Origin of the sequence: Bradyrhizobium elkanii WSM2783 (assembly GCF_000472865.1) — a bacterium.
Lineage (GTDB): Bacteria > Pseudomonadota > Alphaproteobacteria > Rhizobiales > Xanthobacteraceae > Bradyrhizobium > Bradyrhizobium elkanii_A.
Genome location: NZ_AXAP01000066.1, coordinates 1 through 45,802, shown reverse-complemented (window position 1 = coordinate 45,802; position 45,802 = coordinate 1). Strand labels below are relative to the sequence as shown.

42 protein-coding genes and 1 pseudogene are annotated in these 45,802 nt (G+C 63.8%); 17 read left to right on the top strand and 26 right to left on the bottom strand.

Annotation, left to right across the window (positions count from 1 at the left end; all coding sequences use genetic code 11):
• Nucleotides 1-251: pseudogene (locus tag YY7_RS0136655) on the top strand (IS5/IS1182 family transposase); the annotation flags it as partial.
• Between the two features lie 322 nt (nt 252-573).
• Here the strand turns inward: YY7_RS0136655 and YY7_RS0136650 are convergent.
• The 10 genes from YY7_RS0136650 to adh all read right to left on the bottom strand — a co-directional run bounded on the left by YY7_RS0136650 (nt 574) and on the right by adh (nt 10,849).
• The gene (locus YY7_RS0136650) at nt 574-1,542 is read right to left on the bottom strand and encodes a tripartite tricarboxylate transporter substrate binding protein BugD (protein WP_028167554.1); all 969 of its coding nucleotides are present in this window, start codon (nt 1,540-1,542) and stop codon (nt 574-576) included.
• Between the two features lie 27 nt (nt 1,543-1,569).
• A complete protein-coding gene (locus YY7_RS0136645) occupies nt 1,570-2,811 on the bottom strand; it encodes a threonine synthase (RefSeq protein WP_028167553.1) in 1,242 nt (413 codons plus the stop codon).
• 18 nt (nt 2,812-2,829) lie between these two features.
• Nucleotides 2,830-4,251, bottom strand: coding sequence for a dihydrolipoyl dehydrogenase (lpdA, locus tag YY7_RS0136640; protein WP_028167552.1), 1,422 nt, complete (start codon nt 4,249-4,251; stop codon nt 2,830-2,832).
• Nucleotides 4,251-4,436 carry a hypothetical protein gene (locus tag YY7_RS0136635; protein WP_028167551.1) on the bottom strand — a complete coding sequence of 62 codons (186 nt, stop codon included), beginning with the start codon at nt 4,434-4,436 and terminating at the stop codon, nt 4,251-4,253. Before YY7_RS0136635 ends, lpdA begins: the two co-directional genes overlap by 1 nt.
• Before the next feature lie 3 nt (nt 4,437-4,439).
• On the bottom strand, nt 4,440-5,810 hold the full coding sequence (locus tag YY7_RS0136630; RefSeq protein WP_028167550.1) for a pyruvate dehydrogenase complex dihydrolipoamide acetyltransferase: 1,371 nt from the start codon (nt 5,808-5,810) through the stop codon (nt 4,440-4,442).
• A 96-nt stretch (nt 5,811-5,906) separates the two neighbouring features.
• Nucleotides 5,907-6,359, bottom strand: a complete 453-nt coding sequence (locus tag YY7_RS0136625) for a nucleoside deaminase (RefSeq protein WP_028167549.1) — start codon at nt 6,357-6,359, stop codon at nt 5,907-5,909.
• A gap of 2 nt (nt 6,360-6,361) precedes the next feature.
• Nucleotides 6,362-6,667, bottom strand: a complete 306-nt coding sequence (locus YY7_RS0136620; protein ID WP_028167548.1) for a DUF5076 domain-containing protein — start codon at nt 6,665-6,667, stop codon at nt 6,362-6,364.
• Nucleotides 6,668-6,670: 3 nt separating this feature from the next.
• On the bottom strand, nt 6,671-8,071 hold the full coding sequence (locus tag YY7_RS0136615) for a pyruvate dehydrogenase complex E1 component subunit beta (protein WP_028167547.1): 1,401 nt from the start codon (nt 8,069-8,071) through the stop codon (nt 6,671-6,673).
• Between the two features lie 38 nt (nt 8,072-8,109).
• Nucleotides 8,110-9,132: a pyruvate dehydrogenase (acetyl-transferring) E1 component subunit alpha gene (pdhA, locus tag YY7_RS0136610; RefSeq protein ID WP_028167546.1), complete on the bottom strand. Its 1,023-nt coding sequence runs from the start codon at nt 9,130-9,132 to the stop codon at nt 8,110-8,112.
• 199 nt (nt 9,133-9,331) lie between these two features.
• A complete protein-coding gene (gene adh / locus YY7_RS0136605) occupies nt 9,332-10,849 on the bottom strand; it encodes an aldehyde dehydrogenase (RefSeq protein WP_028167545.1) in 1,518 nt (505 codons plus the stop codon).
• Nucleotides 10,850-11,168: 319 nt separating this feature from the next.
• Here adh and YY7_RS0136600 point away from each other — a divergent pair, with 319 nt between their 5' ends.
• From YY7_RS0136600 to YY7_RS0136575, 6 genes are all read left to right on the top strand, one after another.
• Nucleotides 11,169-11,759, top strand: a complete 591-nt coding sequence (locus tag YY7_RS0136600; protein WP_063623418.1) for a helix-turn-helix domain-containing protein — start codon at nt 11,169-11,171, stop codon at nt 11,757-11,759.
• A gap of 323 nt (nt 11,760-12,082) precedes the next feature.
• Entirely contained in the window at nt 12,083-13,387 is a 1,305-nt protein-coding gene (locus tag YY7_RS0136595; RefSeq protein WP_028167543.1) for an MFS transporter, read from the top strand.
• Nucleotides 13,388-13,401: 14 nt separating this feature from the next.
• The gene (locus tag YY7_RS0136590) at nt 13,402-14,022 is read left to right on the top strand and encodes a DJ-1/PfpI family protein (protein ID WP_028167542.1); all 621 of its coding nucleotides are present in this window, start codon (nt 13,402-13,404) and stop codon (nt 14,020-14,022) included.
• A gap of 39 nt (nt 14,023-14,061) precedes the next feature.
• Entirely contained in the window at nt 14,062-14,451 is a 390-nt protein-coding gene (locus YY7_RS0136585) for a RidA family protein (RefSeq protein ID WP_028167541.1), read from the top strand.
• Nucleotides 14,452-14,460: 9 nt separating this feature from the next.
• On the top strand, nt 14,461-15,039 hold the full coding sequence (locus YY7_RS0136580) for an MOSC domain-containing protein (protein WP_080664001.1): 579 nt from the start codon (nt 14,461-14,463) through the stop codon (nt 15,037-15,039).
• Nucleotides 15,036-15,977: a PDR/VanB family oxidoreductase gene (locus tag YY7_RS0136575; protein WP_028167539.1), complete on the top strand. Its 942-nt coding sequence runs from the start codon at nt 15,036-15,038 to the stop codon at nt 15,975-15,977. Before YY7_RS0136580 ends, YY7_RS0136575 begins: the two co-directional genes overlap by 4 nt.
• A 160-nt stretch (nt 15,978-16,137) precedes the next feature.
• Here the strand turns inward: YY7_RS0136575 and YY7_RS0136570 are convergent, their stop codons facing one another.
• The 8 genes from YY7_RS0136570 to eno all read right to left on the bottom strand — a co-directional run bounded on the left by YY7_RS0136570 (nt 16,138) and on the right by eno (nt 26,604).
• Nucleotides 16,138-16,536 (bottom strand): VOC family protein, encoded by a 399-nt coding sequence (locus YY7_RS0136570; RefSeq protein ID WP_028167538.1) that lies wholly within the window; start codon nt 16,534-16,536, stop codon nt 16,138-16,140.
• A gap of 424 nt (nt 16,537-16,960) precedes the next feature.
• Nucleotides 16,961-18,460 carry an ATP-binding protein gene (locus YY7_RS0136560; protein ID WP_028167537.1) on the bottom strand — a complete coding sequence of 500 codons (1,500 nt, stop codon included), beginning with the start codon at nt 18,458-18,460 and terminating at the stop codon, nt 16,961-16,963.
• Nucleotides 18,461-18,589: 129 nt separating this feature from the next.
• Nucleotides 18,590-19,555 carry a GAF domain-containing protein gene (locus YY7_RS0136555; protein WP_028167536.1) on the bottom strand — a complete coding sequence of 322 codons (966 nt, stop codon included), beginning with the start codon at nt 19,553-19,555 and terminating at the stop codon, nt 18,590-18,592.
• Between the two features lie 202 nt (nt 19,556-19,757).
• On the bottom strand, nt 19,758-20,075 hold the full coding sequence (locus tag YY7_RS0136550) for an FtsB family cell division protein (RefSeq protein WP_028167535.1): 318 nt from the start codon (nt 20,073-20,075) through the stop codon (nt 19,758-19,760).
• Nucleotides 20,076-20,119: 44 nt separating this feature from the next.
• Nucleotides 20,120-20,671, bottom strand: a complete 552-nt coding sequence (locus tag YY7_RS0136545) for an NADPH-dependent FMN reductase (protein ID WP_028167534.1) — start codon at nt 20,669-20,671, stop codon at nt 20,120-20,122.
• A gap of 373 nt (nt 20,672-21,044) precedes the next feature.
• The gene (locus tag YY7_RS0136540) at nt 21,045-22,181 is read right to left on the bottom strand and encodes a zinc-binding dehydrogenase (RefSeq protein ID WP_028167533.1); all 1,137 of its coding nucleotides are present in this window, start codon (nt 22,179-22,181) and stop codon (nt 21,045-21,047) included.
• An 83-nt stretch (nt 22,182-22,264) separates the two neighbouring features.
• Nucleotides 22,265-25,111 carry a glycoside hydrolase family 113 gene (locus YY7_RS57000; protein WP_051397104.1) on the bottom strand — a complete coding sequence of 949 codons (2,847 nt, stop codon included), beginning with the start codon at nt 25,109-25,111 and terminating at the stop codon, nt 22,265-22,267.
• Nucleotides 25,112-25,320: 209 nt separating this feature from the next.
• Nucleotides 25,321-26,604, bottom strand: coding sequence for a phosphopyruvate hydratase (gene eno, locus YY7_RS0136530; protein ID WP_028167532.1), 1,284 nt, complete (start codon nt 26,602-26,604; stop codon nt 25,321-25,323).
• Nucleotides 26,605-26,830: 226 nt separating this feature from the next.
• On the opposite strand from eno, the gene YY7_RS53895 reads away from it, so the two are divergent.
• The 5 genes from YY7_RS53895 to YY7_RS0136505 all read left to right on the top strand — a co-directional run bounded on the left by YY7_RS53895 (nt 26,831) and on the right by YY7_RS0136505 (nt 31,158).
• Nucleotides 26,831-27,772: a Vgb family protein gene (locus YY7_RS53895; protein ID WP_051397103.1), complete on the top strand. Its 942-nt coding sequence runs from the start codon at nt 26,831-26,833 to the stop codon at nt 27,770-27,772.
• A 113-nt stretch (nt 27,773-27,885) separates the two neighbouring features.
• Nucleotides 27,886-28,338, top strand: coding sequence for a preQ(1) synthase (gene queF, locus YY7_RS0136520; protein ID WP_027579121.1), 453 nt, complete (start codon nt 27,886-27,888; stop codon nt 28,336-28,338).
• A 129-nt stretch (nt 28,339-28,467) separates the two neighbouring features.
• The gene (locus tag YY7_RS0136515; protein ID WP_035691805.1) at nt 28,468-29,952 is read left to right on the top strand and encodes a PLP-dependent aminotransferase family protein; all 1,485 of its coding nucleotides are present in this window, start codon (nt 28,468-28,470) and stop codon (nt 29,950-29,952) included.
• Between the two features lie 82 nt (nt 29,953-30,034).
• Nucleotides 30,035-30,664, top strand: a complete 630-nt coding sequence (locus tag YY7_RS0136510) for an FMN-binding negative transcriptional regulator (protein ID WP_028167530.1) — start codon at nt 30,035-30,037, stop codon at nt 30,662-30,664.
• Nucleotides 30,665-30,711: 47 nt separating this feature from the next.
• Nucleotides 30,712-31,158 carry a DMT family transporter gene (locus YY7_RS0136505; protein WP_028167529.1) on the top strand — a complete coding sequence of 149 codons (447 nt, stop codon included), beginning with the start codon at nt 30,712-30,714 and terminating at the stop codon, nt 31,156-31,158.
• 148 nt (nt 31,159-31,306) lie between these two features.
• Here the strand turns inward: YY7_RS0136505 and YY7_RS0136500 are convergent, their stop codons facing one another.
• The 6 genes from YY7_RS0136500 to tpiA form a co-directional block, all read right to left on the bottom strand.
• Nucleotides 31,307-32,515, bottom strand: coding sequence for an MFS transporter (locus tag YY7_RS0136500; protein WP_028167528.1), 1,209 nt, complete (start codon nt 32,513-32,515; stop codon nt 31,307-31,309).
• A 19-nt stretch (nt 32,516-32,534) separates the two neighbouring features.
• Entirely contained in the window at nt 32,535-33,386 is an 852-nt protein-coding gene (gene kdsA, locus YY7_RS0136495; RefSeq protein ID WP_028167527.1) for a 3-deoxy-8-phosphooctulonate synthase, read from the bottom strand.
• A 95-nt stretch (nt 33,387-33,481) separates the two neighbouring features.
• Nucleotides 33,482-33,808 carry an NIPSNAP family protein gene (locus YY7_RS0136490; RefSeq protein ID WP_028167526.1) on the bottom strand — a complete coding sequence of 109 codons (327 nt, stop codon included), beginning with the start codon at nt 33,806-33,808 and terminating at the stop codon, nt 33,482-33,484.
• Between the two features lie 247 nt (nt 33,809-34,055).
• Nucleotides 34,056-35,687 carry a CTP synthase gene (locus tag YY7_RS0136485; protein ID WP_028167525.1) on the bottom strand — a complete coding sequence of 544 codons (1,632 nt, stop codon included), beginning with the start codon at nt 35,685-35,687 and terminating at the stop codon, nt 34,056-34,058.
• A 168-nt stretch (nt 35,688-35,855) separates the two neighbouring features.
• The gene (gene secG, locus YY7_RS0136480; RefSeq protein ID WP_028167524.1) at nt 35,856-36,251 is read right to left on the bottom strand and encodes a preprotein translocase subunit SecG; all 396 of its coding nucleotides are present in this window, start codon (nt 36,249-36,251) and stop codon (nt 35,856-35,858) included.
• Between the two features lie 132 nt (nt 36,252-36,383).
• On the bottom strand, nt 36,384-37,139 hold the full coding sequence (gene tpiA, locus YY7_RS0136475) for a triose-phosphate isomerase (protein ID WP_028167523.1): 756 nt from the start codon (nt 37,137-37,139) through the stop codon (nt 36,384-36,386).
• 311 nt (nt 37,140-37,450) lie between these two features.
• Between tpiA and YY7_RS0136470 the strand changes: the two genes are divergently transcribed.
• From YY7_RS0136470 to YY7_RS0136450, 5 genes are all read left to right on the top strand, one after another.
• Nucleotides 37,451-39,352, top strand: coding sequence for a peptidylprolyl isomerase (locus YY7_RS0136470; RefSeq protein ID WP_028167522.1), 1,902 nt, complete (start codon nt 37,451-37,453; stop codon nt 39,350-39,352).
• Nucleotides 39,353-39,485: 133 nt separating this feature from the next.
• Nucleotides 39,486-40,499 carry an anthranilate phosphoribosyltransferase gene (gene trpD / locus YY7_RS0136465; protein WP_028167521.1) on the top strand — a complete coding sequence of 338 codons (1,014 nt, stop codon included), beginning with the start codon at nt 39,486-39,488 and terminating at the stop codon, nt 40,497-40,499.
• A 68-nt stretch (nt 40,500-40,567) separates the two neighbouring features.
• Nucleotides 40,568-41,389, top strand: a complete 822-nt coding sequence (trpC, locus tag YY7_RS0136460; RefSeq protein ID WP_028167520.1) for an indole-3-glycerol phosphate synthase TrpC — start codon at nt 40,568-40,570, stop codon at nt 41,387-41,389.
• Between the two features lie 4 nt (nt 41,390-41,393).
• The gene (gene moaC, locus YY7_RS0136455) at nt 41,394-41,897 is read left to right on the top strand and encodes a cyclic pyranopterin monophosphate synthase MoaC (protein ID WP_028167519.1); all 504 of its coding nucleotides are present in this window, start codon (nt 41,394-41,396) and stop codon (nt 41,895-41,897) included.
• Nucleotides 41,898-42,015: 118 nt separating this feature from the next.
• A complete protein-coding gene (locus YY7_RS0136450; protein ID WP_028167518.1) occupies nt 42,016-42,291 on the top strand; it encodes a hypothetical protein in 276 nt (91 codons plus the stop codon).
• A gap of 237 nt (nt 42,292-42,528) precedes the next feature.
• On the opposite strand, the gene YY7_RS0136445 is transcribed toward YY7_RS0136450, so the two are convergent.
• Both YY7_RS0136445 and YY7_RS53890 read right to left on the bottom strand, forming a co-directional pair.
• Nucleotides 42,529-43,863, bottom strand: a complete 1,335-nt coding sequence (locus YY7_RS0136445; RefSeq protein WP_028167517.1) for a S41 family peptidase — start codon at nt 43,861-43,863, stop codon at nt 42,529-42,531.
• A 154-nt stretch (nt 43,864-44,017) separates the two neighbouring features.
• Nucleotides 44,018-45,181: an NADH:flavin oxidoreductase/NADH oxidase gene (locus tag YY7_RS53890; protein WP_035691800.1), complete on the bottom strand. Its 1,164-nt coding sequence runs from the start codon at nt 45,179-45,181 to the stop codon at nt 44,018-44,020.
• Between the last annotated feature and the right edge of the window lie 621 nt (nt 45,182-45,802).

Here is a 45,802-nt window from a genome sequence, read left to right as displayed (position 1 = left end):
ATGCGCCGAAGCAGGGTGACGGTGTCGGCGTCGCGGATTGGCGTGAACGCATGCAGAGCGAGGACGGTAAGGCATTCTACCGACTGCGCGCCGAGCACGAATGCATCAATGCCCATGCCCGCCGCATGGGACTGCGCCAGCTGACCCTGCGCGGCAAGATCAAGGCCCGCATCCATCTGCTGTGGTTCGCCGTCGCTCGCAANATGATGCGCTTCCTCGCCTTGCACGCCAAGGCGCGGGTCGCGGCATGAACAGGGAGCCCACGCCAGCAGGCGCCACAAAGCACCGCCAGCACCGGCCTGGCATTGGCGGAGGTTTGGTCAGATCGCCGTCATTCGGCGCCGGCTCAACCGAAAAGCTTTACGGTCGCCGCCTTCCAGCCAGCCCGTCAAATCTAGAATTCTCCGGGCGAGCGCGAAACATTCTCACCCTCTCAGGATGAGGATCTCACATGCGGCAGGGCGCGAGCTTCGTAGCCCGGGTGGAGCGTCAGCGTAACCCGGGGCCGCTCGTACACGTGGATAGAGCTGTCCCGGGTTGCGCTTCGCTTCACCCGGGCTACCGACTACAATCTCAATCCACCTTGACGTCGGCGTCCTTGATCATCGGCCACCACTTTGCGATCTCGGCCTTCTGCCAGGCGCCGAGGGCTTCGGGCGTGAGCTGATTCTTCGGCGGCATGCGCAGGCCGAGGTTTTCGAGCTGTTTTACGACCACGGGATCGTTCAGCGCCTCCACCGCGGCAGCATTCAGCTTGGCGACGATCTCCTTCGGCGTGCCCTTGGGCACCCAAAGGCCGGACCACAGCGTCATGTGGAAGCCGGGCAGACCGGCTTCATCGGTGGTTGGGACCTCGGCCGCAGAGTCGACGCGCCTGTCGTCGGTGACGGCATAGGCGCGGATGGTGCCGGCGCGAACCTGGTTGATCGAGTTGGAGGTCTGATCGATCATGATGTCGATCTGCCCCGCAACGAGGTCGTTCAACGCCGGCGCGGTGCCGCGATACGGCACATATTGCAATTTGATGCCGGAGACGGTCTCGAAATAGAGCCCGGCGATGTGGCTGCCGGAGCCGGCGCCCGCAGTGCCGGCGGTCGGCGGCGACGGTCGCGACTTCAGCCAGGCCAAGAGTTCGCTTAGCGATTTGGCGGGGATCGCGTTCTTGCTGACGATGATCATCGGATTGCTCGGCAACAGCACCACCGGTTCGAGATCGGCGACGAGGTCATAGCCGAGCTTGTAGACGGCGCCGTTGGCGACATGCGTGCCGAGATGGCCGAACGAGATCGTGTAGCCGTCCGCCGGCGAGCGTACTGCGCGGCCGACGCCGATCGAGCCGCCCGCTCCCGTGACGTTCTCGATCAGGAGCGTCTCTCCTAGCGAGGCCTTCATCCGCTCGGCGAGGATACGCGCCATCGCATCCGACGGCCCGCCGGCGGAGAACGGCACGATGATAGTGATCGGATGCGAAGGATAGTTCTGGGCGACGGCGGCGCCGCACCATGTCAACACCGCAAGGAACGCCAAGACTACCTTTCGCATCGCCTACTCCATTCGAAAATGTCCGGCTTAGAATTGCGCGAAGTCGATCGGCTTGAAACGATCGAGCGTGCGTGTGACCGGCGGCAGCGGATATTTAAGGCCCGTGGCGCAATTGAACAGCATCACGCGATCGCTTTTGGTGACGCGTCCGTCGGCGAGGCTTTGCTTGTAGGCGGCATAAGTGGCCGCGCCCTCGGGGCACAGCAACAGCCCCTCCTCCCGCGCGACTTCGCTCAGCGCAGCAGAAATCTTCTCGTCATCGACCGCGATGGCGAAACCTTTGCTCTCGCGGACCGCACGCAGGATTAAAAAATCTCCGATCGCCTGCGGCACGCGGATGCCGGAAGCGATGGTGTGCGCGTCTTCCCAGCGCGTCGCATGCTCGGTGCCTGCTTCAAAAGCACGCACCATCGGGGCGCAGCCGGAAGCCTGCACCGCGACCATGCGCGGGCGCTTGCTGCCGATGAAGCCGATCGCCTCCAGTTCGGCAAAGGCCTTCCACATGCCGATCAGGCCGGTGCCGCCGCCGGTCGGATAGAAGATCACGTCCGGCACGTCCCAGCCGAGTTGTTCGGCCAGCTCAAGCCCCATCGTCTTCTTGCCCTCGATCCGGTACGGTTCCTTCAAGGTCGACGTGTCGAACCAGCCGACCTTGGCCTTGCCCTCGCCGACGATCTTGCCGCAATCATCGATCAGGCCGTTGACGCGGTAGACGGTCGCGCCCTGCAACTCGATCTCGCTGACATTCACTTCCGGCGTGTCGGCCGGGCAGAAGATCGTGGTCTTGATGCCGCAGGCGGTGGCGTAAGCGGCGAGCGCGGCACCGGCATTGCCGTTGGTCGGCATCGCCATGTGCTTGATGCCGAGCGCCTTGCCCATCGACACCGCCATGACGAGGCCGCGCGCCTTGAACGAGCCGGTCGGCAGCCGCCCCTCGTCCTTGACGATGATCTCGCCGCCGCCGAGCCTGGCGCCGAGTTTCGGCAGCCGGATCAACGGCGTCGTCACCTCGCCGAGGCTGACGATGTCCTTGCATTGGCGCACCGGCAACAATTCGCGATAGCGCCACATGTCGGCGGGACGCTGCTTCAGCGCATCCTTGCTCAGCGCCTTCTTCACGCCCTCGAGGTCATAGCGCACCAAGAGCGGCTTGCCGGCCTTGGAGAGGTTGTGCACCTGGTCGGCGGGATAGTGATCCCCCTCCATCGCGCATTCGAGATGGGTGACGAAGGTCGGGCGTTCGATGGTGAGATTGTCGTTGTCTTTCACGGCTCGCCGTCCCTCTCGTTACATGTTGAGGACGCGCCCGTAGGCATCCAGCACCGCTTCCTTCATCATCTCCGACAGTGTCGGATGCGGGAAGATGGTGTGCATCAGCTCTTCTTCTGTCGTCTCGAGGTTCATCGCGATCACATAGCCCTGGATCAGTTCGGTGACCTCAGCGCCGACCATGTGCGCGCCGAGGAGTTGGCCGGTCTTCTTGTCGAAGATCACCTTGACCATGCCCTGCTCCTCGCCGAGCGCGATCGCCTTGCCGTTGCCGACGAACGGGAAGCGGCCGACGCGGATGTCGCGGCCGGCTTCCTTGGCCTTGGCCTCGGTCATGCCGACGGATGCGACCTGCGGATAGCAATAGGTGCAGCCCGGAATCATGTTCTTGTCCATCGGGTGCGGATGCAGGCCCTTGATCGCCTCGACGCAGATGATGCCTTCATGCTCGGCCTTGTGCGCGAGCATCGGGGGACCGGCGACGTCGCCGATCGCATAGATGCCGGGGACGTTGGTGCGGCAATAGCCGTCGATCGCGATGATGCCGCGCTCGGCCTTCACGCCGAGCTTCTCCAGCCCGATGCCTTCGACATTGCCGACCACGCCGACGGCGGAGATCACGCGGTCGAACTCGATGGTCTGCGGCTTGCCCTTGCCGTCGTCGATGGTCGCGACCACGCTGTCGCTCTTCTTGTCGAGCTTCGTCACTTTGGTGTTGGTGAAGATCTTGATGCCCTGCTTCTCGAACGCTTTGTGCGCGAATTTCGCGATTTCGGTATCCTCGACCGGCAGGATCTGCGGCAGCACTTCGACGACCGTCACCTCCGCGCCGAGGGTGCGGTAGAACGAGGCGAACTCGATGCCGATCGCGCCGGAGCCGATCACAAGCAGTGATTTCGGCATTTTGTCGGGGACCATCGCTTCGAAATAGGTCCAGACCAGCTTCTTGTCGGGCTCGAGTCCCGGCAGTACGCGCGGCCGCGCGCCGGTCGCGATGATGATGTGTTTTGCCTGGTAGGTGCCCTCGCCGAGCGCGCCCTTCGGCGCCTCGACGGAAGACTTCTTGACCGTCAGCTTGCCCGGCGCATCGATCGTCGCTTCGCCCCAGATCGTCGTGATCTTGTTCTTGCGGAACAGGAAGCCGACGCCATCGTTCAGCCGCTTCACCACGTTGCGCGAGCGCTGCACCACCGCCTTGGGATCGAACGAGATGTTCTCCGCCGAGAGGCCGTAATCCTTGGCGTGCTGCATCAGATGATAGACTTCCGCCGAGCGCAGCAGCGCCTTGGTCGGGATGCAGCCCCAATTGTTGCAGATGCCGCCGAGATAGGCCTTCTCCACCACAGCGGTCTTGAAGCCGAGCTGCGCGGCGCGAATCGCGGTGACGTAGCCGCCGGGGCCAGCGCCGATGATGATAACGTCGAAGGAAGTGTCAGCCATCACAAATCCGATCTAGCCAGAGCAACCAGGAATCCGGTCCATCCAAGCGCAAGCAGCCCGGCGCCGCCCAGCATGATCCGGAACTGGGTGGTCGATGCCAGATCACGGGCGCGGACGATCAGCGCAGCAATCGCCAGCGCTATTGCGAGAACATAGGGACCATAGAGCAATGCGTTGGAGGTCACGCATCACACCATCATCATGACGGGGTTTTCGATGAGCTGCTTGAAGGCACCGATCAGCTCGGCGCCGAGAGCGCCGTCGATCGCGCGATGGTCGCAGGAGAGCGTCACGCTCATGATGCTGGCGATCTCGATCTTGCCGTTCCGCACCACGGGGCGCTCCTCGCTGGCGCCGACGGCCAGGATCGTCGCATGCGGCGGGTTGATCACGGCGGTGAAGTGGTTGATGCCGTACATGCCGAGGTTGGAGACTGCCGTGGTGCCGCCCTGATATTCCTCCGGCTTCAATTTCCGCGAGCGGGCTCGGGCGGCGAAGTCCTTCATCTCGCCGGAGATGACCGACAGCGTCTTGGTCTCCGCTTTCCGGATGATCGGCGTGATCAGGCCGCCCGGCATCGCGACCGCAACGCCGACGTCGGAATGCTTGTGCTTGACCATGCCGCCTTCGGTCCAGCTCACATTGCAGTTCGGTATCTTCTGCAGCGCGACCGCCATCGCCTTGATGACGAAGTCATTGACCGAGAGCTTGTAGAGCGGCTTCTTGTCGGCGTCCTTCGGCGCAGCGGCATTGATCTCCTCGCGGGCGACGAGCAGCTTGCCGATGTCGCAGTCGATCGTCAGATAGAAATGCGGGATCTGCTGGATCGACGCGGTGAGGCGCTGCGCGATGGTGCGGCGCATGCCGTCATGCGGCACGATCTCATACGAACCCGGCTCGAACAGCGCGAGGATCTGCTGGTCCGACATCGACGGCGCGATGGACGGCGTCGTGCTGGGCGCGGCCGGCGGCGCCTTCAGGCCCTTGCCGGACCTCGCCTCCTCGACGTCCCGCGCGACGATGCGGCCGTGCGGGCCGCTGCCGTTGATGCGCCCGAGCTCGATGCCGGCTTCCTTGGCAAGGCGTCGTGCCAGCGGTGACGAGAAGATGCGGGCGTGACCGTTGCCCCGGGGCGCCGGCGCTGCGGCTTGCGGCGCTGGTGCCGGTGCCGCCGCAGGCGCAGCAGCTTTCGGTGCCGGCGCTGGTTGGGCGGGAGCCGGCGCTGGCGCCGGTGCCGGAGCGGGCTTTGCGGCAGGCGCCTCAGCGGCTTTCGGCGGCGCGGCTCCGGCGCCGCTCGCGGCCGCCTTCACGTCCTCGCCGTCGCCGGCGAGCACCGCGATCACGTCATTGACCGGAACGTCCTGCGTGCCTTCAGGCACCAGGATCTTGGCGATGGTCCCCTCGTCGACCGCCTCGACTTCCATCGTCGCCTTGTCGGTCTCGATCTCCGCGATCACGTCGCCGGACTTGACCTTGTCGCCCTCCTTCTTGAGCCATTTGGCCAGATTGCCCTTCTCCATGGTTGGCGACAGCGCGGGCATCAGGATGTTGATGGGCATGGTGACCTCACAAAGCTAACTTTCGCATGGCGGCTTCCGTCGCGTGAGGAAACCAGCCGGAATCGTTTGGGCGGTTCGGTATGGGCAGAGGACGCCTCAATTGCCGATATCGCCCTGCCAGGTGCGCTCGTTGGCGGGATCCGAGCGCCAGTTCTTCATCATGTCGATCGACCTCGTGTCGGCGAGATCGATGAAGGGGATACCGAATTGCGTCAGGATGTCTTTGCTGCCCGGGAACGTCACGGACTCCCCGATGACGAGCAGCTTCAGCTTGAACAATCCGATCGCACCGGCGCACATCGAGCATGGCGACAGCGTCGTGTACATGACCGTATCATGGAACGAGATCAGGCCGGCGTCGCGCAGGCACGACATCTCGCCGTGCAGGATGACGTTCTTCTCCTGCATCCGCCGGTTATGGCCGCGCGCGACGATCTTGTTGTCGCGCGTCAGCACCGCGCCGATCGGCAAACCGCCCTCGGAGATGCCGATCTCCGCCTCGCGGATCGCTTCCGCCATGAAGTCGTAGTGGTATTGCTCGACGGTCACGATCAATGCCCCTGTTTCGATCGCGGCGTGGTGCTGCCCGGATCGGTCGGCCGCGCGACCTCAGCCTGGAACATGTCGATGATGCGCGCGAGCGCCTCTTCCTCGGTGTACTCGCTCTCGCGCGCATAGGCGCGTGCGGCATGACGGGCGATGTCGACCAGCATCAGGCCCCACATATCCGGCTCCTCGAAGGCGCGCTGGAAGGCGATCGAAAGCCCGCCGTCGACGACAAAGGCGCGCAGCACCTCGATCGCGTCGTCGCGACCCATCACGTCAGGCGGTAGCGGCTGTTCCTGCGGGCCCGTCATGCGTCACCGGTAACAAACGGCCTTGGCGGCTTCCACCACCTCGGCGACCGAAGGCAAGGCCATCTTCTCCAGATTGGCTGCGTAGGGCATCGGCACGTCCTTGCCAGATACGCGCGTGACCGGCGCATCCAGATAATCGAAAGCATGCTCCATGATGCGGGCGGCAACCTCGGCGCCGACGCCGCTCTGCTGCCACCCCTCCTCGACCGTCACCGCGCGGCCGGTCTTCTGGATCGATGCGACGATGGTCTCGGTGTCCATCGGCCGCAGCGTGCGCAGGTCGACCACCTCGGCCTCGATGCCTTCCTTGGCGAGTTCGTCGGCCGCCTTCAGCGAATAGGTCATGCCGTTGGACCAGGAGATGATGGTGACGTGCTGGCCCTTCCGCGCGACCCGCGCCTTGCCGATCGGAACGATATAGTCGTCGAGCTTCGGCACCTCGCCGGAATGGCCGTACAGCACCTCGTTCTCGAGGAAGATCACCGGATTGGGATCGCGGATAGCGGCCTTGAGCAGGCCCTTGTAGTCGGCGGCGGAGAACGGCGCGACCACCTTCAGGCCCGGGATGTGCGAGTACCAGGACGAATAGTCCTGGCTGTGCTGCGCGGCGACGCGAGCGGCGGCGCCGTTTGGCCCGCGGAACACGATCGAGCAGCCCATCTGGCCGCCGGACATATAGAGCGTCTTGGCGGCGGAGTTGATGAGCTGGTCCATCGCCTGCATGGCAAAGTTGAAGGTCATGAACTCGACGATCGGCTTCAGGCCGGCCATCGCCGCGCCGACGCCGATGCCGGCAAAGCCATGCTCGGTGATCGGCGTATCGATCACGCGCCTGGCGCCGAACTCCTGCAGCAGTCCTTGGCTCACCTTGTAGGCGCCCTGATATTCGGCGACCTCTTCGCCCATCAGAAAGACATCAGGATCGCGCCGCATCTCCTCCGCCATGGCGTCGCGTAGCGCTTCGCGGATGGTCTGGGTGATCATCTCGGTGCCGGCGGGCACCTCCGCCTCGGGCTCGCTGACCGCCTTCGGTGCGGCCGGCACTTTCTCTTCTGCCTTGGGCGCAGGCGCTTCGGCCTTGGCCTGCGCCGGGGGCGCCGACTCGGCGGCCTTCTCCTGCTTGGCAGGGCTGGCGGCCTTGGCGAGATCGGCAGCGCTTTCGCCGTCGGCCAGGATAGTCGCGATCGGCGTGTTGACGGCGACGTCGGCGGTGCCCTCCGGGATCAGGATCTTGCCGAGCGTGCCCTCATCGGTGGCCTCGACCTCCATGGTGGCTTTGTCGGTCTCGATCTCGGCGATGACGTCACCCGACTTGATCGGCTCGCCTTCCTTTTTCAGCCATTTGGCGAGGTTGCCCTTCTCCATCGTGGGCGACAGCGCAGGCATGAGAACTTGAATGGGCATATCGGCTCCCGGATAACTCTTTCGTTTTCAGTCTGCGCTTAGCGGTAGACGTCGGTGTAGAGCTCGGACGGATCGGGCTCGGGATCGTGCTGGGCGAAGTCGGCAGCGGCATTGACGATATCGCGCACCTCGGCATCGATCGACTTCAAGTCCTGCTCGCTGACATCGGCGGCGAGCAGACGGTTGCGGACCTGCTCGATCGGGTCTTGGTCATGGCGGACCTTCTCCACCTCCTCGCGGGTCCGGTACTTGGCCGGATCGGACATCGAGTGGCCGCGATAGCGGTAGGTCTGCATTTCCAGGATATAGGGGCCCTTGCCGGCGCGGCACCAGGCGACCGCCTCCTCGCCTGCCGCCTTCACCGCGCGCACGTCCATGCCGTCGACCTGCCGGCCCGGGATGTTGAAGGAGATGCCGCGCTTGGAGAAATCGGTCTGCGCCGAGGAGCGCGTCACCGAGGTGCCCATGGCATAGCGATTGTTCTCGATGATGTAGACTACCGGCAGCTTCCACAGCTCGGCCATGTTGAAGCTTTCATAGACCTGGCCCTGGTTGGCGGCGCCGTCGCCGAAATAGGCCAGGCTCACGAAATCGTTTTCCCGGTAACGGTTGGCGAAGGCGAGCCCGGTGCCGAGCGAGACCTGCGCGCCGACGATGCCGTGGCCGCCGTAGAAATGCTCGGCCACGCTGAACATGTGCATGGAGCCGCCCTTGCCCTTGGAATAGCCGCCGCGGCGTCCGGTCAGCTCGGCCATCACGCCCTTGGCATCCATGCCGCAGGCCAGCATGTGCCCATGGTCCCGGTAGCCCGTTATGACCTGGTCACCCTTCTTCAGGGTCATCTGCATGCCGACGACGACGGCCTCCTGGCCGATATAGAGATGGCAGAAGCCGCCGATCGCGCCCATGCCGTAGAGCTGGCCGGCCTTCTCCTCGAAGCGCCGAATCAGCAGCATGTCGCGCAGTGCCTTGAGTTCCTGCTCCTTGGTGAATTCCGGCGGGGAGCCGTCCCCCTTCTCCTGCCCTGAGTCCTTCGTGACGCTTTTCTTGGGTGCGGCCATGGCATTTCCGGATGAGAGGGATGATTTGGCCCTCTCTATCCCAACTCAAACGGCCGTGGAAGGATTGCGTGATGTCGCACAGCAATTGCTATGCCGCAGTGCAGCGTGAATCAAAATATTGCTAGCGATTGCGTTTGTTCGGAATTTCATTGCGTGATGACGGCGCGGGCGGACCTCGCGCCGTCATCACGCCGCGGAATTAGAAGAAGCCGAGCTTCTTGGGGCTGTAGCTGACCAGGAGATTCTTCGTCTGCTGGTAGTGGTCGAGCATCATCTTGTGGGTCTCGCGGCCGATGCCCGACTGCTTGTAGCCGCCGAACGCCGCGTGCGCCGGATAGGCGTGGTAGCAGTTGGTCCAGACGCGGCCGGCCTGGATCGCCCGCCCGAAGCGGTAGCAGCGATTGGCATCGCGGCTCCAGACGCCGGCGCCGAGGCCGTAAAGCGTGTCGTTGGCGATGGCGAGCGCCTCCTCATCGGTCTTGAACGTGGTGACCGACACGACCGGTCCAAAAATCTCCTCCTGGAAGATCCGCATCCGGTTGTTGCCCTCGAACACGGTGGGCTGGACATAGAAGCCGCCTTCGAGATCGCCGCCAAGCATGGCCCGCGCACCGCCGGTCAGGAGCTTGGCCCCTTCCTTGTTGCCGATATCGATGTAGGAAAGAATCTTCTCGAGCTGCTCGTTCGAGGCCTGGGCGCCGATCATGGTGGCGGGATTGCGCGGGTCGCCCTGCTCGATCGCCGCAACGCGCTTCAGCGCCTTCTCCATGAAGCGCTCATAGATATCTTCCTGCACCAACGCGCGGCTCGGGCAGGTGCAGACCTCGCCCTGGTTCAGCGCGAACATCACAAAGCCCTCGATCGCCTTGTCGAGGAAATCGTCATCTTCCGCCGCCACGTCCTTGAAGAAGATGTTCGGTGACTTGCCGCCGAGCTCGAGCGTGACCGGGATCAGGTTCTGGCTGGCATACTGCATGATCAGCCGGCCTGTCGTGGTTTCGCCCGTGAAGGCGATCTTGGCGATCCGCTGGCTCGACGCCAGCGGCTTGCCAGCCTCTAACCCGAAGCCGTTGACGATGTTGAGCACGCCGGCAGGCAGCAGGTCGGCAATGAGCTCGATCCACACCATGATTGAGGCCGGGGTCTGCTCGGCGGGCTTCAACACCACGCAATTGCCGGCGGCCAGCGCAGGCGCCAGCTTCCAGCACGCCATCAGAAGCGGGAAGTTCCACGGGATGATCTGGCCGACCACACCAAGCGGCTCGTGAAAGTGATAGGCCACCGTGTCGTGGTCGATCTCGGCGAGGCTCCCCTCCTGCCCGCGCACGACGCCGGCGAAGTAGCGGAAATGATCGATCGCGAGCGGCACGTCGGCAGCGCGGGTCTCGCGGATCGGCTTGCCGTTGTCCCAGGTCTCGGCGATCGCGAGCCGCTCCAGGTTCTCCTCCATGCGGTCGGCGATCCGGTTGAGGATGTTGGCCCGCTCCGCGACGCTGGAGCGTCCCCAGGCGTCCTTGGCGGCATGTGCGGCATCGAGCGCGAGCTCGATGTCCTGCGCATCCGAGCGCGCGGTCTTGCAGACCACCTTGCCGGTCACCGGCGAGGCGTTGTCGAAATACTTGCCCGCGCGCGGCGCGACCCATTTGCCGCCGATGAAATTGTCATAGCGCTCGGCAAACGGGTTCGTCGATGTCGTGAGGAATTCAGGCTTGTTCATGCTTCACTCCCGCTGTTGTTTGATTGCTGACCATCGCCGGCTCATGCCGCGCGACGGCAGGAAAAACATGTCGGGCGGAAGCAAGCATGTCAGCGGGGTGACATCAGAACACGGCACCGACCTGTCGCAGATTTGCGACACTCGCAGCGGAGGGACCGCCGTGTTTCATTCTGGAGGACGACAGGGCTGCGTGAGCTTCCAGAAACTTCTCTCGAAGCGCAGATAAACTACAAGGACGGCGACTGCCCCCATCCAACCTCCAGATTGCCCTTACCACTCTGAATCCGTAAGAGTAGTGCTCATCAAAAGGATTACCGGTTTGAGCACTTTAGATCCCAGTGACAGTTCTCAGCTTTCGGTTCTCGCCGAAGAGATTCGTCATTTCCGGAAGAAGAACAACTTCTCGCTCGAACAGCTCGCCGAGGCATCCGGTGTCAGCCGCTCCATGATCTCCAAGATCGAGCGCTGTGAGACGGTTCCCTCCACCGTGATCCTGTCCAAGCTGGCGGAAGCGCTGGGCGTCACGTTCTCGCAACTGATGGCGCCCGCGGTCGAACGCGAGATCGTTCATATCCCGGCCGCCCGCCAGCCGATCCTGAGGGACGAGGAATCCGGCTTCCTGCGGCGGTGTATTTCTCCCGTGCTTCCCGGGCGCGGGATCGACTGGGTGCTCAACACGCTACCGCCGGAAGCGGACACCGGAAACTTCGTGGCCCATCGCCGGGGCGTGGAGGAGTACATCTTCGTGCTGCGCGGACGGATGCGGGTCTCGATCGGCGATCAGCGCGTCAATCTCAATCAGGGGGATTCCCTTTATTTCCAGGCGGATGCCGACCATTCATTCCTCAATCTCGGCAAGACGCCGTGCGAGTATTTCCTCGTGATCGACACCGCGAAGGTACGATCGTGATCCACTGAAGTGGAAACTAATCTTCTATCCGCGACGTGACCTATTGTGACCGGTGCCGCGGCCAGAGCCGCTTTTTCAGTCACTTCGGTCAATTGATGGGCGTCGGCGCGCGGTCGCAGGCGCCTTGCCGCAATCGCATGCAGCGCCGAATTTGCGGGCTTTTTTGAGCGCCAGCAGCTTCCAAATTCATCAAAGCATTCGAGCTTGCGAAAAAGCTCAGCGTTTTCGGCGGAAGAATTCCGGCACACCGCTTGCATCCACTACTTTGGAAAAACCTCTCATAAACGGGAAATGTGTTCCCGGGGTTTTTTGAGGAGTTGGAAATGAGCATTGCTGCGACCATATCTGACACCCGAACGGCTGGCTCCAAGATGCGATCGATCGTGATTGCGAGCAGCGTCGGCACCATCATTGAGTGGTATGACTTCCTGATCTATGCGACCGCTGCGGCGCTCGTGTTCAATAAGGCGTTCTTTCCGACCATTGATCCGCTGACGGGAACGCTTGCCGCGCTCGGCACTTACGCCGTCGGCTTTGTGGCCCGCCCGCTAGGCGGCGCGTTGTTCGGGCACTTCGGCGACCGGATGGGACGCAAGTCGATGCTCGTGCTCACGATGTTCATCATGGGCCTCAGCACGTTCTGCATCGGATTACTGCCGAACTACGCCTCCATCGGTGTGCTCGCCCCCATCCTCCTGATCCTGCTGCGCATCGTTCAAGGCATCGGCCTTGGCGGCGAGTGGGGCGGCGCCTCGCTGATGGTCATCGAGCATTCGGCCGCCGACAAGCGCGGCTTCTACGGCAGCTTCGTGCAGATCGGTTTTCCCATCGGCCTGGTGCTGGCGACGCTGGTGTTTGCGCTGGCGACGAAGCTTCCCGAGGCGGACTTCCAGGCGTGGGGCTGGCGCGTTCCGTTCCTGGCCAGCGTCCTGCTGCTCGCGCTCGGTACGTTCATCCGCTCGCGGGTTCCGGAAACGCCGGTCTTCGAGAAGATGAAGGCCACCGACTCGTTCTCGAAGAACCCGTTCGGCGAGGCTCTCGGCAAAAACTTCAAGACATTCCTCATCGCCGTCGGGCTGAAGCTGTCCGAAGTGTCCTGGGTCTATATGCTCACGGTGTTCGTGGTCGTGTACGCCACAACGACACTGGCGCTGCCCAAGCAGATGATGCTCGATGCGGTGATGTATGCCGCATTGTTCGAGCTGATCACGCTGCCTCTGTTCGGCTGGCTGTCGGACAAGATTGGTCGCCGCGTGTTCTTCATGCTCGGCGCAGTGTTCACCATCGCTTTCGCGTTTCCCCTGTTCTGGATGCTGGAAACCAAGAGCGTCGCCACGGTGACGCTGGCCATCATCATCGCCATGAATTTCGGGCACGGCATGATGTTCGGACTGGAATCCAGCTACTTTCCCGAACTGTTCGGGCCGCGGGTTCGCTACAGCGGCGCTTCGTTCGGATTCCAGGCGGCGGCCGCCATCGGCGGCGGATTCTCGCCGATCATCGCTACGGCGCTGGTCGGTTACTTCGGCGGCACCACGGGCGTCTCGGTGATGATGATCGGCATCGCCATCCTGACGCTGTGGGCGGCCTTTGCCGCGCGGGAAACCAAGGATGAAATTATCGGCTGAAGTGGAAAAGCTCCATGCTGTTTGGAATCTTCATCTACGACGGCGTCGAGCCGATTGATCTCGCGACTTTCGGCGTGCTGTCCATGGCACGCCGGATCGCCCCTCACATCCGCATCTGCACCATTGCGCCGAAGGCAGGGATCATCAGCCTGTCCAATGGTCTCGATGTCATCGCCCAGTTCGGCATCGACGATGCGCCGATGTGCGATGTCGTCATCGTGACCGGCGGTCCGGGGTGGGAGCAGCAGGCCGCGTCGGAGGCAACGCTCGACTATGTCAGGCGCGTCCATGCCTCGACGCAGGTGGCGTCCGTATGCACGGGCGGCATGATCCTCGCGGCCAGCGGCGTGCTCGATGGCATCGCCGCGACCACGAAACGCGCGGTCGTACCACCGGAGGTGTCACCGCTCGGGCGGATGCGCAGCACGTATCCGCAGATCGACGCGCAGGAGGCTCCCATCGTCGACAGCGGTGCGGTGGTGACGGGCGGAGGCGTATCGCTCTGCATCGACACCACGCTGCTCATCATCCAGCGCATGCTGGGTGAAGCCGTCGCCAGCGAAACCGCGCGCATCATCGAGTATCAGCGCGCACGCAAAGCCAACATGAACCGCGAGGAATTTCTTGCGGGATAGACCCCGACTCGAACGTCAGACAAAGAAAGCAAAGACCACATGACCACCAAATTCCTCGTCAGCACCGACAAAGCCGCGCCCGCTGCGGGTCCGTACTCGCAGGCCGTGCGCACCGACCAGTTCGTGTTTGCGTCCGGGCAGCTTCCGATCGATCCTGTAAGCGGGACGATTCCGGAGGGCATCGAACAGCAGACACGCCAGTCGCTGGCCAATTTGTCCGCGGTCCTGGAAGCAGGCGGCGCATCCTTCGAGAGCGTCGTCAAGACCACAGTGTTCCTGAAGAACATGGGCGACTTCGTCGTGATGAACGGGATCTACGCCGAGTTCTTCAGCAATGCGCCGCCGGCGCGCTCGACCATCGAGGTCGCGCGGCTACCGAAGGATGCGTTGGTGGAAGTCGAGGCCATTGCGCTACGCACGAAAGGTTGAGCCATGAACATGCATTCGCCAGAGCGGCCGCCGCCGAAAATGATCGAGGCGTTCGCGCATCCCGCAGGTTCGGTCGCCATCACCAAAGACGGCGGCGCCACGCAGTGGCGCGGCGTCCTGCTGCACATCCACATCGCGCCAAGCGCCAGCTACGAGATGGAGGAGCTTGCCGCGGCGGAATGCGTTGTCGGACGGGGGATCGTCGGCGACCGTTACTATAACGGTCTCGGCACCTATTCGCCGAAGCCCGATGTGCGCGAGGTCACGCTGATCGAGCAGGAAGCGCTGGATGCGCTCTCCCGCAACGATCCTCCGTTGCAGCAGGGGCCGATCGCGCTGGAGCCGCGCGACCACCGCCGCAACCTGACAGTGAAGGGCGTGCCGCTGAACCATCTCGTCGGGAGGCGCTTTCGCGTCGGCGACGTGATCCTGCGCGGCGGGCGACTGAACTTTCCGTGCAAGTACCTGGAAGAGCTTTTGGGTCTGCCGGTCTTCCTCCCGCTCTACAATCGCTCCGGACTGAACTGTGGCATCGAGCGAGGCGGCATCATCCGCCCAGGCGACGAGATCGAGTTGTTAAGCCCATGACAGCACGTTTGATCATGAAGCTGCGTGTCGAGAAGCTGAGCTTCTCGACAGCGGACGTTATTCATCTGACGCTCGTTCATCCGCTGCGGCCCGCTCTGCCTGAATGGAGCGCGGGTGCCCATGTGGATATGCGCCTGCCCGACGGGCGCGTGCGGCAATACTCCCTGTGTGGCGATCCGGCCGACACCGCGCGCTACGAGATCGCCATCAAACGGGAGGCGAACGGCCGCGGCGGCTCGGTGTGGGCGCACCAGACACTGAGAGAGGGCTGCGAGGTCCACATCTCCGCGCCGCGCAACAATCTTCCTCTAACGCCGGACGGCGAACGCTATGTCCTGATCGCGGGCGGGATCGGCATCACGCCGTTGCTCGCGATGGCGCGCAGCCTGAAGCAGTGGGGAAAGGCATTTACCCTCTACTATTGTGCGAGGTCGCCGTCCGAGGCGCCGCTGCTCGCTGAACTGGTGCAGGTCTGCGGCGATGATCTGCAATGCTGGTTCTCTAAACACGGCGAACGGTTCGACCCGGGTGTGATCGGTCCGCCCAGTCCCGGCACCCACGTCTACATCTGTGGGCCGCAACGGCTGCTTGATGCCGTGCAGTCGTCGCTGTCGGAATGGTCCGAGGAGCAGATTCACTGCGAACATTTCCAGATGACGGTGGATGAGAACTTCAAGCCCGAGCCGTTCGAAGCCACCGTGGCGTCCACCGGGCAGCGGATTCTGGTGCCTGCGGACAAGTCGTTGCTCGATGTGCTGCGCGAGCATGATTTCCCGCTGCCGTCGTCCTGCGAGATGGGCGTCTGCGGCTCCTGCGAATGTGGCTATCGCGACGGTATTGTCCTGCATCGCGACAAGGTGTTGCCGACGTCGAAGCGGCAGGACCGGCTGATGCTATGCGTCTCGCGCGCTCGGGTGAGTGTAACATTGGAGCTGTAGTGAAGGGTTCCTTGATTTCACGCGCGTCAAAGGAGCCCGACGTCGCCAGAACCGGCTCGAACACCTGCCGCCGACGACAGATCGGGTATAACATGCGCTAGGCTTCGCCGCTTCCGACCCGTAGCCGATATGTGAGGCCGCGCCGTTGACGTTGCCGCCCTCACCTTCCGTCGACCATTTCAACGAGCTGAATGAGATTGCCACATGTATCATCGAAGACAGCCATTCTGACGGCGCCAGCATCCATCGGCTGTACCGTGAATTCGACACCAAGCTGGCGCAACCGCTCGAACTCCTTCTGAAGATCATCCACCTTGAAGGAAGCTGCAGGAATCCCATCGTTCACGAGCGCAGATTTGTATGGCCTAACGGCAGGGTGCTCACTCGGCTCAAGCAGGAGTTCGGTTCCTTCCGGCGCCTCCTTCGACACAACAGTCAACCAGCGATGATCGCCGCCGAGCGGGATGTCGTGCTTGACGATGAAGCCCAGCTTCTCCGTGTAGAAATCCAGGGCCTTGGCCTGATCGTCAACGAAGACGCTCATGACATAGATCCTCATGTTCCACTCCCTTTTTTCAGATGCTTGTTGAGCCAGGCATCGGCTGCTTTCCGCAGAGGCGCAGTGTCGAAGCTATGCATCTTGGTGCGCCCGCTCCAATGCGTCTGGACCAGCCCAGCCCGCTCCAGCATGTCGAGGTGCTGCGAGATCGTTTGTCGCGACAGGCTTCTGCCATCCTCTGCGACCGACGAAGCGCAGATCTCAAACAAGGCTGCCCGGGACGCTTCGCCAAGCGATCAAGGATGCGGCGACGCACGGGGTCGCCGAGCGCCTTGAAGACATTGTCGAGTTGGGCGTCGTCCACCCAGATCAACATGCAGTAATTTTACTGCATTTCAAGTTGCGCGTCGCAACGGAGCGGCGACCATATGTCTCCGAGTGATGCGATGACGCGCGCGGCCTGAAGAGCTTCCGCTTCAGCCCCTTAACTGCAACCCTGCTCCGCCGGCACCTCCTCGGCATTCGGGTCGCCCGGGGCTGTCGCCCAGGCCAGTTCGACCAGTGTCACGATCCTTCGACCTGCGCCGTCAAGCTGGCAGACGATCAGGCCCTGATCCTCGATATAGGTCAGCAGACGCTGGGCGCGGCGGAGCGAGTGCGAGCCATAGGCGCGCGCGATCGCTGCATCGCTGGGGCACGGCCAGCCCTCCTTCGCCGCGCGAGCGATCATCATGAAGACGCCCTGCATGTCCTCCGGCAAAATGGAGGCGCGGAGCGAGACATCCTGCCATGCGTCATCCTCGACCAGATCGGAGCCGAGCCCGGCGCGGGCGCGCGTCAGCATGCGGCGGAAGTCATTCAGATCCGGCACGGCCGAACCGAGGCCTTCTATCCGGCAGCGGACCACGAACTCCTGATAGAGGACGCCGATGGCGCGGAAGCCCGCATCGGGCTCTGCCAGGACCGCGCTCAGGATCCGGTCCACCTGCTCGCGCCGCTCGGCCAGCTCCTCGTCGCTGATTGGCAGCTCGATCGTCTCGGGGCTGTTATCCGGGACCGCGGACTTCGCCGCCCTGAGTTGCTCGAGAAGATCCGGCGCCGGCCGGCGCTGCGGCCGGCCAGCCTCGGGCGGCGGCGCCGCCAGGATCACGGCGCGCGCATCTTCCAGCGTCGCTTCCGGCAGCGGCAGCAGGCGCGGCGTCGCATTGCGCGCGTGGGTATCCGTCGCGCCAATGCGCAGCCCCAGCGGACGGCGGGACAGTGCCGGACCCAGCGCCATGAATTGTCCGCGCTCCAGGTCCCGGAAGGCCTCCGCCTGCCGCCGCTCCATGCCGAGAAGATCGGCGGCACGCGCCATGTCGATATCAAGGAAAGTCCGGCCCATGAGGAAATTGGAGGCCTCGGCCGCGACGTTCTTGGCGAGCTTCGCAAGTCGCTGGGTCGCGATGATCCCCGCAAGCCCACGTTTGCGGCCACGGCACATGAGGTTGGTCATGGCGCCGAGCGAGAGCTTGCGCGCTTCGTCCGACACTTCCCCGGCGATCGCCGGCGCGAAGAGCTGCGCCTCATCCACCACCACAAGCATCGGGTACCAGTGGTCGCGCTCGACGTCGAACAGTCCGCCGAGGAAGGCGGCGGCGCGGCGCATCTGGTTCTCTGCGTCCAGTCCCTCCAGATTGAGTACCGTGGAGACGCGATGGATGCGCGCCCGCTCACCGGCAACCTGCAGGCCGCGCTCGGTATGGTCCTCGGCATCGATCACGAGGTGACCGAAACGATCGGCCAGCGTCACGAAGTCGCCTTCGGGGTCGATGATGGCCTGCTGTACCCAGGCGGCACTCTGTTCGAGCAGCCGACGCAGCAGATGGGATTTGCCGGAGCCTGAATTGCCCTGCACCAAGAGGCGGGTCGCCAGCAATTCCTCGAGATCCAGAACAGCCGGGGCGCCGGCTGTCGTGTGCCCCATCTCGATCGCAACGGTCATGTCCCGACTCAAGCTCTCCTTGCGGAGAGGGGCTTATCAACCTGATCACAGCCCGTCGAGCGCCACACGGCCAATCATCCCGTGTTCCACACAGCGTCCGCCGATAGCGCCGAATCAGGCTTTTGCGCCTTAGTGCCCCTTGAGGTCGAAGCGCTTCAGCTTACGGTGCAAGGTTGCGCGGCTGACGCCGAGCGCTTTCGCCGCGGCCGAGACATTGCCCTGTGCCCGCGCCAGCGCCCGCTGCAGGGCCGCACGCTGCGCGTCGCCGAGGTGCTCGCAGCGCCCTGCCCGGCCATCGAGCAGGTCGGCGGCCGGAACCGGCCGGAGGGCGCGGTCGGGCGGGATACCCAGGGCGAGCCGCGCCGAACGCGTGGCGCCGATCACGAGGTCGTCGCTGTCGATCGCGAGCAAGCCGCCGCCATGGGCCTCGGTCGGCGGCGTCAGCACGATCCGGGCATTCGCAAAGGCGTTGCGGAACAGCTCGGCCTCGATCCGCCGCGCCGCTTCGCCCGCCGCGAGCGCAATCAGGCTGGCAAAGGCATCAGTGCGGTCGGCGCGGCACGAGGACACATCGAGCACGCCGACGAGCCTTGCATGCTCGTCATAGATCGGGGCCGCGGTGCAGCTCAGCAGCGTGTTGCGGGTGAAGAAATGCTGTTCGCGGTCAATGGTCAGGACGCGCTGCTCGATCAGGCAGGTGCCGATCCCGTTGGTACCCTCATGCTCCTCGTTCCAGATCGCCCCCGTCCACAAGCCCCACTCCTCGAAGGTGGAATCATCAGCCGCATGCCCGCGCCGTTCCAGCGGAATACCATCGTGATTGGCGAGCAGCACGCAACAGCCGGCGGCGCCCACCGCCTGGTACAGCCGATCCATGCTGGCTTGCGCCGCGCGCAATAGCGGCGCGATGCGCTCCCGCGCCTGTTGGAACTCAGCCTCGGTCAGCCGTTGCGGCGGCCGTGTGCCGGCGGGATCAAGCTGATGCAATCGGGAAGACCGTCGCCACGACGCCACCAGCGCGGATCGCGCGGCCTGGCCGGATTCGATCGCGGCCTCGACACGGGCCGCATGATGAGCGAGCTTGAGCTCCTTCATCCCGCTGATACTCCTCCCTTAACCCAATAATATAGGGCCTGCGGACCATGGCTTGCTTGACCTTCGTCAAAGTCAGTCACGGTAGGAGCTGGACCGCCATCGCGGGGCTCGCCGGCGTTTGATGCGTTCTTTGTTACCCCGATTGGGGCCACTGCGCTCGAAACGCTTCTACTACTCTACGGCAATTGGAACGGCTCGACAATTAATTCGATTTGCTGATCCGCACCAGGTCGCGCGGGCTGGCATAGTCGAGCTGGAAGCGGGCGCGCTCGTCCAGCATGTCGGGATCAAGGCTCTCGGACCGGAGCAACGCGACACGCTTCTCACCCTCAGCGCGCTCCTTCTTCAGCCGCTGCAACTCGGAGGTCAGCGCGATGATCTCCTGGTCGAGCTCCTGCCGCGCGTTCAGGCCGTATTTGCCGGTATAGGCATTGACGCCGAAATAGCCGATCATCAGGGCCGCCATCGTATAGAGGGCGAGCCCGGTCAGGATCGACTTGAGGCGCGTGCGGGAGACCATGCCGCAGCTTGGGACGCCGCGGTTAATGGACTCCTAAAACGAAATCACTTGTTGTGCTTTTCAACGTGGCCCGCGAACGCGTCGATATACTGCTGCAGCACCTGCCGGAGCGCGTCCTTGGTGACCTCGCCATTGGCGTCGAAGGCGTCGCCGATCGCATTCAGATAGATCTCCGGCTGCTGCAGGATCGGGCCCGTAATCCCCGGCAGGATGTTCTGCAGATGCTTGGCGGCCGACACGCCGCCGAGCGGTCCTGGCGAATTGCTGATGATGCCGACCGGCTTGCCGTTGAACGAGCTCTTGCCATAGGGGCGCGAGCCGACATCAATGGCGTTCTTCAGCACGCCGGGGATCGAGCGATTGTATTCCGGCGTCACGAACAGGATGCCGTTCGATTGCTGCAGCTTCTCCCGGAACGCCAGCCAGTCGGCCGGTGGGTTGGCCTCCAGGTCCTGGTTGAAGAAGGAAATGCCGGCTGGCGTGATGACGTCGAGCTTCAGCGAGGACGGCGCAAGCTTGGCAAGCGCGCGAGCGATCTTCAGCGAGAAGCTCTCCTTGCGCAGGCTGCCTGCGATGGTGACGACGGTGTAGGCCATTTGGTTTCCCTTTGATCGAGGAGTTCGACGGGGGACTTAAGCCGCCACGCCGAAAAGAATGCAAGTGCATGGAACATGCAATTGCGGAAACACAGCGTTCGCGGAAATGAGCCTGGCGGGAAATGTGGCGCCCGTAGCCCGGGTGGAGCGGAACGCGCAACCCGGGCTAAGGGCTGTTCGATGATTTGGCCCGAACCTCTCCCCGCGTCGTCCCGGGCTTGACCCGGGACCCATAACCACAGGGGATTGTTGTTGCGCGAGCAAGCAGTGATAGCGGAGCGCACCACGAACGCCTGTGGTTATGGGTCCCTGCTTTCGCAGGGACGACGTCGCGGGAGCGGTAAAAGCACAAGAGTGATCCGGAGCTACAGCACTACTTATTCGGATTGATCAGGAATTTCTCGCCGGTTGCGCGCTTGGCATAGATGGCGATGTTGGAAAGCGACAGCGTTTCCGGCAGCGACACCACCTGCGTGTAGTGGCTTGCAAAGGTCGTTTTGAGTTCGTCGACCACGCGCTGGCGCAACCTTGCGAAATCCGCCGGCGGCAGCTTCTGCAGGAAATAGGTCAGGAGCCAGCCACCGACCCCCCACGCCATGCCGAAGCCGCGCGGCAATTCGACCGGTCCGGTGTCGAGGCTGCCATAGATATAGACCTGCTTGTGCACGGCCGAGCCGTAGCGGCTGTATTCCTTGGCGGTCTTGTTGATCGCGACTTCCATCGCATTGAGGATCTGGCCGGCGAGCTTGCCGCCGCCGATCGCATCGAAGGCGATGGTGGCGCCAGTCTCGACCAGCGCATTGGTGAGATCGTCGATAAATGTCGGCGCGGAGGAATCGACGACGTACTTGGCGCCGATCTTGTGCAGGATGTCGGCCTGCGCCTTGTTGCGCACGATGTTGACCAGGGGAATGCCGTCCTTGAGGCAGATCTTGTTCAGCATCTGGCCGAGATTGGAGGCGGCCGCGGTATGCACCAGCGCCTTGTGGCCCTCGCGCCGCATGGTCTCGGTCATGCCGAGCGCCGTCAGCGGATTGACGAAGCAGGAGGCACCTTCCGCAGCCGTGGTGCCCTCGGGCAGCACCAGCACGTCCTTCGCCCGCGCCAGCCGATATTGCGCATACATCGCGCCGCCGAGCAGCGCGACCGTCTTGCCGAGCAGCGCCTTCGCCGCGTCAGACGATCCGGTCTTCACGACGACGCCGGCGCCTTCGTTGCCGACCGGCATCGACTGGTCGAGCCGCGCCGCAAGCCCGCCAAGCGCCGCTTGCGGCACCTTGGCAGAGATAACCGGAAATTCCTTGGTACCGGAAGCCTTGGCGGTCGAGAGGTCGGCAGGGCCGATCAGGAGCCCGAGGTCGGACGGATTGATCGGCGTGGCCTCGACGCGGACCACGATCTCGTCCGGGCCGGGTTCGGGGATTGGCACCTCTACAAGCGAAATTTCCAGCTCGCCGCTCTTCTTGATCAACGAACGAAGCTGAAGCCCAGTCTTGCCGTCGGATGCCATCGTACCCCTCCCTTGCCTGTTGTCCGGCCGCCCTCAGTTAGGCGGGGCGACCGGAACAAACAAGGGTCCGAAAGAGGCGTCTGTCAGACGATCAGGAGATCATGCTGCGTGAGCGGTGCCGTGACGCCGGTCAGCGTGATCGAGGCGTCATGGCCGAGATCGATGACGGTGTCGTGCCCAACGAGGTGGACAGCGAGGTGCGAGACGTCGCTGGCGACCGAGGAATCGATCTGCAGGACATCGTGGCCGGGCCCCTCGCCCGCTCTGAAATGGTTGATGACGTCGTGACCCGAGGCTTCCTTGAAGACGAAGGTGTCGCCACCGGCGCTGTTCATGATATCCTTGCCGGCGGTCGAGGTCAGGGTGACGCCTGGCACGGCAGCGGACATCGTGTGCGAGCCGTCGTTGTTGTCGTAGGTGGTCGCGAGCCGGTGCCCCGCGGCGTCGAGAAGGTCATGCTTGGCCGAATAAGCCTCGCTCTGGATTTGGTAGGTATCGACCTCGCGGGTGCCGTCGGCGTGCCGCGTGGTCTGCACCGTCAGTTCGCCGTCGGGGTCATAGTTCGACTGGACGTAGCTGCCGTCGGTCTGAGTCACCGTTTGCAGGGTCACGTGCCCGGCAGTGTCATAGAGATCGAGCGTCTTGACGCCCGCGGCATCCACCATCTGCTTCAGCCAAAGCGAGCCGTCGTCACGGAACTGTTCCACCAAAAGGCTGTGGCCGGCGGCGTCACTAAGAACATGCTGCGACGCATAGGGCTTGTCGACGAAATTGAAATTGAAGACATCACGTGAGCCGTCGGCATGACGCAAGATCTCCGCGGCCAGGCTGCCGTCCGCCGCGTAGGTCGACTGTTGGTAGGACCCATCGGTCTGCGTCACCGTCTCCTCGACAAGGTGCATGCTGGCATCGTACCGATCCAGCGTCCTGACGCCGTTCATGTCGATGCTTTGTGTCAAGAGCAGCGATCCATCAGTGCGGAACTGCTCGATCAGGATGCTGTGGCCCGACGTGTCGGTCACGACATGCTGCGAGGCGTAGTCCTTGTCGGCAACGCCCGAAATAAATATATCGCGCGAACCGTCGGTGTGACGCATGGTCTCGGTGGTCTGCGACTCCGTGACATCGAGCGTCCGCGTTTCCTGCACGCCGGCCAGGGCTGCCAGCATCGTGCTGGTGACGACCGTGGTGTCGGCAAATTTCAGGTACTCGACGTTGGTCAGACGATCGGCGCCGTCGCGGTCGGCGACATGGTCGTTGACCGTGATCGTGTTGCCGGAGACGGCGATGTCGTAGTCCGACCTCTTGCCGGAGAACAGCGCGGTATCCAGGCCCTCACCACCGTCAACGACGTCGTTGCCAGCGCCCCCGCTGATGTAATCGTTGCCGGCGCCCCCATCGATCACATCGTTATCGGTGGTGCCGCCGAGGAACCAGTCCTGGTGGTTGGTGGTATCGAAGTGGATCATGCGTACGTAGAGATCGAACGTTCCCGGCGCGCTGGCATTGGTGGCATCGCTCGGGCTGACGGCGATGCCGTTGATCGAGACGTTCTTCAGGTGCAGGGCTCGCCCCGGCGTCGAATTCACGAGTTCGATGTCGAGGCTGTGGACGGTGCCCGGATTGTTGAAGGTGACGGAAAAAGTCTGGTAGCCGGATGCGTCCGCCGCCGGCTTGAACTCGAAAATGCCGGACACGAGTTGGCCGTTGACCCAGACCCGCACCTGCGCGCCGACACCCGCCACCATCGAGCCATAACCCGTCATGGTAAGCGTCGTGGTCGGCGACGGCGCAATCGTGGTCGGACCGCCGACAATAATGTCGTTCCCTGCCCCACCATGGATCACGTCATTGCCGAGTGCGGCATTGATGTTGTCGCTGCCGCGACCGAGGTCGATAATGTCGGCGGCAGGCGTTCCGGTGACGGTGAGATCGGGAATAAAACCCTGGTCATGAAAATATTGCGAGACGATGGAAGCCGAGGGCTTCCCCATCACGGAATAGCCCGCGGCCGAATATTGATTGCTGAGGTCCCACTGCCAGAGCTCGACGCCCTTGAGCCAGCTTCCGCCTTGTGAGGCCCAGACCTGGAAGAACGCGTTGTAGGCGTCGGCCTGCGCGGCCGGATCCAGATCCCCGCCGGAGGCCCAGGACCCCGGAGCGATCGCAGTGCCCTCGATGCTGCGATAGCCGGCTTCGGTCATCAGAACCGGCTTGTCATATTGCAGCGCGAGCGAATGGAGGAAATCGACCGGTGATTTGTAGTCGAACGCGGCGGCGAAATACGGATTGGTCGGCACCTCGTTCCAAGCGTGAACGAGATCGTCCACTGTCGGCGTCGTGCTCGACGTCAGCGGCGGATAGGTGTTGACACCGATGACGTCGAGTTGGTCCCAGAAGCTGACATGCGATGCTTCGTCGGTCGCGGCCGCGTAGGTTATCTCGCCGTGAAACACCAGGCGAACGGCGGAGATGATGTCGACCCAATAGGCACGGTATTGCGGGCCCGTGAGGCTACTCATCTCGTTGCCAATCACAAATGTATCGACCCCGCCAGCTTGCGCGATGGTCGCGAGGTGGACGACCTCCGCCTTGTAGGAAGCGAAGAAGGCACCGACGTCGCTCGGCGCAAGGCTCGATACACGAGTTCCATCAAGGGGGGAAAGCGAGGGCCGGAACACGATGGAGAGTCCCGCGTCATGCGCTGCCTGAAAGCCCGCGAGCAGACTCTGATCGCCTTCCGTCTTGCCAGATACCGGGAAAACCGAACTGCTGGCCCCGTTGTCAGTCCAGATCCGCGTCGAGAGCAAAATGGAGTTTGAGCCAAGCGACGCGATGGATTGAAACGCCTGCCTTGCCGATGCGGCCGAGAGCTGTCCACCCCACTCGGAGAGCGCACCGAAACCTTGGATGTCGAACAAAGTCGCCACGCGAAAACTCCATCGTTGCTCGGATGGGTTTGCCGCGAAGCAATTACGTTCGTCTTAAACAGCTTGAGCGCTTTCGTAGGAAACGCCTGCAAAATTCGAATTCGGCTCGCGCGACGGTGATTTCGTCGCGCGAGGAGTTCCGATATTGGAACAGACTCGCGGGAACAGACCCGCGTCCGTGATCGGGCGCGTATTCGACGCGACGAGCGTTATGCCAACGCCTTGAATGCCGCCCTGCCCGCGTACACTGCCTGCTTGCCGAGCTGCTGCTCGATGCGCAAGAGCTGATTGTACTTCGCGGTCCGGTCGGAGCGCGCCAGCGAGCCGGTCTTGATCTGTCCGCAATTGGTAGCGACCGCGAGATCGGCGATGGTGGAGTCTTCCGTCTCGCCGGAACGGTGCGACATCACCGAGGTGTACGCGGCCTTGTTCGCCATCTCGATCGCGGCAAGCGTCTCCGTGAGCGTGCCGATCTGGTTCACCTTGATCAGGATCGAGTTGGCGCGACCATTCTTGATGCCGTCGGCAAGCCGCGTCACATTGGTGACGAAGAGATCGTCGCCGACGAGCTGGCACTTGCCGCCGATCAGATCGGTCAGCTCCTTCCAGCCCTCCATGTCGTCTTCGGACATGCCGTCCTCGATGGTGACGATCGGATAGCGCGAAACCAGATCGGCGAGATATTTCGCCTGCTCGGAGCGCGAGCGCGTCTTGTTCTCGCCGCCATAGACATACTTGCCGTCCTTGAAGAATTCGGTGGAGGCGCAGTCGAGCCCGAGCATGACGTCATCGCCGGCCTTGTAGCCGGCCTTGCCGATCGCGTTCATGATGAAATCGAGTGCGGCGTCCGCAGTCGGCAGGTTCGGCGCAAAGCCGCCCTCGTCGCCGACATTGGTGTTGTGACCGGCCTTCTTCAATTCGCTGCGCAGCGTGTGGAATATCTCCGAGCCACAGCGCAGCGCGTCGGCGAAGGATTCCGCGCCGACCGGCAGGATCATGAATTCCTGGAAGTCGATCGGGTTGTCGGCATGCACGCCGCCATTGATGATGTTCATCATCGGCACCGGCAAGGTCCGCGCCGAGGTGCCGCCGACATAACGATAGAGCGGCATGTCGAAGGATTCGGCGGCCGCCTTGGCGCAGGCGAGCGAGACGCCGAGGATGGCGTTGGCGCCCAGCCGGCTCTTGTTCGGGGTGCCGTCGAGGTCGATCATGATCTGGTCGATCCGGACCTGGTCCTCGACCGCATGGTCGCTGAGCGCCTCGAATATCTCGCCGTTGACGGCGCCGATCGCCTTCTGCACACCCTTGCCGAGATAGCGCGCCTTGTCGCCGTCGCGCAGCTCGACCGCCTCATGCGCGCCGGTGGAGGCGCCCGACGGCACCGCGGCGCGGCCCACCGCACCGTCTTCCAGCACCACATCGACCTCGACAGTGGGATTGCCGCGGCTGTCGAGAATTTCGCGGCCGATGATGTCGACGATAGCGGTCATGATGTGCACTTCCTCAGGTGTGGTTCTGGTCGGATGCGCTGCGTCATACACGGCAAGCAGGCAAATGTGAACGCTCACGCTTTGGCACGCATCTGACGCGGCAATGTGGTAGGTTTATGCTGATCTTCGCGTTTCAACCCATTGTTTCACAAAGCCGGGGTAACGCAATGAATCGTCGCAATTTCTCGCTTCGAGCACTGCCGCAATCTTGGCCACACCCACAGTATTGCGCGGGGCCCGCGCCCAAGAGCCTCAGGCGGGCGCGTTCCCCGTGAAATATTTCCCGGTAGCCCGCGGAATGGGTTCGCGCGACGTCACGCCCGCCCCTGACGGCACGATCTGGTTCTGCGGACAACGCAATGGGAAGCTCGGCCGGCTCGATCCGCGGAACGGCGCCTACAAGCTGATCGATCTCGGACAGGGCGCCGCACCTCACGGGGTCATCCTCGGCCCGGATGGCGCGCCATGGATCACCGAAGGTGGACAGAATGCGATCGCCCGTGTCGACCCCGATGATCACAAAGTGAGGCTGTTTCCGCTGCCCGAAAAATTCGCCTATGCCAACCTCAATACCGGCGTGTTCGATAAAAGCGGAATCTACTGGTTCACCGGTCAGTCCGGCTACTATGGCCGGCTCGATCCCAAATCCGGTGAGATGAAGATATTCGAGGCGCCGAGAGGCGTCGGCCCCTACGGCATCACGGTCACGCCGAAGGGCGATGTCTGGTACGCCTCGCTCGCAGGGAGCCACATCGCCCGGATCGATCTCGCGACAGGGCGAGCGAGCGTGGTCGAGCCGCCGACGCCCAAGCAAGGCGCGCGGCGGATCTGGTCGGATTCACGGAGCCGCCTGTGGATCAGCGAATGGAACAGCGGCCAGGTGTCGATGCACGATCCCGCCGACGGCTCCTGGAAGGCCTGGAAACTGCCGGGCGAGAATCCGCGCACCTATGCGGTCTATGTCGATGACAAGGACAAGGTCTGGCTCACCGATTTCTCGGCGAACGCGATCGTGCGCTTCGATCCGATGACGGAGACGTTTCGCTCGTTCCCGAGCGACAAGCCCGGCGCGAATGTGCGGCAGCTCGACGGCCGGCCGGGCGAGACCTGGGGCGGCGAATCCGGCAACGACCGTCTCGTCATGATTCAAACGACGGCGCCGGCATAGGACGCAAACTTGCCGGTGCTCGTCGGCGATCTGACGCGCTTGCGCCCTCCCCTTGACGGTTGACGAACAACCCCGCTTGCGTCCATGTCAGCGCTCCCCGAAGGACAGATTTCATGGCGCAAAGACCCCTGCAGCTCGGCCGTGCCGTCAAATGGCCCGACACTCCGGACAAGGCCGTGCTCGACCGCGTTCCCAATCCGCAGGCAGGCACCGATTACCTGGTGCGGTTCGCCGTGCCGGAATTCACCTCGATCTGTCCGGTGACGGGCCAGCCGGATTTCGCGCATCTGGTGATCGACTACGTGCCGGGCCGCTGGCTGCTCGAGTCCAAATCGCTGAAGCTCTACGCCGCGAGCTTCCGCAATCACGGCGCCTTCCACGAGGACTGCACGGTGATGATCGGCAAGCGGATCGCAAGCGAGATCAAGCCGAAATGGCTCCGCATCGGCGGCTACTGGTATCCGCGCGGCGGCATTCCGATCGACGTATTCTTCCAGACCGGCCGTCTGCCCAAAGGCGTGTGGGTCCCCGACCAGGGCGTCGCGCCCTACCGCGGACGGGGCTGAAGCAATAATGCCGTTTGGCCAAATCGGGCCTGCGTTCGCTTCACTTTCCCGCTTGCACCGCCGCGCTTGGCATCCGTTCCGGAGGACGGCAAACTGGCCTTTGAAAACTTTCGGCTTTCGGAATCTTTCATGGGCCAGATCAAAGAGCATCCGAAGCGCGACAGCGGGCGCATGGGAGCGCGGCGCATCTACGAAGCCTTGCGAGACCAGATCCTGGGTCGGACATACGGCACCGACGGTCTGCTTCCGTCGTCCCGCGCGCTTGCTGGCGAGCTCGGCGTATCGAGATCCACAGTAACGGTAGCTTACGAACAACTGGCGGCCGAAGGCTTCATCGACGTCCGTCACGGCGCGCGTCCGCGCGTTGCCCGTTCCGTCGTCGACGGAGGCAAGTCGCACGCGGTCTCCCGACCGCCGACGCGCAGCGTGCCACTGTCGGAGTTCGGGGAACGTCTGCGGAAGGACCCGCCGCGCTGGACCGAACCGCTGCGCGATCTCGTCGCGAACTTCAGATACGGCGATCTATCGCCGGCCGACTTTCCGGTACTCGCGTGGAAGAAAGCGATAGTCGCCGCCGTGACGCGACGACCCGAGCGGCTGGCCTACGACGACCCATGCGGTGCCCTGCGGCTCCGGACGGCGCTGCAGGGCTATCTGTGGCGATCGAGGAGCGTACGATGCGACGTCGACCAGATCGTCGTCGTGAACGGATCGCAGCAGGGGCTCGACCTCTGTGCGCGGCTGCTGCTCGATGTTGGCGACCGTTTCGTCATGGAAGATCCCGGCTACTTGATGGCGAGGCATACGTTCGCGGCGACGGGTGCCATTGCGGTGCCCATTCCGGTCGACGGAGACGGACTCGAAACGGAACGTCTCGCCGGAGTTGAAGCCCGGCTCGCCTACGTCACGCCTTCACACCAGTATCCGCTGGGTGGCGTGCTACCGATCGCGCGGCGACACCAACTCCTCGCCTGGGCCAGGCAAAGCGGCGCCTGCGTGATCGAAGACGATTACGACAGCGAATACAGGTACGATACCAAGCCCGTGCCGCCGCTCCACGCCCTCGAAGAGGGCCACAACGTCGTCTACCTCGGTACCATTTCCAAGACGCTCTCGCCGACGCTGCGGATCGGCTACCTCGTCGTGCCGGCCGCGCTCCGATCCGCGTTCGCCGCCGCCAAGCAGATCATGGACAGGCACACGTCGCTGGCCGAACAGGACGCGCTCGCTTCGATGCTGGAGAGCGGCGCCTACGACAGCCACGTGAAGCGCGCCCGCCGGCGGAATGCCGAACGCCGCCAGGCCCTGCTGGAAGCGCTGCACCGCCGGTTTGGAGACCGGGTCCGGATCGAGGGCGCCGCGGCCGGCCTGCATGTCGTCGCGTGGTTTGATGGCCTGCCGCAGGCATCGGAAGAGGCGTTGATCCGGACGGCCCGATCAAAGGGCGTCGGCATCTACCCCGTCTCCGCTTTGTACGATCGCCGCCGTCACGGGCGGCGCGCCCGTCCTGACGCGGTCGGGCTCGTCATGGGCTATTCGGCGTTGGAGGCGCGGCAGATCGATCGCGGCTGCAAGCTCCTCGCTGCCGCCGTGGAGGAAATCGAGGCCGGCTAGCTGGACCGGCAAAATCGTTACAAACTGGTCGTTTCCCGTAGGCCAGATTTCGACTATCTCCGCGCCCAAACGGAGATACCCGATGTACATACCCCCCGCCTTCAAGGAAGACGACGTCGAGAGCATCCGGAAGACCATTCGGAACGCCCGTCTGGCCAGTTTGGTCACGGCCACCACCGACGGCCCGGTTGCCACCCCTCTGCCGCTGTTCCTCGACGAGAGCGAGGGCGAACATGGCACGCTGTATGGGCACCTCGCGAAGGCCAACCCGCAGTGGCGCCTGCCTTCGCTCGGCGAGGCCCTCGCGATCTTCACCGGCCCGGATGCCTACGTGACGCCTTCCTGGTACGCGACCAAGCAAGAGACCGGAAAGGTCGTGCCGACCTGGAACTACGTTGCCGTCCACGCCTACGGCCCGGTCGAGTTCTTTCAGGAGCCAGAGCGGCTGCTGGATGCGGTAACGCGCCTGACCAACAGGCATGAAGGGGCGCGCGCTAAGCCATGGGCCGTCTCGGATGCTCCGGCGGATTTCATCGCATCCCAGTTGCGCGGCATCGTCGGCGTGCGTATCCCGGTCACCCGCTTCGAGGGCAAGCGCAAGATGAGTCAAAACCGTCCGGAGGCGGACCGTGTCGGCGTCGTTGCGGGGCTTGCTGCAAGCGAGAACCCTCAGGACCGCGAGGTCGCCCCTCTCATTCCGCTTCCAGCCTGAGCGTCCGCTCGTCGTTCGGGAGCCGAGCACAAGAACTCGGAGATAACATGCTGAAGCTCATCTTTCCCATGATCCTGGCCGTCGCGGCCGGGATCAGTCTCGTTGTGCAGCAGGCGCTCAACGCAAACCTGCGCGCGGCGCTGACGTCGGCCGCCTGGTCGGGTTTCATGAGCTACTTGCTGGGCGTCATCTGCATGGTGGGGCTCGCGCTGCTCCTGCAGGATCCGATTCCGTCTGTGGCGACGGCGTCCCGCATTCCCTGGTTCGCATGGAGCGGCGGCCTGTTCGGCGCAATCTTCATCGGTCTGGGCATCTTCCTCGTTCCCCAACTCGGCGCGGCGACCTTCTTCGCCCTGCTGATCGCGGGCCAGATGTTCGGCTCCATCGTGTTCGACCATTTCGGGCTGATGGGGGTTCCGGTCCATCCCATCACCGCGATCCGCGTTGCCGGCGCCATCATGCTTGTCGGTGGCGTCGTCCTCATCCGCATGTAGATCGGCGGTGGGGGTACAGATGCCGGCCCGCCCGGAAGCGAAAATCGAGATGTTCTACGGCTGGCGCGTGGTCGCCACCGGCTTCGTCATCGCGGCCTTCGCGTGGGGTCTCGGCCTGTTCGAGTACTTGCCCTGGCGAGGAAACACTCTACGCAGCGACGTCGGGACGACCGGCGGCGTCGGCCGGAATCCTCTGCTTCAGCAATGTGGCGCAGGCTAGTCCCAGCGCGATCATGATTGCGGCCGACGTCAGCAAGGTCGGCACCCTTCCGGCGTGCGCGAGGCCGAAGCCATAGGCGATTGGGCCCACGGTCTGGCCCATGAAGAAAAAGAACGAATGCAGGGACATCGCGGTCGCGCGCGCCTCCACCGACAGCTCGCTGGCGAATACCTGCAGGCAGCCATGGATCATGTAGAAGCCCCAGCCCATCGCCAGCAGGCTCAGCGCCTGCATCTTCCAGCCGGGACTGAACGCGACGGCCACTAGCTGGACGGCGACCAGCGTCGCGCCTGCGATCATCATGCCCTTGACGCCGAGCCGTGGCAGAAAGCGCGATACGGTCATGGTGTAGAACAGGCCGCCCACCGCGAACCCCGCGATGACGATGCCCGCGATCGACAGCGAAGTTTCACCGAGATCGAACAGGAACGACGCCACGAACGGAAACAGCCCGAGCACGCAGCAGCCTTCGATGAAGACTGCCGAATAGCAGACGGGCGCGTTCGGATTGGTGAAGATGGTGCGGTAGCCCTGCTTCAAGGCAGAAAAGCTCGTCTTGGGCGGATGCGCGAGCTTCGCGCCACGGAAGCCGGCGAGCACCGCAAGCGAAGCCAGAACGACGAGGGCGCCGAGCACGGCGAGCACGCCGCGCCAGCCGAGGAAATCGCCGATCAGGCCGGAGGCCGAAGCGCCCAGCAGGTTGCCGGTCATGGCGCCAGCCAGCGTTCGCCCGATCGCGACCTGGCGCTTGTCGGGCGCCACGAGATCGCTGGTCAGCCCGAGCGCGACCGGAAACACGCCGCCGGAGCCGATGCCGGCGAGGATGCGAGTGGCGAACAGCATCGAGAAGGATGTCGACAGCGCGCCGAGAATGTTGGCGAGCCCGAGCAGCACGAGACAGATGATCATCAGCCGCGCCTTGCCGAACAGGTCGGCGGCGGCGCCCAGCAGCGGTTGGACGATAGCGAAGGTGAAGGCGAACACCGCGGCAAAGCTTGCGGCGGTTGCGATGCTGACGCTGAACTCGTCGGCGACATGCGGAAGCACCGGATCGAGCGCACGCGCCGAAAGACTCGCGGCAAAGGTCGCGATCGCAATGATGTTGAGCGCCGGCGGCAGGCGGCCAGTTGCGGTCACGCGTTTCGCACCCGCCCCCTCAACGCGCCGCCTTCTTGGCGAGCGCGTCGAATTGCATCAGCGTCCTGACCAGCCCCTCGAACTCGCGGAGCGGCACCATGTTCGGCCCGTCGGATGGGGCGCGATCGGGATCGGGATGGGTCTCGATGAAGACGCCGGCAACGCCGACCGCAACGGCCGCGCGCGCCAGCACGGGGACGAATTCGCGCTCGCCGCCCGAGGATGCCCCCTTCCCGCCCGGTTGCTGCACCGAATGGGTGGCGTCAAAGATAACAGGCGCGCCGGTGGTGCGCGCCAGGATCGGCAGCGCGCGCATGTCGGAGACCAGCGTATTGTAGCCAAAGGACGCGCCGCGCTCGGTCACCAGCACGTTCGGGTTGTCGGCGCTAGTGAGTTTTGCAACCACATTGGCCATGTCCCACGGCGCGAGGAACTGGCCCTTCTTGACGTTGACGACCTTTCCGGTTGCGGCGGCCGCAAGCAGCAGATCGGTCTGCCGGCAGAGGAAGGCCGGAATCTGCAGCACGTCGACCGCCGGCGCAACCTCCGCGCATTGCGCGGGCTCGTGCACGTCGGTCAGGACAGGCAGGCCGAGCGAGGACCGGATCTCGGCAAAGATCGGCAGCGCCTGCGCCAGCCCGATGCCGCGCGCGGCGGATGCGCTGGTGCGGTTGGCCTTGTCGAAGGACGTCTTGTAGACCAGCCCAACGTTCAGGCGGCCTGCGATCTCCTTCAGCGCGCCGGCCACCTCCAGCGCATGCGCTCGGCTCTCGAGCTGGCAAGGGCCGGCGATGATTGAGATCGGCAGATCGTTGCCGAACTTGACCGGGCCGACATTGACGATCGGGGCCGCCGAGGTCTTGGCGTTCAACGGTGTGTCCTTTCAATTTCGCGCGGACCATGCCGATCCGCGACACCAGGATCAACCCCGTATTGCCCCCGGGAATATCAGGGTTGCACTGAGCCTCACTTCAGCGCGGAGAATGTGGTCGGCACCAGCAACTGGTTGACGATATTGCCGACGATCTGGCCATCCTCTTCGGTCTTGGCCCGCGCCGAAATCCATTCCGGATCGCTCTGGAACGCCGTCCATTTCTTCTCGCGATCGGCAAGGGATTCCCAAGCCAGGATGTAGGTCAGCTCCTGATTGGATTCGCCGACCAGCGTTGTGAAGAAACCGACCTGCTTGATACCGTGCTTCTCCCACAGCTTGAGCGTGATGGTGTCGAAGCGCTTGAGCAGTGCCGGCAGCCGGCCCGGCAGGCAGCGATAGACGCGGGTCTCATAGATCATTCGGCAGTCCTCCCTGATTGTTGTGCGCTCGGTGCAGCACTTATAGCCGTTGCGAGGGAGACTGTCTTGAGCGGGCCACGCACGCCACGCAGCGGCGCGCGCATAACTTCACGCGGATCAATCGTAGTTTAATCGTACCCTGTCATTCCGGGGCGCGCGCAGCGCGAGCCCGGAATCCATTTGTCCACGTAGCTTGCGGCCCGATGGATTCCGGGCCTGCGCCTTCGGCGCATCGCGGAATGACGGCCTAGACCAGCCGCGATTGCGCCATCGCCGCCTGGATGAACGAGGCAAAGAGCGGATGCGGCTCGAACGGGCGCGACTTCAGTTCGGGGTGGAATTGCACACCGATGAACCAGGGATGGTCCTCGTATTCGACGATCTCCGGCAATACGCCGTCGGGTGACAGGCCCGAGAAGCGCAGGCCGTGCTGCTCGAGCCGGTCCTTGTAGGCAGTATTGACCTCGTAGCGGTGGCGATGGCGCTCGGAGATTTCGGTGGCGCCGCCATAGACTTCGGAGACGCGGCTGCCGCGCTTGAGGACCGCAGGATACGCGCCGAGCCGCATGGTGCCGCCGAGATCGCCAGCCTGCGACCGCCTCTCCAGTTCGTTGCCGCGCAGCCATTCCGTCATCAGGCCAACCAACGGCTCAGGCGTCGGGCCGAATTCGGTGGAATTGGCCTGCTCGATGCCGACCAGATTGCGCGCGGCCTCGATCACCGCCATCTGCATGCCGAAGCAGATGCCGAAATACGGCACGTCGCGCTCGCGGGCGAATTGCGCCGCCCGGATTTTCCCTTCCGCGCCGCGCTGGCCGAAGCCGCCGGGCACCAGGATGCCGTTGACGTGCTCGAGGAACGGCGCGGGGTCCTCGTTCTCGAACACCTCGCTCTCGATCCAGTCGAGATTGACCTTCACCTTGTTGGCGATGCCGCCATGGGAGAGCGCCTCGATCAGCGACTTATAGGCATCCTTCATCCCGGTATATTTGCCGACGATCGCGATCGTCACGGCGCCCTCGGGATTGCGGACGCGCTCGTTGATGACGTGCCAGCTCTGCAGCGCCGGTGGAATCTTCGGCGCGATCCCGAACGCGGCCAAGACCTCGTCATCGAGGCCGGCGGCGTGATAGGCCTCGGGCACGGCATAGATGTTGTCGACGTCGCGCGCCTCGATCACAGCACTTTCGCGCACGTTGCAGAACAGCCCGAGCTTGCGCCGCTCCTCCTTCGGAATCTCGCGGTCGGTGCGGCAGAGCAGGATATCCGGCTGGATGCCGATCGAGCGTAGTTCCTTCACCGAGTGCTGCGTCGGTTTTGTCTTGAGCTCGCCCGCACTTGGGATGTACGGCAAAAGCGTCAGATGAATGTAGACCGCATGATCGCGCGGCAATTCATTCTTGAGCTGACGGATCGCCTCGAAGAACGGCAGGCCCTCAATGTCGCCCACCGTGCCGCCGATCTCGACCAGGACGAAATCATAGCCGCCGTTGCCGTCGAGCACGAATTCCTTGATCGCGTTGGTGACGTGCGGGACCACCTGGATGGTGGCGCCGAGATAATCGCCGCGCCGTTCCTTCGAGATGATGTCCTGGTAGATGCGCCCGGTGGTGATGTTGTCGGCCTTGGTCGCCGGCCGCCCGGTGAAGCGCTCGTAATGGCCGAGATCGAGATCGGTCTCGGCGCCGTCGTCGGTCACGAACACTTCGCCGTGCTGGTACGGCGACATCGTTCCGGGATCGAGGTTGAGATAAGGATCGAGCTTGCGGAGGCGGACCTTGTACCCGCGTGCCTGCAGCAGGGCACCTAATGCCGCTGAAGCCAGACCCTTGCCGAGTGAGGAGACCACGCCGCCGGTGATGAATATGTACCGCGCCATGGGGCCTAACCTCTATCTCGACGAGGGCGATTCGCCAAAATGATTCGTGTCCTCCCGGCAAACTTGTTGCCGGGCTGTGAGTGACGTGAATTTTACTGCTTAGTCAGACCGTTAATGGCGATTCCTGACGCAGGACGCCAGTCCTGCACCCTGCATAGCCACCCCGCATTATTGCGAGCGCGGCGCCTGCGGGCCGCCGGCGGGGGCCTGCTGGCCCTGCTGTTCGTCGGCCTTCTTCAGCGAATCCAGGATGCCGCCCGAGGTCGGCGGCGTGATCGGCGCGCCGCCAGCGGGCTGCTGCGTCGGCGCCGGGGCGCCGGTGCCGAGGACCGAGGTCGGCTGGCGGCTGAGGCCGGCATGCCAGGACAGAAACAGGCTGGTCGCGAAGAACAATACCGCCAGGACCGCGGTGGTCCGCGTCAGCAGGTTCGCGGTGCCGCGGCTCGACATGAAGCCCGCGCCCCCACCCATGCCAAGGCCGCCGCCCTCGGATTTCTGCAGCAGCACGGCCCCGATCATCACGGCGACGATCATGAGGTGGATGACGATGACGACAGTCTGCATTGTGACCTTCCGTCGCAAGCCTAGAAGCGCCGGGTTCCGGCGGCTCACACGCTATCAGCGGGTTTTCCTGAAGTTGCGCGGTGTTACACGATCGGGACCGGCAACGCCACCCCAATAACCGCCGCAATCCAGCTAGGGAGCGCCCGCCGCGATCGCAAGGAAATCGGCTGCCTTCAGGCTGGCACCGCCGACCAGCGCGCCGTTGACATTGGCAACGCCCAATAGCTCGGCCGCATTCGAGGGTTTTACGGAGCCGCCATAGAGAATCCGGACATTTACGCCCTCTCCTTTGAAGCGTTCCGTCAAGAACCTCCGGATAAACTTATGAACTTGCTCGACATCCTGCACCGTCGGGGTCAGCCCGGTACCGATCGCCCAGACCGGCTCGTAGGCGACCACCAAATTGGCCGCAGTCGAACCGTCCGGCAGCGAGCCCTTGAGCTGGGTGCCGCAGACATCCAGCGCCCGCCCGGCATCGCGCTGCTCGCGGGTCTCGCCGATGCAGACGATCGCGGTGAGGCCTGCGCGCCAGGCAGCTTCGGCCTTCTGGCGGACCAGCGCATCGGTCTCGCCATGGTCGGCGCGGCGCTCGGAATGGCCGACGATGATGGCGCTGGCGCCGGCATCCGCCAGCATTTCCGCCGAGATGTCCCCGGTATGGGCTCCGGAGGCCTTGGGATGGCAATCCTGGGCCCCGACGGCGACCTTCGCGCCGCGGGCCTTGTCAGCAAAGGCGGCAATCAAGGTCGCCGGCGGGCAGACCAGGAGATCGGCCTTGCCGGCCAGCGCGCCGGCCCCCGCCAGCATGGCGTCGAATTCGCCGATGGAGGCTTTCAGGCCGTTCATTTTCCAATTGCCGGCGATCAGCGGCCGGATGGCGTCGGTCATGGCAGGATTCCCGAGAGATGGTGGTCGACATGCGCTAGCAGAGCCCGGCTCTCACTTCCAGACCCGGCGGTCCACCGCTACAAATCGCCGCCATAGCGGGACGGCATCCGCCGTCCCGCGTTAGCTTCTTGTTTGAGCATGATCTTTCCGGAAAACCGGGGTCCACTTTTCCGGATCATGCTCTAGGTTGCGACGGCGCAGTTGCCACTTTATGATGCGTTCCCAACTCGGTGACGCGCTTTAAGGAATCCGCTTATCGGATCATCCCCGGGCGCGACCCGGTTCCCCTCCTTTTCAAACAAGTTGGACCCATGCTTCGAGGAATTCGGACAGCCTCATCAAACTGGCTCGGCAAGATCGTCATGGCCGTGGTGATGGGCGTTTTGATTGTCAGTTTCGGAATCTGGGGCATTGCCGACATCTTCAAGGGGTTCGGCCAGTCGACGCTCGCCAAGGTTGGCAGCACCGAAATCTCGACCGAGCAGTTCCGCCAGATCTACACCGACCGGCTGCAGCAGGTCGGCCGCCAGTTCGGCCGTCCGTTGACGCCTGACCAGGCGCGCGCCTTCGGCTTTGACCGCCAGGTGCTGCAGCAGACGATCGCGGAAGCGGCCCTTGACGAGGAGGCCCGGCGGCTTCGGCTCGGCCAGTCTCAGGAAGAGACGATGCGCTCGATCTACAACGATCCGAACTTCAAGGGGCTGAACGGCCAGTTCGAGCCGCAGCGCTTCCAGTCCGTGATCCGCCAGTTCGGCTACACCGAGCAGCGCTATCTCGCCGAGCAGCGCCGCGTCGGCCTCCGCCGCCAGATCGCCGGCACGATCGGCGCCGGCATCGAGCCGCCAAAGACCTTGATCGAGGCCCTGGTCCGTTATCAGAACGAGCAGCGCTCGATCGAGTACATCAAGCTCGACGCAGCGCAGGCCGGCACCATCGACCCGCCCTCGCCCGAGGCGCTCGCCGCCTATTTCGAGGATCACAAGGCCCAGTTCCGCGCGCCAGAATTCCGCAAGATCGCGTTCGTCGTCGTGACGCCCGAGGAGATCGGCAAGTGGACCGAGGTCTCCGACGAGGATGCCAAGAAGATATTCGAACAGCGCCGCAACCAGCTTGGCACGCCGGAGAAGCGCGAGGTATCGCAGATCGTGTTTCCGAACGTGGAGGAAGCCACTGCCGCACGTGCGCGGCTGACCTCGAACACCTCGTTCGACGACCTCGCCAAGGAACGCAACCTCAATCTGTCCGACGTCGATCTCGGCGTGGTCGCGAAGTCGGCGATCCTCGATCCGGCGGTGGCGGATGCGGCGTTCTCCCTGCCCTCAGGCGAAGTCAGCCAGCCGGTGCAGGGCCGCTTTGGCGTGGCGCTGGTCAAGGTCGGCAAGATCGAGCCGGGCACGACGCCGACCTATGAAAGCATGGCCGGCGAGATCAAGAAGCAGATCGCAGCCGAGCGCGCCCGCGAGAAGGTCGCCGATCTCCACAACAAGATGGAAGATGAGCGCGGCGGCGGCGCCAACCTCGTCGAGGCGGCGCAGAAGCTTGGGCTCGCCGCCGTCACCATCGACGCCGTCGACCGCTCCGGCCGCATGCCGAACGGCCAGCCCGTGGCGAACATTCCGACCGGCCTCGATGTCGTCTCGCAGGCCTTCGGCAGCGATGTCGGCGTCGACAACGAGCCGATCCAGTTCCGCGGCGGCTACGTCTGGTACGACGTGCTCGGCGTGACGCCGTCGCGCGAGCGCAGCCTCGACGAGGTGCGCGCCCAGGTCGAGGCGAAATGGCGCGAGGACCAGATCGCGACCAGGCTGCGCGAAAAGGCAACCGAGATCGTCAAGAAGGTCGAGGCCGGCGGCAAGCTGGCCGACGAAGCCTCCGCACTCGGCGTGAAGGTCGAGACTGCGGATAAATTCCGCCGCGATGCCTCGCTTCCGGCCGTGCCTGAGAGCGTGGTCGCGGCTGCGTTCCGCACCGCCAAGGATGGCGTCGGTCAGGCCACGGGTACCGGTGGCGAGCGCGTCGTCTTCCGCGTCACCGACATCATCGTGCCGCCGGTCGATCTTTCCTCCGAGGAGGTGAAGAAGTTGAAAGAGGCGCTGCAGCGCGGATTGACCGACGAGCAGGTCGCGCAATACGTCAACAAGATCGAAAAAGACATCGGAACCACAATCAATCAGGCCGCCTTCGCACAGGTGACGGGCGCGAATAACAACTGAGCATGATCCGATTAGATCATTGCTCTCATCTTTTGTTTGAGCATGATCTCCGCGCAAACGCTTCGCGTTTGTCGCGAGGGAAAACCGGTTTCCACTTTTCCGGATCATGCTCTAAAATCTTCACGGGCGGGCGATGGACGACCTGAAATCGATAATTGCGAAAGTCGCCACCGGCGCAACCTTGTCGCGCGACGAAGCCGCAAGCGCCTTCGACAGCATGATGTCGGGCGAAGCCACGCCCTCGCAGATGGGCGGCCTCCTGATGGCCCTGCGCGTGCGCGGCGAGACCGTTGACGAGATCACCGGCGCGGTGTCGGCGATGCGCAGCAAGATGCTACGGGTGACCGCGCCGCCTGATGCGGTCGACGTGGTCGGCACCGGCGGCGACGGCTCCGGCTCCGTGAACGTGTCGACCTGCGCCTCGTTCATCGTGGCCGGCACGGGCGTGCCGGTCGCAAAACACGGCAACCGCGCGCTGTCGTCGCGCTCGGGCGCCGCAGACGTGCTGGCCTCGCTCGGCGTCAAGATCGATCTTACCCCGGCCCAGGTCGGCCAATGCGTCCAGGAAGCCGGGATCGGCTTCATGTTCGCCCCCGCCCATCACCCGGCCATGAAGAATGTCGGCCCGACCCGGGTCGAGCTTGCGACCCGTACCATCTTCAACCTGCTCGGCCCGCTCTCCAATCCCGCCGGCGTCAAGAGGCAGATGGTCGGGGTGTTCTCGCGGCAATGGGTGCAGCCCTTGGCGCAGGTCCTGAATAATCTCGGCTCCGAAGCGGCCTGGGTGGTGCACGGCTCCGACGGGCTCGACGAAATCACCCTCACCGGCCCGACCTTCGTCGCGGCGCTGGAGCGCGGCGAGATCAGAACCTTCGAAGTTTCCCCTGACGATGCTGGCTTTGGCCGCGTCGGCAGCGAGGCGCTGAAGGGTGGCGATGCCGATGCCAACGCGGTGGCGCTGCTCAGCGTGCTCAACGGCGAGCCGAGCGCCTATCGGGACGTCGCGCTGCTCAACGCCGCCGCGGCGCTGATCGTCGCCGGCCGTGCCAAAGATTTGAAGGAAGGCGTCGCGCTCGGGACCAATTCGTTGGATAGCGGTGCCGCCGCCGCGAAGCTCAAACATTTGATCGCGGTTTCCAACAGCTAGAGCATGATCCGGAAAAGTGGGAACCGGTTTTCCGAAAAGATGATGCTCATAGAGACAAAGGGTCCGCGATGTCCGACATCCTGAAGAAGATCGAAGCCTATAAGCGCGAGGAGATCGCCGCAGCCAAACGCGCGCATCCGCTGCCCGAGATCGAGGCGCGCGCCAAGGCGGCGTCGCCGCCGCGCGGGTTCGTGCGCGCCATCCGCGAAAAGCATGCGCGCGGCGATTACGCGCTGATTGCCGAGATCAAGAAGGCCTCGCCATCGAAGGGCCTGATCCGCGTCGATTTCGATCCGCCTGTCCTGGCCAACGCCTATGAGGCCGGCGGCGCGGCCTGCCTTTCGGTGCTGACGGATACGCCCTCGTTCCAGGGCCATCTCGACTTCATGGTCGCGGCGCGCGCGGCAACCAATCTGCCGGTGCTGCGCAAGGATTTCATGTTCGACACCTATCAGGTGCTCGAGGCCCGCGCCCACGGCGCCGACTGCATCCTGATCATCATGGCCGCGCTGGACGACGCCGCCGCCAAGGACATCGAGGACGCAGCGCTCGCGCTTCAGATGGACGTGCTGGTCGAAATCCACGACCGCGCCGAGCTCGACCGCGCGCTGAAGCTCCGCTCGCCGATGATCGGCGTCAACAACCGCAATCTCCGCACCTTCGAGACCACGCTCGCGACCAGCGAGGCCTTGGCACCGCTGATCCCGAAGGAGCGGCTGATGGTCGGCGAAAGCGGCATCTTCACGCCGGACGATCTGTCCAGGCTGGAACGCGTGGGCATGTCGACCTTCCTGGTCGGCGAGAGCCTGATGCGTCAGGCCGATGTAACAGCGGCAACCCGCGCGCTGCTCCCACGCAAAAGCGCGCCACGCGCCACCGGAACCCGTTAAAGCGATGGCGGAGAAGTCAAAGGGAGGTCCCGCCCTCACCCATATCGATGCCAGCGGTGAGGCACGCATGGTCGACGTCTCCGCCAAGCCCGCGACCGAACGCACAGCCGTCGCCGAAGGCCGCGTCATCATGAGCAAGGCAACGCTCGAGCTGATCGTCTCAGGCAATGCCAAGAAGGGCGACGTGCTCGGCACCGCGCGCATTGCCGGCATCATGGCGGCGAAACGGACCTCGGAACTGATCCCGCTCTGCCATCCGCTCGCGCTGTCGAAGGTCACGGTCGATATCGAGCCGGACGAGAAACTGCCGGGCTGCATCGTGCAGGCGACCGTCAAGGTCACCGGCCCGACTGGCGTCGAGATGGAGGCGCTGACCGCGGTCTCGGTCGCCTGCCTCACCATTTACGACATGATCAAGGCGGTGGAACGCGGCGTCCGCATCGAAGGGATCCACCTCGTCGAGAAGCAGGGCGGCAAGTCCGGCCACTATCGCGCCGCGGATCGCTGACACCCATTCAAACGGCTTGCGCCACGACTGCTCTGTCACGCGGCTGTGACCGGGTGGCCCGGAGTGCGTCACCGCTTGCGGTGTTACATTTGGCGTAGCCTTTTGAAGGAGCAACGCAATGTGGGCCTTCAAGCTTCTTGGTGCGGCTGCAGCGCTCAGCGTGGTCAGCGCGCCGGCAATGGCACAGCAGGTGATCTCAGAGCCCGGCTATTGCGCGCAATTCTACCCCAACGCCAATTGCCAGAACAAAGGTCCGGGCAACCCCTATACAGGCGGCTATCAGCGCTACATCGACCAGGGTTACGGGATGTGGACTCAGGATCCGCCGATCCGGCCGACCGGCAAGCGCCCGCGGACCCACCGCTCGGATTCATCCGCCATCCGCGCGCGCTGAACCTGATTGAATCCTGTAGGGTGGGCAAAGCGCAGCGTGCCCACCTTTCTTGCACCGCCCGCGGACGGTGGGCACGCTGCGCTTTGCCCACCCTACGATTCCTGCCTGAGGCCCGTCATGGCCGGGCTCGTCCCGGCCATCCACGAAGAGGCTTGCACAGCAGCAAAAGACGTGGATGCCCGGGACAAGCCCGGGCATGACGAACCCTGAGACGGTCCTCCCGCGTCAACGTGATGTTCAGTTCGGGATCGTCCGCTTCGGCGCGCCCTTGGCGTCGGCGTTGACGGTGACGCCACGCAACAGGTTGTAGGCAGCGTTCAGCGCCTTGTCGTTCTTCTCGTCAGGCGGGACGAAAGATTGCGAGCCGGTCTGCTCGGTGCCTTCGGCCGCCAGATGCCCGCGCATCGAGGCCTCGCCCTTGATCTCGGCACGCGTCTTCAATTCGTCCGGCACATCCTGCAGGATCTCGATATCGGGCGCGATGCCCTGCGCCTGGATCGATCGGCCCGACGGCGTGAAATAGCGCGCGGTGGTCAGCGCCAGCGCGCCATTGCCAGCCCCGAGCGGAATGATGGTTTGCACTGAGCCCTTGCCGAAGGTGCGGGTGCCGATCAGCGTCGCGCGCTTGTGGTCGTGCAGCGCACCGGCCACGATCTCGGAGGCAGAGGCCGAGCCGCCGTTGATCAGGACCACAAGCGGCTTGCCCTTGGTCATGTCGCCGCCGCGAGCGGTGAAGCGCTGAGTTTCCTCCGGCAACCGGCCGCGGGTCGAGACCACCTCGCCGCGCGCCATCAGCGAGCTCACCACCGACACCGCCTGGTCGAGCAAGCCGCCGGGATTGTTGCGCAGGTCGATCACATAACCGGCAAGCTTGTCCTGCGGGATCTCCTTGGAGATATCGGCGATCGCCTTGTGCAGGCCCTCGGTGGTCTGCTCGTTGAACGAGTTGATCCTGATATAGCCGATATTGCCGCCATCGGTGTGGAAGCGCACCGGGCGCACGCGGATGATCTCGCGGGTGATGGCGACGTCGATTGGCTTGTCGGCATCCTTGCGGATGATCTTCAGCTTGGTCTGACTGTTGGGCGGGCCCTTCATCTTGTTGACGGCCTGATCCAGCGTCATGCCCTGGATCTGTTCGTCATCGATCTGGGTGATGATGTCGCCCGACATGATGCCGGCACGCGAAGCCGGCGTGTCGTCGATCGGCGCGACGACCTTGATGAAACCATCCTCCATCGTGACTTCGATGCCGAGGCCGCCGAACTCGCCGTGGGTGGTCTCCTGCATGTCGGTCCAGCCCTTCTCGTTCATGTAACGAGAATGCGGATCGAGCGAGGAGATCATGCCGTTGATCGCGCCCTCCATCAGCTTGGAGTCGTCGGGCTTCTCGACATAATCGGTCCGGACGCGCTCGAACACGTCGCCGAACAGATTGAGCTGGGAATAGGTATCGGAGCGGACCGCGGCCTTGGCGACCGCAACCAGATTGGCGCCCTGCGGGGCGGTGACGAGAAGGGTAAGGCCAGCACCGGTCACCGTGCCGAGGAGAAAGCCAAAATTCCTGCGCATGCGTGCGATCCTTCCCGCTGTAGCCGCCACGACTGTGATGAATCGTCGTTCTCACCCGACGTGGACAAACACACAATGCCTTTTTGGTCGGATCAAGGCCAATTGTACCGGAGAAATACCGTCGCTCACGACATCGTGCGTTGCTCGTGCGCCGCTATGGACGTCCCTCCTGGAGGCCGCTCTGCCAGGTTGACGGATTGGTTCCAAAGCCCCGTTTGGCGCGCGTGCCCAGCCAGTAGCCGAACTGCGGCGGAACATTACGGAATGGCCCGTCCACGCCAAGCTTCAGCGCGGCGTCCATCGGCCAGTTCGGGTTGTTGAGGATTTCGCGCCCAATCGCGATCAGATCTGCCTGTTTTTCGCGCAGGATCTGTTCCGCCTGGTCACCATGAATGATGAGGCCGACGGCCATGGTGAGGATGTCGGCGTGACGGCGGACGTATTCCGATAGGGGCACCTGGTAGTTGTACTTGATTTCCTTGCCGATCGGCGCGATGTCGGTGATGCCGCCGGACGAGCAATCGATGACATCAACGCCTTTCGCCTTGAGGATGCGGGCGAGCCGCACGCTCTGCTCCGGCCCCCAGCCCGCATTGTCCTCCACCGACAGCCGCACGAACAGCGGCTTGTGGTCGGGCCAATGGCTGCGCACCGCCTCCGTCACTTCGATGATGAAGCGCATGCGCTTCTCTTCCGAGCCGCCATACTCGTCGGTGCGCTGGTTTCCGCGTTCCGACAAGAACTCATGCACGAGATAGCCGTGGGCGCCGTGCAATTCGAGCACGTGGAAGCCAGCCTCATTGGCGCGGCGCGCGGCTTGGCCCCAGGCCTGCACGAGATCTTTCACCTCGCTGCGCTCCAGCGCCCGCGGTACCGGCCAGCGCGTGCTATGCGCGATTGCGCTCGGCGCCACCGGGGTCCAGTCGTCCCAGTCCTCGATCTCAGGCGACCGCTGCAGCGGACCGTCGCCTTCCCACGGCCGCGTTGCGCGCGCCTTGCGTCCGGAATGGCCGAGCTGGATGCCGGCAAGCGCGTTCTGTTGCTTGATGAAGGTGACGAGCCGGTTGAGCGGCGCGATGAACTTGTCGTCCCAGATGCCGAGATCACCGACCGTGCCGCAGCCGCGCCGCTCGACCTTGGTCGACTCGACAATGACGAGCCCCGCGCCGCCGGCGGCGAACTTGCCCGCATTCATCAAATGCCAATCGGTCGGAAATCCCTTCACGGCCGAATATTGATGCATTGGCGGCACCACGATCCGGTTCTTCAGCGTGATGCCGCGGATCGTCATTGGTGAGAACAGGAGCGTATCGGACATGGTTTTCCTCGCATCACTGGACATCGTTACCCGCTATTTCACCGGGGTCGGTTTCCTGCCGCGAACGATATACGTGCCGTCAATGACGGCAAAGCCGAAATGCGGGAGGCTTCCATGCCCAATCGGCGATTGCCGAAGCACGAGTCTCGCGCTCGTCCGTCGCACTTATGCTCCACCCGTTGCCAACTGCCGCGGTCATTCCGGGGCGGGCGCAGCGCGAGCTATGATGTGCAATTGCACATCAGAGAATCCATTCATCCGCTGGCGCAAGCTGCGAAATGGATTCCGGGCTCGTCCTTTGGACGCCCCGGAATGACAGCCTCCGTCATTGCGAGCGGAGCGAAGCAATCCATGCCTCCGTTCGCTGCGCTATGGATTGCTTCCCGGAGCCTGTCATCGGGCGGCGCTTCGCGCTTATCCGTTGGCTCGCAATGATGTTGTGGTTGCTTTGGGTGCGACATATCAACCCGACGGGCAAATCAGCAGAAACGTGTCCAGACTATCAGCGAAAAACATTTCCCTTTCGCCGTCGGGCAAATCAGTGATTTAACTCCGCGCGTCTCACCCAAGAGAGGGGCGGATCGCGATCGTCACGAACGTTGCGGTGAGATGCGGTGGACG

Bases quoted from the DNA above. Each gene is read 5' to 3' on its own strand.
- YY7_RS0136650 (WP_028167554.1), bottom strand. From the start codon at position 1,542: ATGCGAAAGGTAGTCTTGGCGTTCCTTGCGGTGTTGACATGGTGCGGC.
- lpdA (WP_028167552.1), bottom strand. From the start codon at position 4,251: ATGGCTGACACTTCCTTCGACGTTATCATCATCGGCGCTGGCCCCGGC.
- YY7_RS0136630 (WP_028167550.1), bottom strand. From the start codon at position 5,810: ATGCCCATCAACATCCTGATGCCCGCGCTGTCGCCAACCATGGAGAAG.
- YY7_RS0136620 (WP_028167548.1), bottom strand. From the start codon at position 6,667: ATGACGGGCCCGCAGGAACAGCCGCTACCGCCTGACGTGATGGGTCGC.
- YY7_RS0136615 (WP_028167547.1), bottom strand. From the start codon at position 8,071: ATGCCCATTCAAGTTCTCATGCCTGCGCTGTCGCCCACGATGGAGAAG.
- pdhA (WP_028167546.1), bottom strand. From the start codon at position 9,132: ATGGCCGCACCCAAGAAAAGCGTCACGAAGGACTCAGGGCAGGAGAAG.
- adh (WP_028167545.1), bottom strand. From the start codon at position 10,849: ATGAACAAGCCTGAATTCCTCACGACATCGACGAACCCGTTTGCCGAG.
- YY7_RS0136595 (WP_028167543.1), top strand. From the start codon at position 12,083: ATGAGCATTGCTGCGACCATATCTGACACCCGAACGGCTGGCTCCAAG.
- YY7_RS0136590 (WP_028167542.1), top strand. From the start codon at position 13,402: ATGCTGTTTGGAATCTTCATCTACGACGGCGTCGAGCCGATTGATCTC.
- YY7_RS0136585 (WP_028167541.1), top strand. From the start codon at position 14,062: ATGACCACCAAATTCCTCGTCAGCACCGACAAAGCCGCGCCCGCTGCG.
- YY7_RS0136580 (WP_080664001.1), top strand. From the start codon at position 14,461: ATGCATTCGCCAGAGCGGCCGCCGCCGAAAATGATCGAGGCGTTCGCG.
- YY7_RS0136575 (WP_028167539.1), top strand. From the start codon at position 15,036: ATGACAGCACGTTTGATCATGAAGCTGCGTGTCGAGAAGCTGAGCTTC.
- YY7_RS0136570 (WP_028167538.1), bottom strand. From the start codon at position 16,536: ATGAGGATCTATGTCATGAGCGTCTTCGTTGACGATCAGGCCAAGGCC.
- YY7_RS0136560 (WP_028167537.1), bottom strand. From the start codon at position 18,460: ATGACCGTTGCGATCGAGATGGGGCACACGACAGCCGGCGCCCCGGCT.
- YY7_RS0136555 (WP_028167536.1), bottom strand. From the start codon at position 19,555: ATGAAGGAGCTCAAGCTCGCTCATCATGCGGCCCGTGTCGAGGCCGCG.
- YY7_RS0136550 (WP_028167535.1), bottom strand. From the start codon at position 20,075: ATGGTCTCCCGCACGCGCCTCAAGTCGATCCTGACCGGGCTCGCCCTC.
- YY7_RS0136545 (WP_028167534.1), bottom strand. From the start codon at position 20,671: ATGGCCTACACCGTCGTCACCATCGCAGGCAGCCTGCGCAAGGAGAGC.
- YY7_RS0136540 (WP_028167533.1), bottom strand. From the start codon at position 22,181: ATGGCATCCGACGGCAAGACTGGGCTTCAGCTTCGTTCGTTGATCAAG.
- eno (WP_028167532.1), bottom strand. From the start codon at position 26,604: ATGACCGCTATCGTCGACATCATCGGCCGCGAAATTCTCGACAGCCGC.
- queF (WP_027579121.1), top strand. From the start codon at position 27,886: ATGGCGCAAAGACCCCTGCAGCTCGGCCGTGCCGTCAAATGGCCCGAC.
- YY7_RS0136515 (WP_035691805.1), top strand. From the start codon at position 28,468: ATGGGCCAGATCAAAGAGCATCCGAAGCGCGACAGCGGGCGCATGGGA.
- YY7_RS0136510 (WP_028167530.1), top strand. From the start codon at position 30,035: ATGTACATACCCCCCGCCTTCAAGGAAGACGACGTCGAGAGCATCCGG.
- YY7_RS0136505 (WP_028167529.1), top strand. From the start codon at position 30,712: ATGCTGAAGCTCATCTTTCCCATGATCCTGGCCGTCGCGGCCGGGATC.
- YY7_RS0136490 (WP_028167526.1), bottom strand. From the start codon at position 33,808: ATGATCTATGAGACCCGCGTCTATCGCTGCCTGCCGGGCCGGCTGCCG.
- YY7_RS0136485 (WP_028167525.1), bottom strand. From the start codon at position 35,687: ATGGCGCGGTACATATTCATCACCGGCGGCGTGGTCTCCTCACTCGGC.
- secG (WP_028167524.1), bottom strand. From the start codon at position 36,251: ATGCAGACTGTCGTCATCGTCATCCACCTCATGATCGTCGCCGTGATG.
- tpiA (WP_028167523.1), bottom strand. From the start codon at position 37,139: ATGACCGACGCCATCCGGCCGCTGATCGCCGGCAATTGGAAAATGAAC.
- YY7_RS0136470 (WP_028167522.1), top strand. From the start codon at position 37,451: ATGCTTCGAGGAATTCGGACAGCCTCATCAAACTGGCTCGGCAAGATC.
- trpD (WP_028167521.1), top strand. From the start codon at position 39,486: ATGGACGACCTGAAATCGATAATTGCGAAAGTCGCCACCGGCGCAACC.
- trpC (WP_028167520.1), top strand. From the start codon at position 40,568: ATGTCCGACATCCTGAAGAAGATCGAAGCCTATAAGCGCGAGGAGATC.
- moaC (WP_028167519.1), top strand. From the start codon at position 41,394: ATGGCGGAGAAGTCAAAGGGAGGTCCCGCCCTCACCCATATCGATGCC.
- YY7_RS0136450 (WP_028167518.1), top strand. From the start codon at position 42,016: ATGTGGGCCTTCAAGCTTCTTGGTGCGGCTGCAGCGCTCAGCGTGGTC.
- YY7_RS0136445 (WP_028167517.1), bottom strand. From the start codon at position 43,863: ATGCGCAGGAATTTTGGCTTTCTCCTCGGCACGGTGACCGGTGCTGGC.
- YY7_RS53890 (WP_035691800.1), bottom strand. From the start codon at position 45,181: ATGTCCGATACGCTCCTGTTCTCACCAATGACGATCCGCGGCATCACG.